This window comes from Paraburkholderia sp. SSBN10T (genome assembly GCF_056619545.1).
Window position 1 is genome coordinate 1 of record NZ_JBWQQI010000040.1, and the last position, 48,302, is coordinate 48,302.

Annotated in this window: 44 protein-coding genes, 1 pseudogene and 1 riboswitch; of the genes and pseudogenes, 19 read left to right on the forward strand and 26 right to left on the reverse strand. The window is 64.1% G+C overall.

What is annotated here, in order from left to right; translation table 11 throughout:
• Positions 1 to 137 precede the first annotated feature (137 nt).
• The 3 genes from AC1ECK_RS35675 to AC1ECK_RS35685 all read left to right on the forward strand — a co-directional run bounded on the left by AC1ECK_RS35675 (position 138) and on the right by AC1ECK_RS35685 (position 4,749).
• A complete protein-coding gene (locus AC1ECK_RS35675; protein ID WP_480327828.1) occupies positions 138 to 2,573 on the forward strand; it encodes a 3-hydroxyacyl-CoA dehydrogenase/enoyl-CoA hydratase family protein in 2,436 nt (811 codons plus the stop codon).
• An 87-nt stretch (positions 2,574 to 2,660) separates the two neighbouring features.
• Positions 2,661 to 3,860 carry an acetyl-CoA C-acyltransferase gene (locus AC1ECK_RS35680; RefSeq protein WP_480327830.1) on the forward strand — a complete coding sequence of 400 codons (1,200 nt, stop codon included), beginning with the start codon at positions 2,661 to 2,663 and terminating at the stop codon, positions 3,858 to 3,860.
• A gap of 118 nt (positions 3,861 to 3,978) precedes the next feature.
• The gene (locus tag AC1ECK_RS35685) at positions 3,979 to 4,749 is read left to right on the forward strand and encodes an enoyl-CoA hydratase (RefSeq protein WP_480327910.1); all 771 of its coding nucleotides are present in this window, start codon (positions 3,979 to 3,981) and stop codon (positions 4,747 to 4,749) included.
• A gap of 37 nt (positions 4,750 to 4,786) precedes the next feature.
• Here the strand turns inward: AC1ECK_RS35685 and fdhD are convergent, their stop codons facing one another.
• Positions 4,787 to 5,617, reverse strand: coding sequence for a formate dehydrogenase accessory sulfurtransferase FdhD (gene fdhD, locus AC1ECK_RS35690; protein ID WP_480327832.1), 831 nt, complete (start codon positions 5,615 to 5,617; stop codon positions 4,787 to 4,789).
• Between the two features lie 146 nt (positions 5,618 to 5,763).
• Here fdhD and AC1ECK_RS35695 point away from each other — a divergent pair, with 146 nt between their 5' ends.
• The 6 genes from AC1ECK_RS35695 (at position 5,764) to AC1ECK_RS35720 (ending at position 11,675) form a co-directional block, all read left to right on the forward strand.
• On the forward strand, positions 5,764 to 6,240 hold the full coding sequence (locus AC1ECK_RS35695; RefSeq protein ID WP_480327834.1) for a nitrate reductase associated protein: 477 nt from the start codon (positions 5,764 to 5,766) through the stop codon (positions 6,238 to 6,240).
• A gap of 219 nt (positions 6,241 to 6,459) precedes the next feature.
• Positions 6,460 to 9,564 carry a sensor domain-containing protein gene (locus AC1ECK_RS35700; RefSeq protein ID WP_480327836.1) on the forward strand — a complete coding sequence of 1,035 codons (3,105 nt, stop codon included), beginning with the start codon at positions 6,460 to 6,462 and terminating at the stop codon, positions 9,562 to 9,564.
• Positions 9,565 to 9,675: 111 nt separating this feature from the next.
• A complete protein-coding gene (locus AC1ECK_RS35705) occupies positions 9,676 to 10,266 on the forward strand; it encodes a helix-turn-helix domain-containing protein (RefSeq protein ID WP_480327838.1) in 591 nt (196 codons plus the stop codon).
• Complete coding sequence (locus AC1ECK_RS35710) at positions 10,263 to 10,790, forward strand: N-acetyltransferase family protein (protein WP_480327840.1); 528 nt, start codon at positions 10,263 to 10,265, stop codon at positions 10,788 to 10,790. The genes AC1ECK_RS35705 and AC1ECK_RS35710 overlap by 4 nt, the downstream gene beginning before the upstream one ends.
• Positions 10,791 to 10,845: 55 nt before the next feature.
• Positions 10,846 to 11,112, forward strand: a complete 267-nt coding sequence (locus AC1ECK_RS35715) for a hypothetical protein (protein ID WP_480327842.1) — start codon at positions 10,846 to 10,848, stop codon at positions 11,110 to 11,112.
• Complete coding sequence (locus AC1ECK_RS35720; protein ID WP_480327844.1) at positions 11,109 to 11,675, forward strand: GNAT family N-acetyltransferase; 567 nt, start codon at positions 11,109 to 11,111, stop codon at positions 11,673 to 11,675. The genes AC1ECK_RS35715 and AC1ECK_RS35720 overlap by 4 nt, the downstream gene beginning before the upstream one ends.
• An 83-nt stretch (positions 11,676 to 11,758) precedes the next feature.
• On the opposite strand, the gene AC1ECK_RS35725 is transcribed toward AC1ECK_RS35720, so the two are convergent.
• Together AC1ECK_RS35725 and AC1ECK_RS35730 are read right to left on the reverse strand one after the other, a co-directional pair.
• Entirely contained in the window at positions 11,759 to 12,265 is a 507-nt protein-coding gene (locus tag AC1ECK_RS35725; protein WP_480327846.1) for a cupin domain-containing protein, read from the reverse strand.
• A gap of 188 nt (positions 12,266 to 12,453) precedes the next feature.
• Positions 12,454 to 12,849: an acyl-CoA thioesterase gene (locus tag AC1ECK_RS35730; protein ID WP_480327848.1), complete on the reverse strand. Its 396-nt coding sequence runs from the start codon at positions 12,847 to 12,849 to the stop codon at positions 12,454 to 12,456.
• 234 nt (positions 12,850 to 13,083) lie between these two features.
• On the opposite strand from AC1ECK_RS35730, the gene AC1ECK_RS35735 reads away from it, so the two are divergent.
• On the forward strand, positions 13,084 to 14,976 hold the full coding sequence (locus AC1ECK_RS35735) for an ABCB family ABC transporter ATP-binding protein/permease (RefSeq protein WP_480327850.1): 1,893 nt from the start codon (positions 13,084 to 13,086) through the stop codon (positions 14,974 to 14,976).
• A 43-nt stretch (positions 14,977 to 15,019) separates the two neighbouring features.
• Here the strand turns inward: AC1ECK_RS35735 and murU are convergent, their stop codons facing one another.
• Both murU and AC1ECK_RS35745 read right to left on the reverse strand, forming a co-directional pair.
• On the reverse strand, positions 15,020 to 15,754 hold the full coding sequence (gene murU / locus AC1ECK_RS35740; protein ID WP_480327852.1) for an N-acetylmuramate alpha-1-phosphate uridylyltransferase MurU: 735 nt from the start codon (positions 15,752 to 15,754) through the stop codon (positions 15,020 to 15,022).
• 16 nt (positions 15,755 to 15,770) lie between these two features.
• Positions 15,771 to 16,829 (reverse strand): aminoglycoside phosphotransferase family protein, encoded by a 1,059-nt coding sequence (locus AC1ECK_RS35745; RefSeq protein WP_480327854.1) that lies wholly within the window; start codon positions 16,827 to 16,829, stop codon positions 15,771 to 15,773.
• Positions 16,830 to 17,054: 225 nt separating this feature from the next.
• Here AC1ECK_RS35745 and AC1ECK_RS35750 point away from each other — a divergent pair, with 225 nt between their 5' ends.
• The 6 genes from AC1ECK_RS35750 (at position 17,055) to AC1ECK_RS35775 (ending at position 23,829) form a co-directional block, all read left to right on the forward strand.
• A complete protein-coding gene (locus AC1ECK_RS35750; RefSeq protein WP_480327856.1) occupies positions 17,055 to 19,421 on the forward strand; it encodes an LPS-assembly protein LptD in 2,367 nt (788 codons plus the stop codon).
• Positions 19,422 to 19,486: 65 nt separating this feature from the next.
• Positions 19,487 to 20,884 carry a peptidylprolyl isomerase gene (locus AC1ECK_RS35755; RefSeq protein ID WP_480327858.1) on the forward strand — a complete coding sequence of 466 codons (1,398 nt, stop codon included), beginning with the start codon at positions 19,487 to 19,489 and terminating at the stop codon, positions 20,882 to 20,884.
• Between the two features lie 5 nt (positions 20,885 to 20,889).
• Positions 20,890 to 21,903, forward strand: coding sequence for a 4-hydroxythreonine-4-phosphate dehydrogenase PdxA (gene pdxA / locus AC1ECK_RS35760; RefSeq protein WP_480327860.1), 1,014 nt, complete (start codon positions 20,890 to 20,892; stop codon positions 21,901 to 21,903).
• Positions 21,904 to 21,935: 32 nt separating this feature from the next.
• On the forward strand, positions 21,936 to 22,805 hold the full coding sequence (gene rsmA / locus AC1ECK_RS35765) for a 16S rRNA (adenine(1518)-N(6)/adenine(1519)-N(6))-dimethyltransferase RsmA (RefSeq protein WP_480327862.1): 870 nt from the start codon (positions 21,936 to 21,938) through the stop codon (positions 22,803 to 22,805).
• Positions 22,806 to 22,983: 178 nt separating this feature from the next.
• Positions 22,984 to 23,370: a lactoylglutathione lyase gene (gene gloA, locus AC1ECK_RS35770; protein ID WP_480327864.1), complete on the forward strand. Its 387-nt coding sequence runs from the start codon at positions 22,984 to 22,986 to the stop codon at positions 23,368 to 23,370.
• 60 nt (positions 23,371 to 23,430) lie between these two features.
• Complete coding sequence (locus tag AC1ECK_RS35775; RefSeq protein ID WP_480327866.1) at positions 23,431 to 23,829, forward strand: hypothetical protein; 399 nt, start codon at positions 23,431 to 23,433, stop codon at positions 23,827 to 23,829.
• 24 nt (positions 23,830 to 23,853) lie between these two features.
• On the opposite strand, the gene AC1ECK_RS35780 is transcribed toward AC1ECK_RS35775, so the two are convergent.
• The 15 genes and pseudogenes from AC1ECK_RS35780 to AC1ECK_RS35850 form a co-directional block, all read right to left on the reverse strand.
• Positions 23,854 to 24,717 carry a M48 family metallopeptidase gene (locus AC1ECK_RS35780; protein WP_480327868.1) on the reverse strand — a complete coding sequence of 288 codons (864 nt, stop codon included), beginning with the start codon at positions 24,715 to 24,717 and terminating at the stop codon, positions 23,854 to 23,856.
• A 59-nt stretch (positions 24,718 to 24,776) separates the two neighbouring features.
• Entirely contained in the window at positions 24,777 to 25,535 is a 759-nt protein-coding gene (locus AC1ECK_RS35785; RefSeq protein ID WP_480327870.1) for a lysophospholipid acyltransferase family protein, read from the reverse strand.
• 40 nt (positions 25,536 to 25,575) lie between these two features.
• Complete coding sequence (gene gmhB / locus AC1ECK_RS35790) at positions 25,576 to 26,136, reverse strand: D-glycero-beta-D-manno-heptose 1,7-bisphosphate 7-phosphatase (protein WP_480327872.1); 561 nt, start codon at positions 26,134 to 26,136, stop codon at positions 25,576 to 25,578.
• A gap of 24 nt (positions 26,137 to 26,160) precedes the next feature.
• A complete protein-coding gene (gene glyS / locus AC1ECK_RS35795; RefSeq protein ID WP_480327874.1) occupies positions 26,161 to 28,266 on the reverse strand; it encodes a glycine--tRNA ligase subunit beta in 2,106 nt (701 codons plus the stop codon).
• Positions 28,267 to 28,281: 15 nt separating this feature from the next.
• A complete protein-coding gene (gene glyQ, locus AC1ECK_RS35800) occupies positions 28,282 to 29,289 on the reverse strand; it encodes a glycine--tRNA ligase subunit alpha (protein WP_090685046.1) in 1,008 nt (335 codons plus the stop codon).
• Positions 29,290 to 29,439: 150 nt separating this feature from the next.
• The gene (locus tag AC1ECK_RS35805; RefSeq protein WP_480327876.1) at positions 29,440 to 29,760 is read right to left on the reverse strand and encodes a helix-turn-helix domain-containing protein; all 321 of its coding nucleotides are present in this window, start codon (positions 29,758 to 29,760) and stop codon (positions 29,440 to 29,442) included.
• A pseudogene (locus AC1ECK_RS35810) lies at positions 29,753 to 30,119 on the reverse strand (type II toxin-antitoxin system RelE/ParE family toxin). Before AC1ECK_RS35810 ends, AC1ECK_RS35805 begins: the two are co-directional and overlap by 8 nt.
• A gap of 178 nt (positions 30,120 to 30,297) precedes the next feature.
• The gene (locus AC1ECK_RS35815) at positions 30,298 to 30,543 is read right to left on the reverse strand and encodes a SymE family type I addiction module toxin (protein ID WP_480327878.1); all 246 of its coding nucleotides are present in this window, start codon (positions 30,541 to 30,543) and stop codon (positions 30,298 to 30,300) included.
• A gap of 337 nt (positions 30,544 to 30,880) precedes the next feature.
• Entirely contained in the window at positions 30,881 to 32,551 is a 1,671-nt protein-coding gene (gene lnt, locus AC1ECK_RS35820; RefSeq protein ID WP_480327880.1) for an apolipoprotein N-acyltransferase, read from the reverse strand.
• Between the two features lie 34 nt (positions 32,552 to 32,585).
• Positions 32,586 to 33,482 carry an HlyC/CorC family transporter gene (locus AC1ECK_RS35825; protein ID WP_480327882.1) on the reverse strand — a complete coding sequence of 299 codons (897 nt, stop codon included), beginning with the start codon at positions 33,480 to 33,482 and terminating at the stop codon, positions 32,586 to 32,588.
• 265 nt (positions 33,483 to 33,747) lie between these two features.
• Positions 33,748 to 34,419, reverse strand: a complete 672-nt coding sequence (locus tag AC1ECK_RS35830) for a gamma-glutamylcyclotransferase (RefSeq protein WP_480327884.1) — start codon at positions 34,417 to 34,419, stop codon at positions 33,748 to 33,750.
• A gap of 44 nt (positions 34,420 to 34,463) precedes the next feature.
• On the reverse strand, positions 34,464 to 34,925 hold the full coding sequence (gene ybeY, locus AC1ECK_RS35835) for an rRNA maturation RNase YbeY (RefSeq protein WP_480327886.1): 462 nt from the start codon (positions 34,923 to 34,925) through the stop codon (positions 34,464 to 34,466).
• 66 nt (positions 34,926 to 34,991) lie between these two features.
• Positions 34,992 to 36,053 (reverse strand): PhoH family protein, encoded by a 1,062-nt coding sequence (locus tag AC1ECK_RS35840; RefSeq protein WP_480327888.1) that lies wholly within the window; start codon positions 36,051 to 36,053, stop codon positions 34,992 to 34,994.
• A 33-nt stretch (positions 36,054 to 36,086) separates the two neighbouring features.
• Positions 36,087 to 37,472: a tRNA (N6-isopentenyl adenosine(37)-C2)-methylthiotransferase MiaB gene (gene miaB, locus AC1ECK_RS35845; protein ID WP_480327890.1), complete on the reverse strand. Its 1,386-nt coding sequence runs from the start codon at positions 37,470 to 37,472 to the stop codon at positions 36,087 to 36,089.
• A 141-nt stretch (positions 37,473 to 37,613) separates the two neighbouring features.
• On the reverse strand, positions 37,614 to 38,585 hold the full coding sequence (locus AC1ECK_RS35850; RefSeq protein WP_480327912.1) for a LysR family transcriptional regulator: 972 nt from the start codon (positions 38,583 to 38,585) through the stop codon (positions 37,614 to 37,616).
• A gap of 125 nt (positions 38,586 to 38,710) precedes the next feature.
• On the opposite strand from AC1ECK_RS35850, the gene AC1ECK_RS35855 reads away from it, so the two are divergent.
• Positions 38,711 to 39,886 (forward strand): MFS transporter, encoded by a 1,176-nt coding sequence (locus AC1ECK_RS35855; protein WP_480327892.1) that lies wholly within the window; start codon positions 38,711 to 38,713, stop codon positions 39,884 to 39,886.
• Between the two features lie 197 nt (positions 39,887 to 40,083).
• Here the strand turns inward: AC1ECK_RS35855 and AC1ECK_RS35860 are convergent, their stop codons facing one another.
• Both AC1ECK_RS35860 and AC1ECK_RS35865 read right to left on the reverse strand, forming a co-directional pair.
• Entirely contained in the window at positions 40,084 to 40,707 is a 624-nt protein-coding gene (locus AC1ECK_RS35860; RefSeq protein ID WP_480327894.1) for a hypothetical protein, read from the reverse strand.
• A gap of 83 nt (positions 40,708 to 40,790) precedes the next feature.
• Positions 40,791 to 41,132, reverse strand: coding sequence for an SHOCT domain-containing protein (locus AC1ECK_RS35865; RefSeq protein WP_480327896.1), 342 nt, complete (start codon positions 41,130 to 41,132; stop codon positions 40,791 to 40,793).
• A gap of 163 nt (positions 41,133 to 41,295) precedes the next feature.
• Between AC1ECK_RS35865 and AC1ECK_RS35870 the strand changes: the two genes are divergently transcribed.
• Together AC1ECK_RS35870 and ribB are read left to right on the forward strand one after the other, a co-directional pair.
• The gene (locus AC1ECK_RS35870) at positions 41,296 to 41,967 is read left to right on the forward strand and encodes a helix-turn-helix domain-containing protein (RefSeq protein ID WP_480327898.1); all 672 of its coding nucleotides are present in this window, start codon (positions 41,296 to 41,298) and stop codon (positions 41,965 to 41,967) included.
• Between the two features lie 102 nt (positions 41,968 to 42,069).
• A riboswitch (FMN riboswitch) is annotated at positions 42,070 to 42,242 on the forward strand.
• Positions 42,243 to 42,385: 143 nt separating this feature from the next.
• Positions 42,386 to 43,105: a 3,4-dihydroxy-2-butanone-4-phosphate synthase gene (ribB, locus tag AC1ECK_RS35875; RefSeq protein ID WP_480327900.1), complete on the forward strand. Its 720-nt coding sequence runs from the start codon at positions 42,386 to 42,388 to the stop codon at positions 43,103 to 43,105.
• A gap of 120 nt (positions 43,106 to 43,225) precedes the next feature.
• On the opposite strand, the gene AC1ECK_RS35880 is transcribed toward ribB, so the two are convergent.
• The 4 genes from AC1ECK_RS35880 to glpD all read right to left on the reverse strand — a co-directional run bounded on the left by AC1ECK_RS35880 (position 43,226) and on the right by glpD (position 48,187).
• Positions 43,226 to 43,912: an HAD family hydrolase gene (locus AC1ECK_RS35880; protein ID WP_480327902.1), complete on the reverse strand. Its 687-nt coding sequence runs from the start codon at positions 43,910 to 43,912 to the stop codon at positions 43,226 to 43,228.
• Between the two features lie 120 nt (positions 43,913 to 44,032).
• On the reverse strand, positions 44,033 to 44,740 hold the full coding sequence (locus AC1ECK_RS35885) for an MIP/aquaporin family protein (RefSeq protein WP_480327904.1): 708 nt from the start codon (positions 44,738 to 44,740) through the stop codon (positions 44,033 to 44,035).
• 169 nt (positions 44,741 to 44,909) lie between these two features.
• The gene (gene glpK, locus AC1ECK_RS35890) at positions 44,910 to 46,409 is read right to left on the reverse strand and encodes a glycerol kinase GlpK (RefSeq protein WP_480327906.1); all 1,500 of its coding nucleotides are present in this window, start codon (positions 46,407 to 46,409) and stop codon (positions 44,910 to 44,912) included.
• A 227-nt stretch (positions 46,410 to 46,636) separates the two neighbouring features.
• The gene (gene glpD / locus AC1ECK_RS35895; RefSeq protein ID WP_480327908.1) at positions 46,637 to 48,187 is read right to left on the reverse strand and encodes a glycerol-3-phosphate dehydrogenase; all 1,551 of its coding nucleotides are present in this window, start codon (positions 48,185 to 48,187) and stop codon (positions 46,637 to 46,639) included.
• Between the last annotated feature and the right edge of the window lie 115 nt (positions 48,188 to 48,302).

A 48,302-nucleotide genomic window follows, 5' to 3' on the forward strand; every position in this document is an offset into this window, starting at 1 on the left:
CCCCCCCCCCCCCCCCCCCCCCCCCCCCCCCCCCCCCCCCCCCCCCCCCCCCCCCCCCCCCCCGCCAGCCAGACATTGCGAAACCCGCGCGCAACCGAAAATTCCGCGACACCGCATAACTCCCCCGGAGGAACGACGTGAGCAATCTGATCATTCGCAAGGTAGCCGTGCTCGGCGCCGGCGTGATGGGCGCGCAGATCGCCGCGCACCTGATCAACGCCAAGGTGCCTGTGCTGCTGTTCGACCTGCCCGCAAAGGAAGGCCCGAAGAACGCGATCGCGCTGAAGGCGATCGAGAACCTGAAGAAGCTGTCGCCGGCGCCGTTTGGCGTGAAGGACGACGCGCAATACATCCAGCCCGCCAACTACGACGACGACATCGAGAAGCTCACCGAGTGCGACCTCGTGATCGAAGCGATCGCCGAACGCATGGACTGGAAGCACGACCTGTACAAGAAGGTCTCGCCGCATATCGCCGCGAACGCGATCTTCGCGACCAACACCTCGGGCCTGTCGATCACCGAACTGTCGGAAGGCTTCTCGGATGAACTGAAAGCGCGTTTCTGCGGCGTGCACTTCTTCAATCCGCCGCGCTACATGCACCTCGTCGAGCTGATTCCGACCGCGACGACGCGTCCGGAAATTCTCGACCAGCTCGAATCGTTCCTGACGAGCGTGGTCGGCAAGGGCGTCGTGCGCGCCAAAGACACGCCGAACTTCATCGCCAACCGCGTCGGGATTTTCTCGATCCTCGCGGTCATCACCGAAGCGGCGAAGTTCGGTCTGCGCTTCGACGAAGTGGACGATCTGACCGGCTCGCGCCTGGGCCGCGCCAAGTCGGCCACGTTCCGCACCGCCGACGTGGTCGGTCTCGATACGATGGCGCACGTCATCAAGACCATGCAGGACAACCTGAAGGACGATCCGTTCTTCCCGGTCTACGAAACGCCGGCCGTGCTGGCCGAACTCGTGAAGAAGGGCGCGCTCGGTCAGAAGACCGGTGGCGGCTTCTACAGGAAGGAAGGCAAGGCGATCAAGGTGCTCGACCCGAAGACGGGCGAGTACGTCGACGGCGGCGCGAAGGCCGACGAACTGGTGGGCCGCATTCTCAAGCGTCCGCCGGCGGAGCGTCTGAAGCTGCTGCGCGAGTCGCAACATCCGCAAGCGCAGTTCCTGTGGTCGATCTTCCGCGACGTGTTCCATTACATCGGCGTGCATCTGGAATCGATCGCGGACAACGCGCGTGACGTCGATCTGGCCATCCGCTGGGGCTTCGGCTGGAACGAAGGTCCGTTCGAAGGCTGGCAGACGGCCGGCTGGAAGCAGATCGCCGAGTGGGTTCAGGAAGACATCGCGGCCGGCAAGGCGCTGTCGAACGCACCGCTGCCGTCGTGGGTGCTGGAAGGTCCGGTGGCCGACAAGGGCGGCGTTCACACCAACGAAGGTTCGTGGTCGCCGGCTTCGAAGTCGTTCGTGCCGCGCTCGTCGCTCTCCGTCTACGAAAAGCAGGTGTTCCGCGCGCCGCTCGTCGGCGAGACGGGCGCCGATCCGAAGACCTACGGCAAGACGCTGTTCGAAACCGACGCGGTTCGCGCATGGGTCGACGACCGTGCCGGCGAGAACGATGTACTGATCGTCTCGTTCAAGAGCAAGATGAACACGATCGGACCGGCGGTGATCGACGGCCTCACGCAAGCGATTGAGCTGGCGGAAAAGGAATACAAGGGCCTCGTGGTGTGGCAGCCCACCTCGCTGAAGCTCGGTACGCCGGGTGGTCCGTTCTCCGCCGGTGCGAACCTCGAAGAAGCCATGCCCGCCTTCATGATGGGCGGCGCGAAGGGCATCGAGCCGTTCGTGAAGAAATTCCAGCAAGGCATGTTGCGCGTGAAGTACGCGAACGTGCCGGTCGTATCGGCTATCTCGGGCATCGCGCTCGGCGGTGGTTGCGAACTGGTGCTGCATAGCGCGAAGCGCGTGGCGCACATCGAGAGCTATCTCGGTCTGGTGGAAGTCGGCGTGGGCCTCGTGCCCGCGGGCGGCGGCCTGAAGGAAGCGGCGCTGCGCGCAGCGGAAGCGGCGACGCAAGCCGGCGCGACCAACGACCTGCTGAAGTTCGTGCAGAAGTCGTTCGAAAACGCCGCGATGGCGAAGGTCTCGGCTTCCGCACTCGACGCCCGCACGATGGGCTACCTGAAGCCGTCCGACACGATCGTCTTCAACGTGTTCGAACTGCTCGACGTGGCGAAGAAAGAAGCGCGTGCGCTGGCCGCCGCGGGCTACCGTCCGCCGCTGCGCGTGACGCAGGTACCGGTGGCGGGCCGTTCGGCGATTGCGACCATCAAGGCGTCGCTCGTCAACATGCGCGATGGCCGTTTCATCAGCGAGCACGACTATCTGATCGCCGGCCGTATCGCCGAGGCGGTGTGCGGTGGCGACGTCGAAGCGGGCAGCCTCGTGGACGAAGAATGGCTGCTGCAACTCGAACGCCGTGCGTTCGTCGACCTGCTCGGGACGCAAAAGACGCAGGAACGGATCATGGGCATGCTGCAAACCGGCAAGCCGGTGCGTAACTAAAGCGCGACGAGCGACGGACCGCAACAAGACTGCATGGGACGGGAGTAGGCGCTAAAGCGCCAACTCCCGTCGACAAAGGAGCTTTAAATGACAAAGCAATTGCAAGACGCATACATCGTCGCCGCGAGCCGTACGCCGATCGGCAAGGCGCCGCGCGGGATGTTCAGGAACACCCGCCCCGACGAACTGCTGGTGCACGCGATCAGGTCGGCCGTGGCGCAAGTGCCCGGTCTCGATACGAAGGTGATCGAAGACGCCATCATCGGCTGCGCGATTCCGGAAGCGGAACAAGGCCTGAACGTGGCGCGCATGGGCGCGCTGCTGGCGGGTCTGCCGAACACGGTGGGCGGCGTCACGGTGAACCGCTTCTGCGCCTCGGGTCTGACGGCGCTGGCGATGGCGGCCGACCGCATTCGCGTCGGCGAATCCGACGCGATGATCGCAGGCGGCTGCGAATCGATGAGCATGGTGCCGATGATGGGCAACAAGCCGTCGATGTCGCCGCACATCTTCGATCGCAGCGAAGACTTCGGCATCGCGTACGGCATGGGCCTGACGGCCGAGAAGGTCGCCGAGCGCTGGAAGATCAGCCGCGAAGCGCAAGACCAGTTCTCGGTCGAGTCGCACCGCCGCGCGATCGCCGCACAGCAAGCCGGTGAGTTCAACGACGAAATCGCTGCCTACACGATTACCGAGCGTTTCCCCGATCTCGCCAGCGGCGAAGTGAAGGTGAAGACGCGCGAAGTGGCGCTCGATGAAGGTCCGCGTGCGGATACGTCGCTGGAAGGTCTGGCCAGGCTGCGTACCGTGTTTGCCAACAAGGGTTCGGTGACGGCCGGCAACAGCTCGCAGACATCGGACGGCGCGGGCGCGCTGATCGTGGTCTCGGAAAAGATGTTGAAGGAATTCAACCTCACGCCGCTCGCGCGTTTCGTCAGCTTTGCGGTGCGTGGCGTGCCGCCGGAAATCATGGGCATCGGTCCGAAGGAAGCGATCCCGGCCGCGCTGAAAGCCGCCGGCCTGAAGATCGACGACCTCGACTGGATCGAGCTGAACGAAGCGTTTGCTGCGCAGTCGCTGGCGGTGATCCAGGACCTGGGTCTGGACCCGTCGAAGATCAACCCGCTCGGCGGCGCGATCGCCCTGGGACACCCGCTCGGCGCAACCGGCGCGATCCGTGCGTCGACCGTGGTGCACGGCCTGCGCCGTCGCAACTACAAGTACGGCATGGTGACCATGTGCGTCGGCACGGGCATGGGCGCCGCGGGTATTATCGAGCGCCTGTAAGCGTGTACGCACGGGCCACTTGAAACCCCGGAACGGTTCGCAGGCTGAACGGCTTGCGAACCGTTTTTCCATTCAGCCGCAACCGGCATCGAGCGGCACCGAGCGGGACTATAAGGAGATGACGATGGACATTCTGGTCGAGCGCGCCAACGGCGTACTGACGATTGCCTTTAACCGGCCGGACAAGAAGAACGCAATTACGGCCGCCATGTATCAGACGATGGCCGATGCGCTGGTTCAGGCACAGGGCGATGCGTCGGTGCGCGCCATCCTGTTTCGCGGCAGCGTGGGCATTTTCAGTGCCGGCAACGATCTGGAGGACTTCATGAAGGCGCCGCCGGTGGGCGAAAACGCCCCGGTGTTCCAGTTCCTGCGCGCGATCAGCTCGGCGGAGAAGCCGGTGGCGGCGTCGGTGGCGGGCGCGGCGGTGGGGATCGGCACGACCCTGTTGCTGCATTGCGACCTGGTCTATGCCGCCGAAACGGCGACTTTCTCGTTGCCGTTCACGCAGCTCGGACTGTGCCCGGAAGCGGCTTCGAGCCTGCTGTTGCAGCGCGTGGCCGGCTATCAGGGCGCGGCGGAAAAGCTGTTGCTGGGTGAAGCGTTCGACGCGCGTGAAGCGCATCGTATGGGCTTCGTGAACCGCCTGCTGCCGGCTGCTGAAGTCGACGCATTCGCGCTCGGGCAAGCAGCGAAGCTGGCGGCGCTGCCGGCTTCATCGCTGCGCGTCACCAAGTCGCTGATGAAGCGCGCGAGCCACCACGAACTGCAAACGCAGATGACCGACGAAGCGCTGCACTTCAGCAAGATGCTGCTTGCGCCGGAAGCACGCGAAGCATTCAAGGCGTTCTTCGAGAAGCGCAAGCCGGATTTCCGGCAGTTCGACTGAGCCTGCTGGCGCGGTACGTGCGGTCAGCGGTGAGCGGTTACGTCGGCGCCAACGTGTCGTAGTCGACGTAACCCGCCTCGCGGCAGAAGCTCACCAGCCGCACACCGGCTTGGCGCGCAATCGCAATCGCCAGCGAGGACGGCGCCGAAATGGTCGCCACCATCGGCACGTCGACGCGCGCCGCCTTGCGCACCAGTTCGTAGCTCGCGCGGCTCGACAGGAACACGAAGCCGTCCTTCGTATCGGCGCGGTCGAGCACCAGTTGGCCGATCAGTTTGTCCAGCGCGTTATGGCGGCCCACGTCCTCGAAGGCGAGCCGGATCGCCCCTGACGCATCGCACCATGCCGCCGCGTGCAGGCCGCCCGTCAGCCGGGTCAGCGCTTGGTGCCCGGGTAGTTCGCGCGCCGCGCGGGCAATCGCGTCCGGTGCGAGCCGTTGCAGGAAACCGGTATCGGGCACGCGCTCCGGCTTCAGATCCAGCAAATCGATGCTTTCGATGCCGCACACGCCGCAACCGGTCCGGCCGGCGAGCGCGCGGCGCTTTTCCTTCAGCGCGACAAACGCCTGTTGCACCACTTGCAATTGCACTTCGGCATGCGGCAATTCGCCGTCATGCAGTTCGACCTCGATGTCCTGAATATCGCTGCCGCGCGCCACGATCCCTTCCGAAATCGCAAAACCGACCGCGAATGCTTCAAGGTCGCGCGGCGTGCACATCATCACGGCGTGCGAAATGCCGTTGAAGACGAGCGCCACCGGCCACTCCTGACCGACGTGGTCAGTGACCGTCTCCACCTGGCCACCGCGATGCCGCCGCACCTGGCGCTCCACGGCGCCCGGCTGGCCGGCTGTTTCCAGTTCGTTCAAAACCCTGACTCCTTGACCGATAAGGCTCGACCGGCAGCGCTTCCGGGGCCCGAGCCCGTCCAGGCCCGGCCGCCGCTGCCCGAATAAGGTTCTAAAATACCCCAAGCGGGCGTTGCGTGTTGCCCGTCACCAACGAGGACACTGTCATGGGACTCAACGAAGCGCCGCTCCTGTTCAAATTCGAAGTCGAGTCTTCGGAGGATCTGACCTACATTCCGATGTCGGTACGCTTCAATCTCGACCGCTTCGGACTGCGCATTTCGCTCGCGCAATGGCAGATCCTGCCGCACGAGGATCGCAAGCTGCTGGCGCGTTTTCCGGTCGAGGAGGACGCCAGCATCGAACCGAACTTCGATCACGCGCTGTTCGAAATGCTGCGCACGCACGCCAATGTCGAGCCGGAATGGTTCACCCCGGAAGAAGTCCCGCCGTGGCGCCGCACCGATGCGATACCGGACGGCGTCCTGCACCAGGCGGAGCTCGCGAGTCTGCGCGCCCCGAGCACCGACGAGTGGGCCACGCTCGAGCCGTTCAAGCGCTACGTGCTTGCCAAGCTGTCGCGCAAGCTGGAAGGCAACCACGACTTCGTGCCCGCCATGAAGGAATTCGGGCTCGCCGGGTAAGGGTGGCCGGGCAGGTCCTCGCAGGTACGTGGCGCAGCCTCGGCCGCGTGAGAATATTTTCACATTCAACCCTTAATCTATTCCGACCGTTGCCGTTATCCATGGGTTGGCGCGTAAAAGCCCCCGCAGATGCAAGAAGATGCCGAAGTTGCACGGCGCATCCAAAGCGGACGACACCCGGCGCACTCCCGCCTGCAGAACGACTGACGTTCGGAACCCATGACTCCTTTCCTATCGAGGCGGCTGCTGATCAATCTGGCAGTGGTCGCCGCGGCGGTTGGCGCGAACGCGTTCGTCGCCTATACGCAGATCTGCGTTCAGCGCGACGCGGACGTGCGCACCCTGCGTTCGACCGATGTCCGGCAGAATCTCGACGCCTACCGGACGACGCTCGACGACGGCCTCGCCGCGCTGGGGCGCTTCGAGGCGACTGGGCGGCCGGAGGCGGCTGACGCTGCGCCGGCGATGGCGGCGTCCCTCGCCGGCCTGGAGCTGACGCTGGCCGCCGAGCTTGCCGACGAGCCGGCCATGGCGGCCGCACTGGCCAAGCTGAGCAGCGCCGGCCAGGCGCTGCAACACGACATCGCGGTGGCGCTGGCGCGGGCTCAGGCGAGCAGCCCGGACGAATCGCGCGCCTGGGCGGCCTCGGCCTATACGCGGCTCGGCACGCAACTGGACCAGGTGGAGACGGCGCTGGCGGGGCTGCGGCAGCAGGAGGACCGCGCGCTGCAGGCATCGCTCGCGGAGTCGGCCCGGCAGACCCAGCACGCGATGCTGCTGCTGATCGTCACGATGCTGGCGGGCAGCTCGCTCCTGATCTACACCTTCGGCGCCCGCGAGAGCGCCGCGCGCGAACGGCTGCGCGTCGCCAAGGCCTTGCGCCGCAACGACGAGCGCTTTCGCGGCCTGTTCGACACCCATCCGGTGCCGATGTACATCTTCGATCGCGAGACGCTGCGTTTCCTCGCGGTCAATGCCGCGGCCATGCAGCAATACGGCTATACGGAGAGCGAGTTCCTCGCCATGACGATTCGTGCGATCCGGCCCACCGGCGAGGTCGGCCGCCTCGAATCGCATCTGCTGCGCAGCGAAGGCGGTTCGCAGCAGGGCCGCACCATGGCGGGCGTGTGGCATCACCGGCGCAAGGACGGCTCGACCATCAGCGCGGATATTTCGTATCACTCGCTGACCTACATGGGCCGCCCCGCGATCTTCGTGCTGGCCGACGACGTGACCGAGCAGATCAACGCGGAGGCCGAAGCCCAGCGCTCGAACCAGATGCTCGAGACGGTGATCGACAATATCCCGCAGCGGATTTTCTGGAAGGATCAGGAGTCGCGCTACCTCGGCTGCAATATGGCGTTTGCGCGGGACGCCGGGCTCGCGTATCCGGAACAGGTGGTGGGCAAGACCGACTACGATCTGCCGTGGCGCGCGCTTGCCGAGCAGGTCCGCGCGCACGATGCCGAGGTGGTGAAAACAGGTGTGCCGAAGATGAGTTTCGAAGTCGATCTCCTGATCGACGGCGTGCACCGCACCACCGTGACGAGCAAGCTGCCGTTCACCGATAGCGACGGGCGGGTGATCGGCGTGCTCGGCTCGTACACCGACATCACCGAGCGCAAGCGCGCCGACCTCGCGTTGCGCCTGCAAAGCCGCGCGCTCGATGCGAGTGTCAACGCGATCCTGATCACCGGGCCGACCAGTGCCGGCAATCTGATCGAGTATGTGAACCCGGCCTTCAAGCGCATCACCGGCTACGATCCGGCGGAAGTGATCGGCCTGGACTGCCGCCTGCTGCAACGCGACGACCGCGACCAGGAAGGGATCGCCTCGATCCGCCAGGCGCTCGCCGCCAATCGCGAAGTCAGTGCGGTGCTGCGCAACTACCGCAAGGACGGCGCGCTGTTCTGGAACCAGCTCTTTATCGCGCCGGTGCCGAATCCGGACGGCGAGACGACCCACCATATCGGCGTCATCAACGACGTCACCGACCTGATCCGCTATCAGGAGCAGCTCGAGTATCAGGCCAACTACGACAGCCTGACCCGGCTACCGAATCGCAACCTGCTGCGCGACCGGCTGCAGCATGCCTTGATCGTGGCGCAGCGCCACCACAAAGGCGTGGCGGTGGTGTTCATCGATCTGGACGGCTTCAAGAACGTCAACGACAGCCTCGGCCATAGCGTCGGCGACCGCCTGCTGAGCGTGGTCGCCGAGCGGCTCGCGCGCTGCGCGCGGGCAAGCGACACGGTGGCGCGTCACGGCGGCGACGAGTTCGTGATCGTGATGACCGATACGGTCGACGAGCAGTCGCTGATTGCGTGGATGGAACGGGTGCGCGCTTCGATCTCCGAGCCGGTATGGCTCGACGGCACCGAACTGTACGTGGGCTGCAGCATGGGGGCGAGCCTGTTCCCGCAGGACGGCGACGATACCGAAACGCTAATGAAAAAGGCCGACCTCGCCATGTATCGCGCGAAGGACATGGGCCGCAACACCTTCCAGTTCTACCAGCCCGAGATGAACGCGAGCGCCGGTGCGCGGCTGAGTCTCGAACGCCGTCTGCGGCGCGCCCTGCGCGACAACGAGTTCCTGCTGCATTACCAGCCGCAGGTGGATATCGTGAGCGGGCAGGTCGTCGGCATGGAGGCGCTGGTACGCTGGCAGGATCCGGAAGTGGGCCTGATTCCGCCGTCGTCGTTTATTCCGGTGGCGGAGGAGTGCGGCTTGATCGGGCCGCTGTCGGAATGGGTGCTGCGCGAGGCGTGCCGGCAAAACAAGGCCTGGCAAGACGAGGGCTTGCCGCCGGCGCGCGTCTCGGTGAACCTCTCGGCGCGGCAGTTCCAGCAGCACGATATTGCCAGGGTCGTCACCGAGGTGCTGGAGGAGACCGGGCTCGAGCCACGCTACCTCGAACTCGAACTGACCGAAAGCACCATCATGCGCAATGCCGAAGAGGCGGTGACGATGCTCAATGCGCTGCACGCGCTCGGCATCGGGCTTGCCATCGACGACTTCGGCACCGGGTATTCGAGCCTGAGCTATCTGAAGCGCTTCCCGGTCGACCGTTTGAAGATCGACCGCTCGTTTGTCTCGGACATCGGCACCTCGGGCGACGACGAAACGATCACCTCGGCCATCATCGCGCTCGCGCATTCGCTGAACCTGCAGGTGATCGCCGAAGGCGTCGAGACCTCGGAACAGCTCGATTTTCTCAAAGAGCGCTCCTGCGACGAGATGCAAGGCTTCTTCTTCTCCAGGCCGATGCCGCGCGACGCGATTCCCGGCTTGCTGCAGGGCGGCGCGGCGGTTTTGGCGTAGGCGTAAGCGGCCGCCGCGCGTCCGGGAGGAGTTCATGACGCTCAGCGGCGGCTTCCGCTGTCGCCAGAAAAATCTAGTTTGCTAGAATTATTTTCTATTAAACTAGATGATATGGACATCAACAATCGAATTGCCAGCCGCGTGCGCGAGCTGCGCGACGCCCAGGGTTTTTCGCTCGATGCGCTCGCCGAACGCAGCGGCGTGAGCCGCTCCACGATTTCGCTGATCGAGCGCGGCCAGAGCAGCCCGACGGCCACCGTGCTCGACAAGCTCGCCACGGCGCTCTCCGTCACGCTCGCCTCGCTGTTCGAAGACAGCGCCGGTTCGGCCGCCGAGCCTTCGCCGCTGGCGCGCGCCGCCGACCAGCCGGTATGGACCGATCCGACTTCGGGCTACATCCGCCGCAACCTGTCGCCTGCCGCACGCTCGCCGATCCAGTTGGTGGAGGTTCATTTTCCGGCCGGCCAGCGGGTCGCTTACGACACCAGTGCACGCGACGTTGAGGTTCATCAGCAGGTCTGGGTGATCGAAGGCGTGATGGAGCTGACGGTCGGCGACGTGCAGTGGCGTCTGGAAACCGGCGACTGTCTCTCGATGCGTCTCGATTGTCCGATGGTGTTTCGTAACCCCACGCGCGAGCCGGCCCGCTATCTGGTGGCGCTAACCAGCATGAGCTTCATGCCGGCAAGGAGAAATGGATGAACCAGGAGGCGAACGTAAGACGGATCGGCGCGAACGAGGCGGCGGTCTGCGTGGACGCGTTGGCTGATGTGCTGATCGATTGCGTCGAAGGCGGCGCGTCGGTGAGCTTCATGCTGCCGCTTGGGCGCGAGAAGGCGCTGGCGTTCTGGCGCGGCGTCGCCGAAGGCGTGGCGCGCAACGAGCGGGCGCTGCTGATCGCGGAGAACCGTGACGGCGAGATACTCGGTACCGTGCAGTTGGTGCTGGCGCAGCCCGACAATCAGCCGCATCGTGCCGACGTCGCCAAGATGCTGGTGTGCCGCAAGGCACGGCGCCAGGGTATCGCGCAGCGGCTGATGGCGGCGGTCGAAGTGGCGGCGCGTGAGGAAGGCAAGAGCGTGCTGGTGCTCGATACTGTCACCGGCGGCGCCGCCGAGCGTTTGTACGAGCGGGCCGGCTGGCAGCGCGTGGGCTCAGTGCCGAAGTACGCGTTGATGCCGGATGGCGAATTTTGCGCGACGACGTTTTATTATCGGCACTTGTGAACAATTGCAAGCGGGCGCGTTGCCAGTGACGGCGCGGCCTGCAGGAGCCTGATCGATGAAACATGCTGGAGCGGTGGCCCTCGACACGCTCGCCGTTCTGATCGGCGCGATCCGCGCGCGCGGGGAACTCAAGGAGCCGCGCCCCGGCGTGTTCTATCGCAAAGGGAAAGCGTTTCTGCATTTTCATGAGGATCCGGCAGGCCTCTTCGCCGACCTGCGGGTGAGTACGGAATGGGAGCGCTTTCGCGTCTCCGAACCCGCCGAACGCGCAACGTTTCTCGCATTTCTCGATCGCAGCCTGAGCGGAGAAACCACCAATTGAACCCACCCGAGTTTCCCGCCGATGGCCTCATGACCGAGCGTGTGCGGCTGTGCACCGTCGCCCGTACGGATGCCGAAGCATTGCTCGCGTTCCAGATCGAAAATCGCGCCCACCTGCAACCATGGGAACCGCTGCGCGTGCCCGAGTTCTTCACCTTGCCGGCAGTCGAGCAACGCGTTGCGCTGATGGAGCAGCAGATGGCCGACGGCGTCGCGCTGCACCTGCTGCTGCGTGGCCGGATCACCGGCGCGGTGTTGGGTGAGTGCAACTTCACAAACATTGTCCGTGGTCCCTTTCAGGCCTGCTTTCTGGGGTTTTCCATCGGCAGCCGCTACGAAGGGCGCGGCCTGATGAGCGAAGCGCTCAGCGCCGCCATCGAGCATGTGTTCAACCAGTACCGGCTGCACCGGATCATGGCCAATCATCGTCCGGAGAACCTGCGCAGCGGCAAGCTGCTGGCGAAGCTCGGTTTCGAACGCGAGGGTCTCGCCCGCGCCTACCTGAAGATCAACGGGGAGTGGGCCGATCACGTGCTGACTTCACGCATCAACCCACGCGTTTGAGTCTGACGCCGCGTGCCGGCGCGGCAGATGCATGAGTTTCAGGCATCAGGCAGGAGCATCGGGCAGCATGAGTCGGACGCGTTTCAGGTCGGCCCGGTCGTGTCCACGTTATCCCAGTACTCCATGCGCGCGGACTTCCGGTAACTCTCGCCGGTCAGCTTGACGCTTACGCGGCCCGAATCGGGAAATACCGCGACATCGTGCGCCTGCGGATTGCCGAACACCAGATACCGGCACGGCTGCGCGGTGTGATTGAAGAGCGCATGGCCGACTGCCTGGGCGGCCGGAAAGCAGACGTATTGCCCTGCGGACATGACGTGTGCCTGCGCACCCAGGCGCAGCGTCAGACTGCCTTCGAGGATCATCACGTGCTCCTCTTCGAGCAGGTGATAGTGGAACTGGTTGGCCTGCTTGCCCGGCGGCAGCGTCTCCATCGAGACGCTCAATTGCGAGCCGCCGCCGAACGAGCTGAGGTGCTGGAAGCTCATGCCGAAGCGCTCGCCGTGCTCGAACACTTCGAGCGGCACGTCGCTGATGTCGAACGGCTCGAACACACCGTCCGCGTTCGCGGAAGAAGATTTCTGATTCAACGCCACACTCCCATTCTGGATGCACAGGTCGAGCGCGCACGATGGGGGCGTGCGTGGCCGCCCGGCGCGATGGCGTCGATTTTCGCGCATTCTGGAGATTCGCGTTGGCGCGGCGCGGGCGCGGCGTTCCGGCTTGCCGTTGCGGAATCGCCGCGCCACCGGCGATGAAAAATCGCCGCCCGCCTAGGTTAATCGAGTGCGGGCAGGGCGCGCGGACGGCGGTCGCTGTCGGTGGCGACATAGGTCAGCGTCGCTTCGGTCACCTTGACGACGTCTTCGTTGAGACTCATCCGCTGTGCGTAGACGGTCACTTCGACGGTGACCGAGGTATTGCCGGTCTTGACGATATCCGCGTAAAAGCTCAGCAGATCGCCGACGAACACCGGCTGCTTGAACACGAACGAGTTGACCGCGATGGTCGCGACCCGGCCGTTGGCGCGGCGGCTCGCGGGAATCGAGCCGGCAATATCGACCTGCGCCATGATCCAGCCGCCGAAGACGTCGCCGTGGACGTTGGCATCCGACGGTTGCGGCACGACGCGCAGCGCACACGATTTTTGCGGGAGTTGAAGTTGCTCGGTCATCGGGGCACCCATGAGAACGGATTGGCTCGGCTGGCAGGCGGGTTCTTCACGACAACATTACGACCGGCAAGCGGCCAGCCCATGAAAAGCGGCGCCAGCCGGCTTCTGCGACAATAGAAAGATCAGGAATTGTACGGGAAAGCGCCCAGCCGGGTCGCGCGCCAAAAAGTCTGCTGTAAGCGGCGCGCGCGGCTGTTGCCTCTGTCTGTTCCAGCCCACCTCCAGCCGATCCCCATGCGCCGCTATTCCGCCCCCTCCGAACCCTCGCCGATCTCGACCCAGCCGCGCAACGACTGGCAGACGATCGTTTCGTTGCTGCCGTACCTGGCGACCTATAAGGGCCGGGTCCTGCTGGCGCTGGCCTGTCTGATCGGCGCGAAGGTCGCCAATCTGGGCGTGCCGATCGTCATGAAACGGATCGTCGACAGTCTCGCTTCGGTACGGCATCTGACGGCGCTCGGCCGCGCCGATCACGCGCCGGCTATCGTGCTGCTCGGCGGTGTCGGCCTGCTGGTGGTCGCCTATGCGGTGGTGCGGCTGTCCACTTCGCTGTTCACCGAGCTGCGCGAAATTCTCTTTTCGAAAGTCACGCAAAGCGCAGTGCGTCAGCTTGCGCTCAAGGTGTTCCGCCATCTGCACGGGCTGTCGCTGCGCTTTCACCTCGAACGACAAACGGGCGGCATGTCGCGCGACATCGAACGCGGCACACGCGGCATTACGCAGCTCATTTCATATTCGCTCTACAGCATCCTGCCCACGCTGGTCGAAGTGGGCCTCGTGCTTGGCTTCTTCGTCGTCAAATACGAGGCGTATTACGCGGTCGTCACCTTCGTGGCGCTGGCGGTCTACATCACCTTCACGGTGAAGATGACCGAGTGGCGCACGCATTTTCGCCGCACCATGAACGATCTCGATTCGCGCGCCAACTCGCGGGCGATCGATTCGCTGCTCAACTATGAGACGGTCAAGTATTTCGGCAACGAGGAATGGGAAGCGCAGCGCTATGACGAGAACCTGCAGCGCTACCGCGCGGCGGCGATCAAGTCGCAGAACTCGTTGTCGGTGCTGAACTTCGGCCAGCAGGCGATTATCGGCACGGGGCTGGTCTTCATCCTGTGGCGCGCGACCGAGGGCGTGATGGCGGGCAAGCTCACGCTCGGCGATCTGGTGCTGATCAACACCTTTATGTTGCAGCTCTACATTCCGCTGAACTTCCTCGGCGTGGTGTACCGTGAACTGAAGCAGAGTCTCACCGACATGGACCGCATGTTCACGCTGCTCGGTGCGCCGCAGGAAGTGCCCGATGTACCCGGCGCGCAGGAACTCGCGGTGCGCGGCGCGCAAGTGCGCTTCGAGCATGTCAACTTTGCCTATGAGCCCGCGCGGCAGATCCTGCAGGACGTGAGCTTCACGATCCCGGCCGGCACGACCACGGCGGTGGTCGGTCACAGCGGCTCCGGCAAGTCGACACTCGCGCGCCTGATGTTTCGCTTCTACGACCTGGACCGGGCGACAGGCGGCGCGATCACGATCGACGGCCAGGATATCCGCGACGTGACGCAGGACTCATTGCGGGCCTCGATCGGCATCGTGCCGCAGGATACGGTGCTGTTCAACGACTCGATCTATTACAACATCGCCTATGGCCGGCCGAGCGCGACGCGCGACGAGGTGATCGCGGCGGCGCGGGCCGCGCATATCCACGATTTCATCGAAGGCCTGCCGAACGGTTACGAGACGGCGGTGGGCGAGCGTGGGCTGAAACTGTCGGGCGGCGAGAAGCAACGCGTGGCGATTGCCCGCACGATCCTGAAGAATCCGCCGATCCTGCTGTTCGACGAAGCGACCTCCGCCCTCGATTCGCGTTCCGAGCGCGCGATCCAGCACGAACTCGATCAGATCGCCCGTGAGCGGACCACGCTGATCATCGCGCACCGGCTGTCGACGGTGGTGCACGCGCAGCAGATCATCGTGATGGACAAGGGGCGCATCGTCGAGCGCGGCACATATGCGGAGTTGCTGGAGGCCGGCGGCCTGTTTGCGCAGATGTGGGCGCTGCAGCAGCGCGCGGCGGCGCAGGCCGAGGCCGCGCCGGACGTGGTGGCGGCGGGCGAGGCGGGGCGCTAGGGTCAGCGCAAGCCCGTTGTTAGCGTCAACAGACCCTGGGCTCTTACTGTTTCTGCTGCGCAGTGGTGGCCGCGCGCCGTACCCGCTCGTCCAGCTCCTGCAACTGTTCAGGCGTGCCGACGTTGTCCCAGGCGCCTTCATACAACTCGCCGGTGGCGAGGCCGCGTGCGATGGTCTCCCGATAGTACGGTGTCAGCGCGCGCCGCGTGCCGCGAGGCAAAGTGCGGAACATGCGCGTGTCGTACAACGCAATGCTGCCGAAGGTGAGCCGCGGCTGCGCATCGCTCGACACGATCCCGTCGACGAGGCCGAAATCGCCGGCCGGATGAAACGGCGGATTCGGCACCATCACCAGATGCATGCCCGGATCGGCCTGCGCGGCGAGCCGCCCGGCGTGCGCATGCAAGCGCGAGTAATCGAAATCGGAGTAGACGTCTCCGGCCACGCCAACAAAGATCTCGCTTGCCGCGCCGTCTTCCAGCAGCGGCAGCGCCTGCGCGATACCGCCGGCTGTCTCGAGCGCTTCCTGCTCGGGCGAATAGCGCAATTGCACGCCCCAGCGCGAACCGTCGCCCAGCGCCGCTTCGATGCGCTCGCCGAGCCACGCATGGTTGATCACGATGGTCCGCAAACCGGCGTGCGCGAGCCGCTCGATCTGCCGGACAATCAGCGGCTTGCCGCCCGCTTCGAGCAGCGGCTTCGGAGTATGGTCCGTCAACGGACGCATCCGTTCGCCGCGCCCGGCGGCAAAAATCATTGCTTTGGTCAGCATTGTCATGGTGCGTGCGCCGGGCTCAGAAGGTGTAGCCGACTTCGGCGGCACGGCCTTCCAGCTCGTCGAGCAGCTTCGCGAACGGCGCCAGCGGCCGGTAACGCTCGGCCACCTTGCGCGCATAGCCGATAAAGCGCGGCAGGTCCTTCATGTAATGCGGCTTGTGGTCCCGGTAGTTGATCCGGCAGAAGAGGCCCAGCACCTTGATATGCCGCTGCAGGCCCATCCATTCGAGTTGCCGGTAGAACTCGCCGAAATCGGCATCGACCGGCAGGCCGGCCTTTTTCGCCCGCTCCCAGTAGTACACGAAGCAGTCGAGCTCGAACTCCTCGTCCCAGCTCAGGAACGCGTCGCGCAACAGCGAGGCGACGTCATAGGTGATCGGCCCGTAGACCGCGTCCTGGAAGTCGAGCACGCCCGGGTTGGCCGGATTGGGCGCGGGCATCACCATCAGGTTGCGCGGCATGAAATCGCGCAGCATGAACACTTGTGGCTGCGCCTGGGCGCTGGCGATCAGCAACGCAAAAGTGCGATCGAGCAGCCCGCGGGTCTTCTCGTCGACTTCGCGGCCCAGATGCCGGCCGATGAACCACTCCGGCATCAGCTCCATTTCGCGGCGCAGGAAGGCTTCGTCGAACGGCGGCAGTACGCCGGGCTGCGAGGCAAGCTGCCAGCGGATCAGCGCGTCGAGCGCGTCGCGCATCAACGGGCGGGCGTTGTCCGGGCTCAGCGCGCCGAGGTAGACGTTGGTGCCCAGATCGGTGACGAGCATGAAGCCGGCTTCGAAATCGACCTCCAGCACCCGCGGGACGTTCACGCCGGCCGCGCTCAGCAACTGGGCCACCTGCACAAATTCGCGGCACTTTTCCGGCGGCGGGGCATCGACGGCGATCAGTGTCGTGCCGGTAGCGTCTTCCGTTTCCTTACCCGTGAGGCGGAAATAGCGGCGGAAACTGGCGTCGCTGGAGGCGGGCACCAGCGTTGTCAGGTCGAGCGCGTAACGGTTCGCGTGGCTTTGCAGCCAGGCGGTGAGCAGTGGCAGGCGGGTGTCGGGGGAGTGGGAGGCAGGGGGCAGCGTCATGAAAACCGGAAGGCAAATTCAGGGGGGCAACGTCTTGCCATATAATACCCCACGACTTTTTTGACGCGGCTCACGCTGGCTTTCGCTCATTCCGCCTTACCGCCTGCCTCATCGTTCGACCGGTTGTAATTTGACTGATGGGTAGCCGACCATCACGGCCGGGCTGCTCAGGCGGAGGATTGTGATTGCAGAAGCCGGCGGCCGGGCCGATTCGCCAAACGATACATGCCGCCTAGACAGCTTTCCCAAACGACCCCCTCTCGTGGCGGCGTGCCCCGCCGAAGGCGGCTCGTCGCGGCGTTGCTTGCCGTGCCGGGCCTGATGCCCGCGCTTTCGCACGCCCAGTTGTCGGGCGACGCTGCGCAGCCGCAGCCAATCGATGCGCCGTGGGGCATGCGGCTTGCCCCGCAGCTCGAAGAGCACCCGCTGAGCCCGGACCAGCGGCCGGCGACCTTCGTGCTCGGCGACTACACGAGCGGCACCTCGGACCAGGATCTGGCCGCCAAGGGTTCCGCCGAAGTGCGCCGTCCGACCTTCACGCTCAAGGCCGATGCGCTGCACTACGATCAAGACACCGACATGGCCGACGCGTACGGCAAGGTGCACGTGATCAACAGCGGCGCGACCTTCGTGGGGCCGGAAGCGCACATGCAGGTCGATTCGAGCGAGGGCTACATGACCTCGCCGAAGTATCACTTCAACGTCACGGGCGGCTCGGGCAGCGCGGAGCGTGTCGACATGCTCGACAACGAGCGCTCGGTCTTCTCGCAAGGCACCTACACGGCGTGCCAGTGCGAGAGCCATCCGGCGTGGTACATCCGCGGCAGCGAATTCGATTTCGATACCGGCGCCGACGAAGGCGTGGCGCACAACGCCGTGCTGTTTTTCCAGGGCTTACCGATCTTCGGTTCGCCGTGGCTGTCGTTCCCGTTGTCCGGCGACCGGCGCAGCGGCTTCCTGCCGCCCACCTTCTCGCTCGGCTCGACCAACGGGTTCGAAATCAACCTGCCGTATTACTTCAACATCGCGCCGAACCGCGACCTGTTGCTGACGCCGAACCTGATCTCGAAGCGTGGTCTCGAGCTGAACGAGTCGTTCCGCTATCTGTCGGCGAACTACTCCGGCACGATCAGCGGCACGTTCCTGCCGGACGACGCGATTACGAAGACCAACCGTTACGCGCTGTTCATCCAGCACAACCAGAACTTCGGTAACGGTTTCGGCGGCTACATCTACTACAACAAGGTCTCGGACAACACGTTCCCGGAAGATCTCGGCTCGGTGTCCAGCCAGATCCTCAACGGTACGCAGTTGCTGTACCAGCAGGAAGCCGGGCTGACGTACAACAACGGTCCGTGGTCGGTGCTCGCGCGCGAGCAGAACTGGCAGACGCTCTACCCGTCGGTGGCGCCTTATGGGCGTGAACCCGAACTGAACGTCAAGTACACCCAGTACAACGTCGGCGGCTTCGATTACGGCGCGACCGGGGACTTCTCGCGCTTCCGCATCACGACCGCGGATTCGACCGAAGGCGACCGGATCACCTTCGACCCGTACGTGTCGTATTCGGTGGTCGGTCCGGGGTACTTCGTGACGCCGAAGGTGCAGTGGCACTTCGCGTCGTACGACCTGAGCAATATCGGCAGCGGCGCGCCGGCTGGCCAGCCGAAGAACTTCACCGAGCAGGTTCCGACCTTCTCGTTCGATACCGGCCTGATTTTCGAGCGCTCGGTACGGCTCTTCGGTCAGGACTACATTCAGACCCTCGAACCGCGGCTCTACTACGTCTATACGCCGTACCACAACCAGACCTTCGCGCCGCTGTTCGACACGGCTGACGCGGACTTCGGGCTGGCGGAAATCTTTACGCCGAATACGTTCGTCGGCGACGACCGGATCGCCGATGCGAACCGTCTGACGGCTGCCGTCACCACGCGCTTCATCAATCCGGCAACGGGGGATGAGCGCGCGCGCTTCGTGCTGGCGCAGCAGTACTACTTCCAGGATCAGCGCGTCACGCTGCTGCCGACGCAGACGCCCGCGCAGGCCACTCATTCGGACCTGATTGCCGGCGCGTCGTTGAAGCTCGGGGCGGGTTTCGCGTCGGAAACCGCGGTCCAATATAATGCGGATAACAACCGGCTTACCCAGAGCAGCATCGGCTTCGGTTTCAGCCCGGAATCGGGCAAGGTGATCAACCTCGCCTATCGGTACACGCGTGCCGATACGACGCTGGACAATACGCCGGTCAACCAGATCACCATTTCGGCACAGTGGCCGCTGACGCACCACGTGTATAGTGTGGCGCGCCTGAACTACGATCTGCAGGGGCACGCGCTTGTCGATAGCCTGATCGGCCTGCAGTACGATGCGGATTGCTGGGTGCTGGGCGTCGGCGTGCAGCGCTATGCGGACGGCGTCAACAGCCAGAGTAAGCCGACTCAGGGCACGCGGTTGCTGGCGCAAATCACGTTCAAGGGCTTGTCGAGCGTCGACAATGGCTTGATCGCCGCATTCCGCTCGGGCGTGCCGGGCTATACGCCGCTGCCGCCGTCTCCGGCGCCGGAGGCGCGTTTTACCAATTACGACTGACGTGTGAGAGCGTCTATAAAATGCGCAAAGACGGGCGGGGCGTGCCCGACATCATTGGAGTATCTGTGGGAATCATGAAAAAGCTTCGCTTGGTATCGCTTGCGGCCGGTCTGGCCGCCGCGGCCTCTTTCCTGTCGGTCGCGCCGGCACAGGCGCAGGATCTGCCCAATGCGGGCGCGCGGCAGGCACAGGCCGCCGCCAACAACGGCCAGACGGTCGACACGATCGCCGCCGTGGTCAACGACGGCGTGATCACGCAGCGCGAGCTCGACGAGCGCGTCGGCCTGATCGCGCATCGTCTGCAGCAGCAAAACGCGCCGCTTCCGCCGACCGACCAGTTGCGTCAGCAGGTGCTGAACCAGATGGTGCTGGAGCGCATCCAGTTGCAGCGCGCCAAGGAAGACGGTATTACCGTCGACGACGCCGCCGTGCAAAAGACCCTCGAACGGCTCGCCGCGGCCAACAATCTGACGCTCGACGTGTACCGTTCGAAGATCGAGGCACAGGGCGTGCCCTGGTCCACCTTCACGCGCGACGCCCGCACGGAGCTGACCCTGTCGCGTCTGCGCGAAAAGGAAGTGGATAGCAAGGTGACGGTAACGGACGCCGAAGTGGCGAACTACATCGCCAGCCAGCGTGGACCGAACGTCGGCCTGACGAGCGATCTGCACCTCGAGCATATTCTCGTCAAGGTGCCGGCCAACGCGGCGCAGAACGACATCGTGGCGGCCGAGCAGAAGGCCCAGGCCATCCTGCAGCAGGCCACCTCCGGCGACACGAAGTTCGAGAAGCTCGCCAAGGCCGATTCGCAAGCGGCGGATGCTTCGAAGGGCGGCGACATGGGCTTTCAGGCCATGTCGCAACTGCCGCCCGAGTTCGTGAAAGCGGCTTCGACGCTGCGTCCGGGCGCGGTGAATCCGGATCTGATCCGCACCGCGGACGGCTTCGAGATCATGCGTCTGGTTGAGCGCCGCGCCGCTCAGGGCGCCGCGAGCTCCGATTCGACCCACCTGACGCAAACTCACGTGCGCCACATCCTGCTGCGCGTCGGCGAGGGCATGTCGGAGCCGGCGGCGCGTCAGAAGCTGCTCGAAATCAAACGTGAAATCTCTGAAGGCGGCGACTTCGCCAAGTTCGCTCACACCTACTCGCAGGACGGTTCGGCATCGCAAGGTGGCGACCTCGGCTGGATCAGCCCGGGCGAGACCGTGCCGGAATTCGAGCGCGCCATGAACAGCCTGCAGGATGGTCAGATCAGCGAACCGGTGCGCAGCGAATACGGCTACCACCTGATCCAGGTGCTGGGCCGCCGCGAGGCGGAAGGGTCAGTGGCGCAGCAGATGGATCTGGCGCGTCAGGCGATCGGCCAGCGCAAGGCGGAGCAGGCCTACGCAGACTGGCTGCGCGAATTGCGCGACACGGCCTATGTCGATGTGAAGATCGGCAAGCCGAACCTGCAATAAACCTCATGACCACCGCTGCCCAACCGTCCCGCGCCCCGCTGCAGATCGCGATCACGACCGGCGAGCCTGCCGGCGTCGGTCCCGAACTGACCGTGCAGGCGCTGGCGGCAGCGGCCGCACACTGGCCCGACGCGCATTTCACCGTGCTGGGCGATGCGGGACTGCTCGCCGAGCGGGCCCGCGCAGTGGGCGTGGATTGGGCGACGCTGTCCGGCCCAGGCCAGGCGCGCATCCGCGTGCAACATCAGCCGCTTGGTGTGCCGTCGCAAGCAGGCAAGCTCGACGCGGCCAACGGGCGCTATGTGCTGAATCTGCTCGATAGCGCCATCGACGGCGCGGTGGCCGGCGAGTTCGACGCGATCGTCACCGCGCCGCTGCAAAAGAGCACCATCAACGATGCCGGTGTGCCGTTCACCGGCCACACCGAATATCTGGCCGAGCGCACCCACACACCGCACGTGGTGATGATGCTGGCCGGCACCGGCCAGCGGCCGCTGCGGGTGGCGCTCGCCACCACGCACCTGCCGCTCAAGGACGTCTCGGCCGCGTTGACGGTGGAGAGCATCGCCGGCACGCTGCGCATCATCGACCACGACCTGCGCCACCATTTCGGCTTGCCGGCGCCGCGTATTCTCGTGACCGGCCTGAACCCGCACGCGGGCGAAAACGGTTACCTGGGTCACGAGGAAATCGATGTCATCGCGCCGGCGCTGAAGCTGGCGAACGGCGAGGGCATCGACGCCCGCGGCCCGTATCCGGCCGACACGCTGTTCCAGCCGCGTTACCTGAACGAAGCCGACTGCGTGCTGGCGATGTTCCACGATCAGGGCTTGCCGGTTCTGAAATACGCGACGTTCGGCGAAGGCATCAATATCACGCTCGGGTTGCCGATCATCCGCACCTCGGTCGATCACGGCACGGCGCTCGACCTCGCAGGCACCGGCCGCGCGGACTCGGGCAGCCTGATTGCCGCCATCGACACCGCCGTTTCGATGGCGCGCCACCGTCGCGCCGCCTGAGTTTTTCCGTTCCTTTTTTGTAGCGTCATTCGATGTCCACCAGCAGACAGCACCAGGGCCATTTCGCGCGCAAGCGTTTCGGACAGAATTTTCTGGTCGATACCGGCGTGATCGATTCGATTGTCGACGTGATTCGTCCGCAGCGCGGCGAACGCATGGTCGAAATCGGACCGGGGCTCGGCGCCCTCACCGAGCCGCTGATCGAGCGCCTCGCCACGCCCGACGCGCCGCTGCATGCGGTCGAACTCGATCGCGATCTGATCGTGCGGCTCAAGAAGAAGTTCGGCGATCTGCTCGAACTGCATTCAGGCGATGCGCTCGACTTCGACTTCGGCTCGCTGGCTGCCTCCGATGCGCCCGACTGCAAGCCATCGTTGCGCATTGTCGGGAACCTGCCGTACAACATCTCGAGCCCGCTGCTGTTCCATCTGACTTCGTTCGCGCATTGCGTGATCGATCAGCACTTCATGCTGCAGAACGAAGTGGTCGAGCGAATGGTGGCGGAGCCGGGCAGCAAGGCGTTTAGCCGGTTGTCGGTGATGCTGCAATACCGCTACGTGATCGACAAACAGCTCGACGTGCCGCCCGAGTCTTTCCAGCCGCCGCCCAAGGTCGATTCGGCGATCGTGCGGATGATTCCGTACGAGCGGCATGAACTGCCTGAGGTCAATGAGCGAGTGCTTGGCGAGGTCGTGACAGCGGCGTTTTCGCAACGCCGCAAGATGCTGCGCAATACGCTCGCCGCGTTGCGCGACGTGGTGGATTTCGAGGCGATCGGTTTCGATCTGCAGCGCCGCGCCGAGGACGTGCCGGTTGCCGAATATGTGCAGGTGGCGCAACTGGTGGCCGCGTCGCCGAAGCGTGGCGGTGCAGCGGAGCCGCAGACCAAAGCCGATGATTGAGGCCGGCTAAAAGCGCCTGGATCCGGCTGGGCACCAGGTCCCGCACTGTCGCACCGGGGCGTTGACGAGCGCATTGTCTGCCGGCACCAGCAGCATGACGAGCCGGCCCGGTTCCCGGCAACGTTGCACGATTCCGGGTACATTTACGTCCTCGACATCAAGCAACAGGGAGTACACGATGCGCCTTCTTCACACCATGCTCCGGGTCGGCAACCTCGACCGTTCGATCAAGTTCTACACCGAATTGCTCGGCATGAAACTGCTGCGCCGCGACGACTATCCGGACGGCAAGTTCACGCTGGCTTTCGTCGGCTATACCGATGAGCGCGACGGCACCGTCCTCGAACTGACCCACAACTGGGACACCGAATCCTATGACCTCGGCAGCGGTTTCGGCCACCTCGCGGTCGAAGTCGAAGACGCGTATGCGGCCTGCGAGAAGATCAAGGCACAAGGCGGCACCGTTGTGCGTGAAGCCGGCCCGATGAAGCACGGCACCACCGTGATCGCGTTCGTGACCGATCCGGACGGCTACAAGATCGAATTCATTCAGAAGAAGAAATAAGCCTGGCGTGAACGGCGTCTCACGGCCTGCACAGGCCTGCGCCAACCGCGGACCGCAACGATGAGCGAGACGAATCCCTACTTCGACGAGATCCAGGCCGTCAACGCCGAGGTGACGGCGTGGTACGCCGGAGCGCCGCAAGCGGGCGCGCTGGACCGGCTGATGGCGCATTTCTCCCCGCGTTTCTCGATGGTCCTGCCGAACGGCGCGACGCTGGACTGGCCGGCGCTGCGCGAGATTTTCGCGCAGCATGGCGGCCAGCGGCCGGAGTTCGAAATCCAGATTACGGACAGTACGATCATCGCCCAGTATCCGGGCGGGGCTGTGGTGAGCTACAACGAAAGGCAGTCCAACGGCGAGCGCAATCGCAACCTGCGACGCTCGACGGCCGTGCTGGAAATCGACGCGCACGGCACGGTGCGGTTGCTGCATCTGCAGGAAACGTTCTGCGCGGAGTGAACGCTTCGCTGCAGCACGGCAGCTTCACAGCGTAGGTAGCAACTCGGGCGGATGGTGCTTGAGCGTTTGCCGCGCCTCGCGGAATTCCGGAAAAATCGATTCGACCGTCTGCCAGAAACGCGGGCTGTGATTCATCTCACGCAGATGAGCGAGCTCGTGTGCGACGACGTAATCGATGATCGAAAGCGGGAAATGAATCAGCCGCCAGTTGAGGCGGATCTTGCCGTCGCTCGAACAACTGCCCCAACGCGTCGCCGCTGAAGAGAGCGCATAGGCGCGATAACTCACCCCCAACTTCTCGGCGTAGATCGCAAGCCGTTCGCCGAACAGGCGCTTCGCTTCGCCTTGCAGCCAGCCTTGCACGCGATCCTTGATCTGCTGCGGGTCGGCTTGCAACGGCAACGGCAGAGCGAGCGCGGCCTGCTCGGCATCGAAGGCGAGGGTGCCCTGCGGCGCGCCGAGCATCACACGCACCGGCTGGCCCAGGTACGGCACCTGAGCACCGTCCTTCCAGTCGACCTGCGGCAGCGCGCGCTGCTCGACACGGGTTTGCCATTCGATCAGCTTGGTGAAAATCCAGCGCTGTTTTTCGCTGATCGCCGTTTCGATATCGGCTAGCGTGACCCACCGTGGTGCAGTGATCATCAGCCCGCTGCTGTCGATCGCAAACCCGATCGAACGGCGCGACGAGCGCTTGAGCTGATAGTGGAGTGTCTGCGCGCCGAGCGTCAGGCTGCGCAGTTTCGAGCCGTCGGGCGCGCGAGGCGCGTCCGGCTTCTGCGATGAAGGCGGCGTGGACGGCGGGAGGGCCGGCTCTGCGAAGAGCGGCAGATCGAGTTGCCGGCTATCGAGCGCCGCAGCGGGCTGCGGCGTGGGAGACTTCTGCATCGGTTTCGGCTTCGGGCAATACGCCCCGGCGCTAATACGCCGTCGAGGGCGTGGGCGCGTCAGATTCGGGCGGCGGCGGACGTGCCGGCTTCAGCACGGTACGCAGCAGGATCGATGCGGCGCATCTCTGCCTCGATCCACGTTTCGACGCGCGTGTTCACTTCATCGGGCGTGAGCCCCTTCGTCTCGATCGGCTTGCCGATCGACACTGTGACTATACCCGCATATTTGAGAAACGAGTTGCGTGGCCATACGCGGCCCGCGTTGTGCGCGATCGGCACGACCGGTGCACCGGTCGCCACCGCGAAGCGCGCGCCGCCGGTCTTGTACTTGCCTTGCGTGCCGGTCCTGGTGCGCGTGCCTTCCGGAAACATGATGATCCATGAGCCTTCTTCCATGCGCGCCTTGCCTTGGGTGGTGACCGATTCGAACGCGTACTTGCCTTCCTTGCGGTTGATATGCACCATCCTCAACAGGCCGAGCGCCCAGCCGAAGAACGGCACGTACAGCAGTTCGCGCTTGAACACGTAGCACAGCGGCCGCGGCATCAGCGCCGGGAACGCCACCGTCTCCCAGGCTGACTGGTGCTTCGACAGCAGCACGGCAGGGCCGTCAGGCAGATTCTCGAGGCCCTCGATGCGGTAGTCGATACCGTTCAGGCGGCGCGCCACGGCAAGCGTCGAGGTGCACCAGCCGGCTGCCATCCAGTAGCGGCGCTCGGCGCGCATGAACGGGAACGCAATGAAGCAGGCGATCGCATAGGGGATCGTGTAGACCACGAGGTAGATCAGCAGCAGCAGCGAACGGAGGAAGCGCATCGGCGGGACAGTCAGTGTTTAAGGACGCGCTCGGGTCGCGTCAGGCTTGTTCTGTGGCGAGAAAGTCGAGCGCGAAGGCGCGCAGGTCGTCGTGGACTTTGGTGCCTTCGGGCAGGCCGCCGGCTTCGAGTGTTTTGCGGCCCTTGCCGGTCAGCACCAGATGCGGCGCGAAGCCGAGCACCGCGCCCGCTTGCAGATCGCGCAGCGAATCGCCGACGGTCGGCGTGCCCTTCGGATCCACTTCGAAACGCTCGGCAATCATCTTCAGCATGCCGGGTTTCGGCTTGCGGCACTCGCAGTGATCCTCGGCCGTGTGCGGGCAGAAGAACACCGCGTCGATGCGTCCGCCTACCGCAGCAGCCATGCGATGCATCTTCAGATGCATCGCATTGAGCGCGTTCATGTCGAACAGGCCGCGGCCGATGCCCGACTGGTTCGTCGCAATCGCGATGCGATAGCCGGCCTGATTGAGCCGGGCAATCGCTTCGAGGCTGCCGGGTAGCGCGACCCACTCGTCCGGCGACTTGATAAAGGCGTCCGAATCGACGTTGATCACGCCGTCGCGGTCGAGGACGACGACTTTTTTAGGGTTGCTCGGCATAGCGCGGGTGCCCGGTTGCGTCGGTTAGGCTACGAGTCGGGAGATGTCGGCGACGCAGTTCATCTGCTGATGCAGTGCGCCGAGCAAGGCCAGACGGTTAGCGCGCAACGCCGGATCTTCGGCGTTGACCATGACGTCGTTGAAGAACGTGTCGACCGGTTCGCGCAGGGCCGCGAGAGCCGTGAGCGCACCCGTGTAGTCATGCGCGGCCAGTTGCGACTGGACGCGCGGGGCGACCTGTTCGAGCTGCGCGTGCAAGGCTTTTTCCGCGGCTTCGCTCAGCAGATTGACCTGCACGCCGTTCACCGGCGCGCCGTCCGACTTCTTCAGGATGTTCGAAATGCGCTTGTTCGCAGCGGCGAGCGAAGCGGCTTCGCTCAGTGCCGAGAACTCGCGCACCGCGTCGAGACGCGCGACGATGTCGTTCAGGCGCGTCGGGTTCAGCGCCAGCACCGCGTCGATTTCGCCGGCCGAATAGCCGCGCTCGCGCAACAGGCCGCGCAAGCGGTCCATGCAGAAATCGTAGATGGCTTGTGTTGAATCAGCGACGTTCGGCACGGCGGCGAACTGCGCGTAAGCGGTGCGCAGCAGTTCGACGAGATCGACCGGCAACTGCTTCTCGACGAGAATGCGCAGCACGCCCAGCGCGTGACGGCGCAACGCGAACGGGTCTTTCTCGCCGGTCGGCTGCAGACCGATGCCCCAGATGCCGACCAGCGTTTCGAGCTTGTCGGCCAGTGCGACGGCCGTGCCGGTTGCCGTGGCCGGCAATGCATCACCGGAGAAGCGCGGTTGATAGTGCTCGGTACAGGCCAGCGCGACTTCTTCCGGCTCGCCGTCGTGGCGCGCGTAGTACGTGCCCATCGTGCCTTGCAGCTCGGGGAATTCACCGACCATGTCGGTGATCAGATCGGCCTTGGCGAGCAGGGCGGCGCGCTTCGCGAGCGCGACATCTGCGCCCATCAGCGCGGCAATCGCACCCGCGAGCGCTTCGAGGCGCTCGACGCGTTGCAGTGCGGAGCCGAGCTTGTTGTGATACACGACGTTGGCGAGCAGCGGCACACGGTCTGCGAGCGGCTTCTTCTTGTCCTGCTCGAAGAAGAACTTCGCATCGGCCAGACGCGGGCGCACCACGCGCTCGTTGCCTTCGATGATGTCGCCCGGCGTCGCCGTCTCGATGTTCGAGACGATCAGGAAGCGCGAGCGCAGCTTGCCGCCGGCGTCGGTCAGCGCGAAGTACTTCTGGTTCGTCTGCATGGTCAGGATCAGGCATTCCTGCGGCACTTGCAGGAATTCGTCCTCGAAGCGGCAGGCGTAGACCACCGGCCATTCGACCAGCGAGGTCACTTCGTCGAGCAGCGCTTCAGGCATCACCACCTGGTCGCCCTCGGCCTGCGCGAGCAGGTGGGCGCGGATGGCTTCCTTGCGGCCGGTGAAACTGGCGACCACGCGGCCCTTGTGATGCAGCGTTTCAGCGTAGGCGTCCGCATGCTGGATCGCCACCAGACCGTTGGAGAGGAAGCGATGGCCGAGCGTGGTTTCGCCGGAGTCGATGCCGAGCGCCGTGACCGGCACGACCTGTTCGCCGTGCAGCACCGTCAGGCGTTGCGCCGGGCGCACGAACTGGATATTGGTGCCGTCCGGACGCTGATACGTCATGACCTTCGGAATCGGCAGCTTCGAGACGTTCAGCGTCTCGTCGAGCGCAGCCTGCAGGCCTTCGGCGAGCGTTGCGCCGGGTGCGGCATAGCGCAGGAAGAAGGCGTCGGCCTTGCCGTCGGAGGCGCGCTCGAGGTCGCTCACCGAAAAATCGGGGAAGCCGAGCGCGGCGAGTTTCTTGGCGAGCGGCGCGGTGGGCTGGCCGTCCTTATCGAGCGCGACCGATACCGGCAGCACTTTCTCGCGCACGTGCTTCTCCGGTGCGACGCTGCGCACGTTCCTGATCGTGACCGCGAGACGGCGCGGCGTGGCGTAACGTTCGAACGACAGCTCGCCTTCGATCAGGTCGCGCGCGGCGAGGCGCTGGGCGATCCCTTCGGCAAAGGCGTCGCCGAGACGCGCGAGCGCCTTGGGCGGCAATTCCTCGGTCAGCAGTTCGACGAGGAGGGTGGCGTGTTGGGGATGAGTCATGTGTTCGTGTTCTCGTCAGTCCGCGTCGATCTTGCGTTCGACTTTGAGCGGCGGCGCCCAGGCGGGCATCGCGGCGTCCTGTTCGTCGGTCGTGAGGCCGGGCACACCGTGCACCGGATTGCCGAGCATCGGGAAGCCGAGCTTCTCGCGCGATTCGTAGTAAGCCTGCGCCACCTGGCGCGACAGGTTACGAATGCGGCCGATATACGCGGCCCGTTCGGTCACCGAGATCGCGCCGCGCGCGTCGAGCAGGTTGAACGTGTGGCCGGCTTTCAGCACCAGTTCGTAGGCCGGCAGCGCGAGCGGCACTTCCATCATGCGCTTCGCTTCCGCTTCGTAGCTGTTGAAGAACGTGAACAGCAGATCGGTGTTCGCGTGCTCGAAGTTGTAGGTGGACTGTTCGACTTCGTTCTGGTGGTACACGTCGCCGTAGGACAGGCGCCGCAGTTCTGGGCCGTTCGGGCCTTGCTCTTCCCACTCGGTCCACACCAGGTCGTAGACGTTCTCGACCTTCTGCAGGTACATCGCGAGACGCTCGAGCCCGTAGGTGATTTCGCCGAGCACCGGCTTGCAGTCCAGACCGCCTACCTGCTGGAAGTAGGTGAACTGGGTGACTTCCATGCCGTTCAGCCACACTTCCCAGCCGAGGCCCCACGCGCCGAGCGTCGGGTTTTCCCAGTCGTCTTCCACGAAGCGCACGTCGTTCTGTTTGAGGTCGAAGCCGAGCGCTTCGAGCGAGCCGAGGTACAGGTCGAGGATGTTTTCCGGCGCCGGCTTCAACACCACCTGGTACTGGTAGTAGTGCTGCAGGCGGTTCGGGTTCTCGCCGTAACGGCCGTCCTTGGGACGGCGCGACGGCTGCACATAGGCCGCGCGCCACGGCTCCGGGCCGACCGCGCGCAGGAACGTGTGGACGTGGGAGGTGCCCGCGCCGACTTCCATATCGATCGGCTGGAGCAGCGCGCAACCCTGCTTGTCCCAATAGGATTGCAGCGTCAGGATGATTTGCTGAAACGTGAGCATGAAGTGCCTTTCGGGCATGGAGGCCGCGCCGCGGGCGCCGGGGCGCGCGAGGCGGCCGTGGAGCAAAGTGCTAAACGCTAGATTTTAACGGAAAGGGCGGGGGGTGAGGGTTTTTGGGGGCGGGGTGGGGTTGGCCGCGCTCCCTGGATATCAACCGAAAATCTCAAGCCCGTTCTTTTGCACAAGCTGAAGCAGACGCGCTGCGATTCCGCTTGGTTTCTTATCGCCCTGCTCCCATTGCCGCACAGTGGACACGGTTGTGTTGAGATAAAGCGCGAACACGCTCTGACTGACATTCACACCCTTGCGGATACGTGCAATATCCTTCGGATTGAACTCCGGTGCTTCTTCGATGCACAGGTCGTCGTACTCACGCATCGTTTTCTTGTCAATGACCTTCGCGCGATACAGACCGGAAGCTGCGCTGTGAATCGCCTCCGAGGCATCACTTCTGAATCGGGTTTTAGCCATTGCAGATCTCCACTAATTCCTTCGAACTCAACATTTCATCAATATCCGCACCCTTCGCCTTGCCATAGTCCCGAGCAAGCTTCTTGAAATCGCGCAATTCCCGGTCGTCAATGTTTTCCCGATCACTCTTTGCGAACAGGTAGACGAATACCCAGAAATCACCGATCTTATTGACGACAATGCCACGCTTCGTGTTTTTATCAAGGCGCTTCTTCCAGACATTCCCCCCGAGGTCATCGCCCTGACCGGCGTTTAGCTCCTTCGCCGCCTTACACAGGTCGGCATCGGAAATGCCTGCAGCACGAACCATTTTTGGAGAACCATGCCGTCTTGAACACTCTCGGTGTCGTTTTTTTCATTTAAGGTCGCTCCCAAACTATATCACTTAGTGGTAGTCACGGAAAGGCCGCGATGCGCATCGGGGACGGATCAGGTCGTTCTGCGAGTGTGAAATTTGCGATGCAGCGGCGCCGGGATCATAGGCGTGAGATGTTCTGACGCCGCTTGGCAGAGCGGTTCCGGCCGGCCCATCCGTGCCTACCAGATGTCCGGAATAATCGTGAGACGCTGGTAGTTGTAGTCGACCGAAATGCAAACCCGTTGACCGGGTTCAAAACCAGCGGCCTGCAGCCACAGGTCCGCTATCTCCATCCATGGAATAAACGGTTGATCCTTGTGATGCGCTACCGCCTTGTTCCAGTCGGGCGTATCTCGCAAGGTCGTCTGAATGGCTATAGGGCGTTCCTTGCGACATGGTCGTGCTTTATCATTGGCATTAGCCATGATCAACTCCTGTGTTGAGTTGGTGGTGGTTAGCGGGGCTTGAGTGTTGGTAGCACTCCTGTCCCGCGCTTTCTTTACCGCTCCTGCCCCCTGTTCTCTGCGTGTATGTTGCCTGTGATCCTGCTTGCCTGTGGCCGGGAAGCGAATCGATCACTCTCGTCACATCAATCCCTCAGTCAACACACCAATGATGTGCGGCGAGGCAGTCGTTAATATAGCATTGCTAATCAATAATGTGATTTTTGGGATCGTGCGAATTCATGCTAAGCGCGTGGCCAGAATCTCTGCCGCATCCGGGCAAAAAAATGGCGCTCTTTCCACTAGAGCGCCATCCTGATTAACCTCCGCCGTTTCGTCGCCGTATCCCCGGCCCAAACGCAAACCCGAACGCGAGCAACAGCAACGAAACCGCAAGCACGGTGTTATTCCCGCTCGTCACATACGGCGTATTCCCCGATGTTCCTTGCACCGTGACATCGATCGAACCAACCGTATACGGCGCGAGCCGCGCGATCACATTCCCATGCGCATCGATCGCAGCGGTCGTGCCGGTATTGGTCGCCCGCAACATCGGCCGTCCCGTCTCCAGCGAACGCATCCGCGCAATCTGCAGATGCTGATCCAGCGCGATCGTGTCGCCGAACCAGGCGAGGTTGGTGGAATTGATCAGCACTCCTGCGGGCGTAGCGCTCTCGCGAATCGACCGCGCGATCTCCTCGCCGAAAATATCCTCATAACAGATATCCACCGCAACCGGCTGGTTATGCACGAGAAACGGCTTCTGCACCGGCGCCCCGCGTGCAAAGTCGCCGAGCGGAATATTCATCAGGTTCACGAACCAGCGGAAGCCCCACGGCACGAACTCGCCAAACGGCACCAGATGGTGCTTGTCGTAGCGGTACAGCTCATGCGAGCCCGGGGTGATGCCGAACAGGCTATTCGTATAGTCGACCAGCCGGCCTTCCGGTGTGATGGTTCCGCCAATCGCACCGAAAATAACCGACGTGCCGGTCGAATCGACAAACTTGCGAACCGCCAAGGCAAACGGCTCCGGCAGTTCCTGGATGATGACCGGAATCGCGGTCTCCGGCGTCACCACCAGATCCGCGGGCTTCGCGGTAATCATCTGCTGATATTCGTTGATCGCGGCGATCATGCCGGACTGTTCGAATTTCATTTCCTGCTTCACGTTGCCTTGCAGCAGGCGCACGTTCAGCGGCGCGTTGGCCGGCACGGTCCACGCGACGAGCGGCAGCAGCATGCCGGCTGCGATCAGCGCCACCGCGACCACGGCCGCCGGCAGCACGCGGCCGGCGCGCGTCGCACCCTTGGCCGCGGTGACCGGCTCACGTACACGCATCAGCGCCTGCACGACCAGCGCCGCGACCAGCGCCAACATCCAGCCCACGCCATACACGCCCGCAACCGGCGCAAATCCGGCGAGCGGTCCATCGACCTGCGCGTAGCCGCTCGAGAGCCACGGAAATCCCGTGAACACGTAGCCGCGCAGCCATTCGCCGAGCGCCCAGGCGCTGGCGAACGCAAACGCGCCGTGCCACGTGGGTGAAAACGGCTTGTCGTCGCGCGCGCCGTTTTGCGCGTGCCCGGCACAGAACGACCAGATTCCTGCCGCCAGCGCCGGATAGAGCGCGAGGTACAGCGAGAACAACACCAGCGCCGCGGCCGCCAGCGGCGCGGGCATGCCGCCGTAGTGGTGCATGCTGACGTATAGCCACCACACTCCGGTGACGTAATTGCCGAAGCCGAACGCGCCGCCTGTCAGTGCCGCGCTTTTCCACCCGGTGGTGCGGGTGAGCCACGCGAAGAAAAACGCGAACACCACCAGTTCGAGCCAGCCGCCATGCGGCGTCGGGGCGAACGACAGCGTGTTCGCCGCACCGGCGAGGAGGGCGACGAGGTAGTGCCAGCGCGGCATGGTTCGGCCCGGCGCTTGCGCGACGGTGGACGCCACGCCACGGCGCAGACGGGAGGTGATCGGGTCGGCCATTATTGCGTGGTCGTTTTAGGGAAAAGAAAAGAGATCAGGTCTGTACGTGCTGCGCGTCGCGCTCGCGCTGGCCCGCGAGCGGATCGCGGCGTACCAGCAGCATGTGAATTTGCCGCGCGTCGCCGCGCAGGATCTCGAAGATCAGGTCGTCGATGCGCACCTTCTCGCCGCGATGTGGCACGCGCCCGAAATGATGCGTGACGAGGCCGCCGATCGTGTCGACTTCTTCGTCGGAGTAATGCGTGCCGAACGCTTCGTTGAATTGCTCGATCTCGGTCAGCGCCCGCACGCGGTAGCGGCCGTCCGGCGAGGCGATGATGTTGCCGCTTTCCTCGTCGAAGTCGTATTCGTCCTCGATGTCGCCGACAATCTGCTCCAGCACGTCTTCGATCGTGATGAGGCCTGCGACGCCGCCGTATTCGTCGACGACGATCGCAATGTGATTGTGGTTGACGCGGAAGTCGTGCAGCAGCACGTTCAGGCGTTTGGACTCCGGAATGAACACGGCGGGGCGCAGCATGCCGCGCACGTCGAATTCCTCTTCGGCGTAGTAACGCAGCAGGTCTTTGGCGAGCAGCACGCCGATGATGTTGTCGCGGTTGCCTTCGTAGACCGGATAGCGCGAGTGCGCTTTCTCCAGCACGAACGGAATGAACTCCGCCGGCGTGTCCGCGATGTTGATCGCATCCATCTGGGCGCGCGGGACCATGATGTCGCGTGCGCAGAGTTCGGAGACCTGGAAAACGCCTTCGATCATCGACAGCGAATCCGCGTCGATCAGGTTGCGCTCATGCGCGTCCTGGAGGATTTCCAGAAGTTCGCCGCGAGATTCGGGCTCGGGCGAGATGAAGTCGGTCAGACGCTCAAGCAGGGAGCGTTTTTCCTGAGGTTTGTCGCTGGTTCGGTGTCGACTGGGATACGTGTCGTTCATGGTGGTGCGCCCGGCAAGACTGGGCGCGCTGTTGCAGAAAGTTAAGGATACACCACGCACATGGCAGGACCGTGTCCCGGCGCACTGGCCGGCGAGACAAACGGTGGCGCCGCATGCGCAGGGCCTGGTTCAATGCTAACGGATAAAGACGCCCGAGGGGCGGCGGAGCAAAAATACGTGGGGCAAGCCCGGTGTAAGGCGGGGCGGTTGTTTCGGGTGGCCACGGGCGGCTGAGCAGCCGCGGCCTCGCCGCCCGCGCGGGCGCTCAGCCGCCGTCGCTCTCCGCTTCGCGGCAGCGCGCCAGCAGCGCTTCGAGCGCGCGGTCCGGCATGCCGCTCTCGCGCAGCGCGGCGACGGTGCGGCTCACGTAGTCGAGCGTCGTGCCGTAGCGGCCGCAGGCGCAGCCGAACACCGTCTGCACCACCTCATCGGCCAGTTTGCCGGTGTAGGTCGGCACGTCGCGGCGCATCACGAAGGCGAGCGCGTCGACCCGGCGGCCGTCGGCGAGGTTGCACGGCAGCCAGGCGGGGCGGTACGAGCCCATTGCCATTTCCCTGCGCCAGAGGGTTTCCAGATGCGGCATCGCGCCCTCGGCGGCGAGCCGGAACGCGATGCCGGTGCACGAACCGCCGCGGTCGAGCGCCAGCACGAGGCCGGGCTGCTCGGGCGTGCCACGGTTCACGCGCGACCACAGATACAGGCCGCGGTGATATCCGTGCACCTTGGAGCGGGTCGCCTCGACGGTCGGCATGCCGGGATTCCAGATCAGCGAGCCATAGCCGAACAGCCAGAGATCGCTTGTGCGGTCCCAGTCGCGCAGCGTGCATTCCAGTGAGGCGCGCAATTCCTCGTCCGTCAGCAGCCGCGACTCGCCGAGCGACGGCGGATAGCCGGGGCAGGGTGGGCGGTCGTCGGGTACGGGGAACGGGGCGTTCACGGTGTGCGGTTAAAGAGGCGGTAAACGGGAGTTAAAGGGGAGGGTTATTGGTAAGGATCGCGGAAACCGAGCGTGGCCAGAATCTCGGTCTCGATGGCTTCCATTTCCTGCGCTTCTTCCTCGACCTCGTGATCGTAGCCTTGCGCGTGCAGGGTGCCGTGCACCAGCAGATGCGCATAGTGCTCGGCGAGCGTCTTGCCCTGCTCGGCGGCTTCTTTCTCGACCACCGGGCAGCACAGGATCAGATCGCCCGTCACCGGATCGTCTTCCGATTCGGCGTAGGCGAAGGTCAGCACGTTGGTCGAGTAGTCCTTGCCGCGATAGGTGCGGTTCAGCGTGCGGCCCTCTTCGGCGTCGACGAAGCGCACGGTCAGTTCCGCATCGGCGAACAGGGCCGCCTTGACCCAGCCGGCGACGGTGGCGCGCGGCAGAATCGCCTTGTGCTCCGGCCAGGCCTTGGCGGCGGGGAATTGCAGGTTCAACGTCAGTTTCGGGGCGCGGCTCATGCGTCTTGGTTGTGTAGCGTGCTTAACGGTCGAATGCGTGGTTCGAGACGATGCGGCATGGCTGATTCAACGCGCATCGGCGGGACTCACGTTCTTCTGCGAATGCGCATCGTAAGCCTCGACGATACGCGCCACCAGCGGATGCCGCACTACGTCGACGCTGGTAAAGCGCGTGAGCGCAATGCCGCGCACATCCGAGAGCACCTGCTGCGCTTCGATCAGCCCGCTCTTGTGGCCGCGCGGCAAGTCGACCTGGGTGGTGTCGCCGGTGACCACGGCCTTCGAGCCGAAGCCGATCCGCGTCAGGAACATTTTCATCTGTTCGGGCGTGGTGTTCTGCGCCTCGTCGAGAATGATAAACGCGTGATTCAACGTGCGGCCGCGCATATAGGCGAGCGGCGCGATTTCGATCATCTGCCGCTCGAACATCTTGGCGGTCTTGTCGAAACCGAGCAGGTCGTAAAGCGCGTCGTAGAGCGGGCGCAGATACGGATCCACCTTCTGCGCCAGATCGCCCGGCAGGAAGCCCAGCCGCTCGCCGGCTTCCACCGCCGGGCGCGTCAGCACGATGCGCTTGACCTGATCGCGCTCCAGCGCGTCCACCGCGCAGGCCACCGCCAGGTACGTTTTGCCCGTGCCCGCCGGGCCGACGCCGAAAGTCACGTCGTGCGAGACGATCTGCTTCAGATATTCACGCTGAGCCGGGGTGCGGCCGCGCAGGTCGGCGCGCCGCGTGTACAGCTTCGGGCCGAGTTCTTCGAGGTCTTCGTCGCCGGTGTCGGCCGGTTCGTCGAACGGATGGTCCGGGTCGTGGCGAAACCGTGCATCCGGGTTATCCGCGCCGTTCGCACGGCCGCGCGCCGGATGACGCGCCTCGACCAGCGCAAGCTGGATATCGTCGACCGAGAGCGGATCGCGCGCGCTGTTGTAGAAATTTTCGAGGGCCGTGAGCGCCACCTTGGCGCCCCGGCCGCGGATCGAAATCCGGTGACCGCGGCGTTGCAGCGTGACGTCGAGCGCCTGCTCGATCTGCCGCAGGTTTTCGTCGAGCGGGCCGCAGAGGTTGGCGAGCCGCGCGTTGTCTTCGCGCGGTGCGGTGAATTCCAGATGCTGCTGAGTGGTCTTCAAGGCGGTGGATCGATCCTGTCGGTTTCAGTGCGCTTAATGGGTGGTTGCCGGCGAGCCGTCGTGCATCTCGTCGTGCACCATGACGAGTTCGCCGCGTAGCGAATGTGGGTACGCCTGGACGATTTTCACGTCGACCATCTGGCCGATCAGCCGCGCGTGCGCTGCCGGCGGCACCGGGAAATTCACCACGCGGTTGTTTTCGGTGCGCCCGGCGAGTTCGTTCGGGTCCTTGCGCGCCGGACGTTCAACCAGAATACGCTCGACCTTGCCGACCATCGACTCGCTGATGCGGGCGACGTTTTCTTCAATCGTGGCCTGCAGATGTTGCAGCCGTTTGAGCTTCACTTCACGCGGCGTGTCGTCGTGCAGGTTCGCTGCCGGCGTGCCGGGGCGCGGGCTGTAGATGAACGAGAAGCTGGTGTCGTACTTCATCTCGTGAACCAGCGCCATCATCTTGTCGAAGTCTTCCTCGGTCTCGCCGGGGAAGCCGACGATCATGTCGGTGGACAGCGACAGGTCCGGGCGAATCGCGCGCAGCTTGCGGATCACCGACTTGTATTCGAGCACCGTGTAGCCGCGCTTCATGGCCATCAGGATGCGGTCGGAGCCGTGCTGCACCGGCAGATGCAGATGGCTCACGAGCTTCGGCACCTTCGCGTACGTATCGATCAGGCGCTGCGTGAATTCCTTCGGATGCGAGGTCGTGTAGCGGATGCGTTCGATGCCGGGGATATCCGCCACGTATTCGATCAGCGTCGCGAAGTCGGCGATCTCGGAGGAGCCGAGCGTGAGGCCGCCGCGGTATGCATTGACGTTCTGGCCGAGCAGCGTCACTTCGCGCACGCCCTGGTCGGCGAGGCCGGCGATTTCGGTGAGCACGTCGTCGAGCGGGCGCGACACTTCTTCGCCGCGCGTGTACGGCACGACGCAGTAGCTGCAGTACTTGCTGCAGCCTTCCATGATCGAGACGAACGCGCTCGGACCGTCGACGCGCGCCGGCGGCAGATGATCGAACTTTTCGATTTCCGGGAACGAGATGTCGACCTGGGCGCGACCGCTCTCGCGGCGCTTGTCGATCATCTGCGGCAGGCGATGCAGCGTTTGCGGGCCGAACACCACGTCCACGTATGGGGCCCGCGCGACGATCGACGCGCCTTCCTGGCTCGCCACGCAGCCGCCCACGCCGATAATCAGGTTCGGATTCGCTTCTTTCAGCTCGCGCGCGCGGCCGAGTTCGGAGAAGACTTTTTCCTGCGCCTTTTCGCGCACCGAGCAGGTATTGAAGAGAATGACGTCCGCGTCTTCCGGGGTGTCGGTCTTGACGAGGCCTTCGGCCGCACCGAGTACGTCGACCATTTTGTCGGAATCGTACTCGTTCATCTGGCAGCCGTAGGTCTTTACATAAACTTTCTTGATCATCGAATTTCGCCGGTCGCAGTGATTAATCTGGGGGCGTCGTTAAGGGTGAAGAGAGGCGAAAACGCGTGCGGGCCGGGCGCGGCGCGGGGCCGGACGAAGCCTTGGGGGCGCCTCGCAGCATGTTCTCAGCGTAGTCAAACATTATAGCCCTTCACCGGATACGGATTTTTTATGCGGACGCAGTTGCGGCAGGCCGAGCAGGCCTTCCAGCTCGTCCGACACCTGGGCGAAACGCTCGCTCAGAAAGTCCAGCAGCACCCTCACGCGCGGGGCCATGAAGCGGTTGCGGTGGTACAGCGCGTGCAGCGGCGCGTCCGGATAGCGCCAGTCGGGCAGCAGGACCTTCAGGCCGTCCGAGCGCAGGTCCGCTTCCACGTCCCACATCGACTTCACCACGATCCCGTAGCCGCGCAGCGCCCATTCGCGGGCGACCGCGCCGTCGTTGGTCTCGCGGGCGGTATCGAGCGGCACCGTGTAGTGCTGGATCTCGTCGCCGCGCGTGAAGCGCCATTCGTTGACCGGGCCGGATGCCGTGCCGAGCACGATGCAGTCAAATCGCGCCAGATCGAGCGGGTCCCTGGGCTCGCCGTGCTTCGCGAGGTACTCCGGCGCGGCGCACAGCACGCGCCGGTTCGGCGCCAGCGGCCGGGCGATCAGCGAGCTGTCCTGCGGCACGCCGAAGCGGATCGCGAGATCGATGTCTTCCTGCACCAGGTTCGACAGCGAATCCGACAAGGTCAGCGCGAAGGTCACCTCGGGATACTGCTCGTTGAACTCGTCGAGCCAGTGCATCAGCAGGTTGCGCCCGAAATCCGAGGTCGCGGAAATCCGCACCTTGCCGCGCACCACGTTCTGCCCCGCCTGCAGCAGAGCCTCGGCGTCGTCGAGCGCTTTCAGCGCCTGGCGGCAGCAGTTGAGGTAGAGACGCCCTTCGTCGGTGAGCCGCAACTGGCGGGTGGTGCGCTCGAACAGACGCGCCTTCAGGCCGGTTTCGAGTTTCGTCAGACGGGCGCTGGCCGCGGCCGGCGTCAGGCCGAGCTTGCGGCCCGCCGCCGAGAGGCTGCCCAATTGCGCCGCTTCGACGAACAGGCGGATGTCGCCGAGGTTATCCATCGCCATCGATTATTCGAAACAATTTGAAAATGATTCAAATGCTACGCCAATTCTCAAATTGACGGGCGCCACGGACAATCCGCTTACCGAAATTCCCCGGCCGGCATGAAATCCGGAGTCCTGCGATGCCTATTCCCCTTCTTGCGCTGGCGATCAGCGCGTTTGCCATCGGCACGACCGAGTTCGTGATCATGGGTTTGCTGCCCGAGGTGGCGCGTGATCTGGCGGTCTCGATTCCGTCTGCCGGCTTGCTCGTGAGCGGTTATGCGCTCGGCGTCGCGGTTGGCGCGCCGCTGCTCGCCGTGGTGACCAGCAAGATGCCGCGCAAGCTCGCGCTGCAGTTGCTGATGGGCGTGTTTATCGTCGGCAACGTGTTGTGCGCGGTGGCCTCGGACTACTCGGTGCTGATGATTGCGCGTGTCGTGACGTCGTTCGCGCACGGCTCGTTCTTCGGCATCGGCGCGGTGGTGGCGGCTTCGCTCGTGCCGCAGGAAAAGCGCGCCAGTGCGATTGCGCTGATGTTCACCGGCCTCACGCTCGCCAATGTGCTGGGCGTGCCGTTCGGCACCTTCATCGGTCAGCAGTTCGGTTGGCGCATGGCGTTCTGGGTCGTCGCCGCACTCGGCGTGATATCGCTAGCGGGCGTTGCGGCGCTGGTGCCGAACCGGCACGACACGGGACCGGCGGGTCTGATGCACGAGGTGCGCGTCCTGAAGGACCCGCAGGTGTGGATGGCGCTGGCGATGACGATTGTCGGCTTCGGCGGCGTGTTCGTCGTGTTCACCTACATTGCGCCGATTCTCGAGCAGGTGAGCGGCTTCTCGCCGCGCGGCGTCACGCTGGTTCTGGTGCTGTTCGGCGTGGGGCTGACGGTCGGCAACACGATCGGCGGCAAGCTTGCGGACCGCGCGCTGATGCCGTCGCTGATGGGGATTCTGCTGGCGCTCGCCGTGGTGATGGCGATTTTCACCCGCACCAGTCATTCGCAGGTGGCCGCGGCAGTGACGATTTTCGTGTGGGGAATCGCTGCGTTCGCGACCGTGCCGCCGCTGCAGATGCGCGTGGTCGAAAAGGCGACCGCGGCGCCGAATCTGGCCTCGACGTTGAACATCGGCGCGTTCAACCTGGGTAACGCGGGTGGCGCGTGGCTCGGCGGTCTGGCCATCGGCCACGGTTTGGGGCTCGACGCACTGCCGTGGGTCGCCGCGGCGGTTTCCATCGCGGCGCTGCTGTTGACGTGGCTGGCGGCGCGCATGGATGCGCCGGCCGGCAACCGTGCGATCAGCGGCGAAGCCATATGAAAATTCGGCACAAGCTTTGCCGAAATCGTCCTCCGCAATGCTGATAACAGTGTGGTATCAGCATTGCGGAGGCAGAAGGCCCATAGATAAAGGGTTTCCGGCTTTTTGTGGGTGCGTGAAGTGTCGATTTGCCAACAGTTTGCCAACACCCAGCATCAGCCTGGCTGTTCGCCGGAAACTGACATCTAGTTGCCAGGCTACTGGCGAGCAAAGGTACTCAAGTCCCACTGTTTCGGCCTGTCGGGGTGTTGCTCTATGTGGCTTATGTATCGGGACGAGTCAGGCTCCCAATCAAAGTACAAACCCGCACCGTGTTCGCGCATTTCCCGTGCAAGCTCCTCGGTTACTTCCAGCGCTTCGGAAAACAGCAGTTTCTGTTGGTTGTCGCCAAGCACGCGCGCAAACACGTCGAGCTTGTACCGGCCCGCAGCAAACTCAAACAGGCTAGCGTTAGGTGGTAGCAAGAAATGATGATTGGCCTCAACGCCGGTTTCACCCACGAATAGACCGCTGCCTCTCACCAGCTTTTCCTGTTGTCCATACACCCAGATATTGAACGCCTGCTGAGTGTCGCTGCGAGAAACGGCAATGTGCATGTTTTCCACCACCCGGCCCCGCTTCGACGTGGCGAACAGTAATGCCCGCAGATACACCTTGGGCGATATGTGAAGGTCTCCCCAGCGAGAACTGTCAGCGCCAAAGAAAATCTGGGTAGGGCGTGTCATCTCCACCGTACCCTGGCGAATAAGAGTCATCCAAGCCGTTCCCGTCGAGACGGCAAGTGCAAGGACTGAAATCGTTACTGCGATTGGATCGGTCATGTGCGACACCCTTTGATTTTTGCAGCGGACCAATGCAGCACTGCCATAGCTGCGTCACCTTCTCACGCATACGACTGCGGGACCTATAGGCCTTTCAGGATTTCGGCGCGCTTGGCATCGTACTCGTCTTTGGTGATCAGACCGCGCTTATACAGGTCGTCCAGATTCGCCAGCCGCTGCGATGCATCCGGTGTGGGAGACGTGGCGGCGGTTCCTCTGGCCGGGCAAGCCTGAACGCAGAGTTTCATGGCATCCGTGCACTGGTGCTGCGCTTCAATCGGAAAGAACGTGAACTTGCCCAGGCACTCGGAGTAGTTCGCGCTGCATGAGTGGGCGCAGTCCGGCTCGGCCTTGCTGGTATCGATGTCGGCGGTGCTGGCGCACCCAGCCAGAAGCACCGTCAGCAGAAGTAGCGGCTTGTTCATCGTGGCCCCGGATGTTTTTTGTCGGTTCAGACGATCATAGTAGTCTATGAGAGCAGAACAGATTTCAGTGTGAAGATAACTTCGTTGGGCGCAGCGAATCGCGATGCTATCTTGCCTCCACTAACCCTTTGCCCGCCATCCGGCGGTGCTTCTGGAGGTTCTCATGAATTCACCGCTTGCGCTGGTTCGCGATGATGCGCTCGATGCTCACGACGGGCCGCGGGCCGCGGAACCGTTCGATGCGCTGGAACATCTGGTCGGTGTCAATCTCGCCCGTTTGCGGGCCGAACGGCAGCTTTCGCTCGATGCGCTGGCCCGCGCTTCGGGCGTCTCGCGCGCCATGCTGGCGCAGATCGAGTCGGCCCGCAGCGTGCCGTCGATCAAGGTGCTGTGTAAGGTCGCGGCGGCCCTGAAGGTCTCGGTCGCCGCGTTCTTGCGCCGCCATGCCAACAACGGCTTCGAGCATCTGCCCGCCGACCGGGCGACGCGTCTCGTCAGTTCGAACGGCCGTTATTCCGCGCGGCCGCTGTATCCCGATGCGGAACCAGTGAGCGCTGAATTCCATGAATTGCGCATCGCGCCGCTCCATACCGAGCCGGGTGTGCGGCGCGCGCCGGGCACGACGGTCAATCTGGTGGTGAGCGAGGGTACGCTCGAAGTCAGCGTGCACGAGCAGCGCCAGTTGCTTGCCACCGGCGACGCAATCGTGTTCGACGCCGATCAGCCGCATAGCCTGCGCAATCCCGGCGACACCGAGGCGCGCGCGTTTCGCGTCACGCTGAATGCTGAAACGCCGCCGCGCTGGGACGTGCCGCACCACGATGCGGCGCGGTAGCCTGAGCGCCTGCTAGCGAGACGTCGTTCTAATCGATGGCTGCTGCGCTGCAGAGCGGGCGCGGCTGTTGTATGCTTCCCCTGCCGGAAATCCCGGCAATCAGTGCGTCTTCAGGGCGGGGTGAAATTCCCCACCGGCGGTATGCCGGCAGCGCAATCGCGCTTGCCGGCGAGCCCGCGAGCGCCCGTGTCGTCGATGTCTCCAACGACGTGGGGTCAGCAGATCTGGTGCGATGCCAGAGCCGACGGTCATAGTCCGGATGGAAGAAGATGTGCAGATAGTCATGTCGGTCCCCGTTGCGCTGCTCGATGACATGAGCGGAGCGTGGGCGTTCCATTGGAACGTCCGGCGGGGCGAGTGCTGCCTGTTTGCAATGCCCTGAAACGTTTTTCGCCCAACTTTTGCGAGAGCGTTTCAAATGTCCTTTGCTACTTTTCCTGCTCCTTCGACGATTGCCGAAAACGTCTTCGCCGATCTTCCCCTGCTTGCCACCGAACCGGTCCCGCCGCGCATCGCCGCTGCCTTGCAGGCTATGCGCGATGGCCGCGCCGTCGTCCTGCAGGACGACCACGACCGCGAGAACGAAGCCGACCTGATCGTCTCTGCCGAGCGCCTCACCAACGAGACGATGGCGCTGCTGATCCGCGAATGCAGCGGCATCGTCTGCCTGTGTTTGCCCGACGAGAAGATTCGTGCGCTCGAACTGCCGCCGATGGCCGTCAACAACGAGAGCCGCCATGGCACGGCGTTCACGGTGTCGATCGAAGCGCGTGAAGGCGTGAGCACCGGCGTCTCCGCGGCCGACCGCGTGACCACGATTCGCGCTGCGATCGCCGATACGGCGAAGCCGGCCGATATCGTCAGTCCTGGCCACGTGTTCCCGCTGCGCGCGATGCCTGGCGGCGTGCTGGCGCGGCGCGGTCACACGGAAGGCACGGTGGATCTGGCAATCCTCGCCGGCCTGAAGCCTGCTGGCGTGCTATGCGAATTGATGAATCCGGACGGCACGATGACGCGCGGCGCGGACGTGGAGCGCTTCGCGGCGCAACACAATCTGCCGATGCTGACGATTGCCGAACTGGTGGAGTTCCGTGAAGCGCTGGCTGCGGCGCGCGAGTGCTGCGCAGACGAGGTCTGATCGGCGGCACAATCCGCCGCACACACAAAAAACCCGCGCCTGGTCAGCGCGGGTTTTTTTACTTTACGCAGAGGGACGTACCGCGGGACGCGACATCGCCTCGCACCATCCCGCTGTCTCCTACGACTGCACGTCCGCGAACTCGCCGCGCACGCCTGCTTCGACCAGCGCCGGCAGTTCATCCATATGCTGCATGATTCGTGTCATGCCCATCTTGCGCAGCGCATCTGCATATCCATCCGGAATATGACTCGCGCCGACGAAAGCGATGGTCTTCATGCCGGCGGCCCGCGCCGCGCTCAGCCCGGCAACGCTGTCTTCGACCACCAGGCACCTGGCCGGCTCCACGCCCAGTTGCTGTGCGGCGAACAGATACACGTCGGGGTAAGGCTTGGGCCGGGACACCTGCTCGGCGCTGAAAACGCGTTCGCCGAACACCTGCTGCAACCCCGCCCGCCGCACTGAAGCCTGCACGCGCTGCATGCGGCTATTCGATACGACTGCCGCCGGCAGCGACACGCGTTGCAGCGCGTCGCGCACGCCGCCTACGGCACTGAGCTTTGAGCCCAGCGCCAGTTCGACGTTGTGCTCGACGGTTTCCAGAAAATTCTCCGGCAGGGTAATGCCGAACGACGCCTCGATACCTTCGAGAAAGCGTGAGGTCTGCTGGCCGAACGCCGTTTTCACGACGCTGGTGAAGTCGAGGCCGGGGAAGCTGGCCGACAGGGTTTCAAGGAGTACGTGGTCAGCGATAACTTCGCTGTCGACGAGAACGCCGTCGCAGTCACAGATAAGATGATCGAGCATGCCGGAACAGGGAGCGAGAGGAGCGCGGACCTTTCGGTCCGTGCGCAAACTGAAAGCATCATGATACGTGCTTTGTTGCCGTCTGCGCGAGCCGTTCGCCCCCGTCCGGCTTACTTAATCTCAATGCATATGCAGGTACAGCCACGCAGCCGCCGCACCGCCGGCGAGCGGGCCCAGCACCGGCACCCATGCATAGCGCCAGTCGCTGTCGCGCTTGCCGGGGATCGGCAGCAGCGCGTGCATCAGACGCGGCGACAAATCGCGCGCCGGGCTCATCGCGTAGCCTGTCGGACCGCCGAGCGAAATGCCGATACCGAGTACCAGCAGGCCGACCGGCAGGGCATCCAGCGCGCCCAGGCCGACTTGCGGCGAAGCCAGATACAGCACGCCGAGAATCAGTACGAACGTACAGATCATTTCGGTCAGGAAGTTATGCGGGGCGCTGCGAATCGCCGGCGCTGTGCAGAACGTGGCCAGCTTGATGTCGGCATCCGTTTCCTTCTCGAAGTGCTGGCGGTATGCCATCCACACGAGGCCCGCGCCTGCCATGCCGCCCAGCATCTGCGCCGCGATATAGCCGGCCACCTTGCTCCAGGCGAACTTGCCGGCCAGCGCGAGGCTGATCGTCACCACCGGGTTCAGGTGCGCGCCGCTGAACGACGCCGTGATGAAGACTGCAACGAAGACCGCCATCGCCCAGCCCATCACGATGACGATCAGGTCGGCGCCCTTGCCTTTGGTGCGGGCGAGCAGCACGTTAGCGACGGCCCCGTTGCCGAGCAGGACGAGCACCGCTGTGCCGATGAATTCTGCTATGTAGGGTGACATGATTGGTTCTCCAAAATATATTTTTTAGGGAGGCCGCCTCGGAAGCGGCCTCTTGGCGTCAATGAATAATCAATGGCGCGGCAAAATAGCGGGTTTATGGGGTTCTGTCGAGGTGCACAGGCTCTACTAACCAGCGCCTATACACACCGGCCACACCGGCGCGGACCGCTCAAGGCGTGTCGGCCCATGCTTTGGCAGCACGGATCGCGCGTTGCCAGCCGGCCAGATTCTCCGTGACCTCGCGCGGCTCCATATCCGGCGTGAAGCGGCGATCGAGTGCCCACTGGCTCTGCACTTCGTTGACGTCCTTCCAGTAGCCGACCGCCAGACCCGCCAGATACGCGGCGCCGAGCGCCGTGGTTTCGCTGATCTTCGGACGCACCGTGTCCACGCCGAGGATGTCGGCCTGGAACTGCATCAGCAGATTGTTCGCGCAGGCGCCGCCGTCGACGCGCAATTCGCCGATGCGGATGCCCGAGTCGGCTTCCATTGCCTTCAGCACGTCGAGCGACTGGTAGGCGATCGAATCGAGCGCGGCGCGCGCGATATGCGCCGAGGTCGTGCCGCGCGTGACGCCAAACAGCGTGCCGCGTGCGCGAGCGTTCCAGTGCGGTGCGCCGAGGCCGGCGAAGGCCGGCACGAGGTACACGCCGTCGCCGTGCGGCACCGTGCGGGCGAGCGATTCGATTTCCGCCGCGCTCTTGATGATGCCGAGACCATCACGCAGCCACTGCACCACTGCGCCCGCGATAAAGATGCTGCCTTCGAGCGCGTAGTTGATCTGATCGCCGATCTGCCAGGCAATCGTCGTCACGAGGTTGTTCTTCGATTCGATCGGCTTTTCGCCGGTGTTCATCATGAGAAAGCAGCCCGTGCCGTAGGTGTTCTTCACCATGCCCGAGCGCGTGCACATCTGGCCGAACAGGGCGGCGTGCTGGTCGCCTGCAATGCCGGCGAGCGGGATCTTCGAGGCGAACACGGTGGTTTTGGAGTGGCCGTAGATCTCCGACGAGGCGCGCACTTCCGGCAGCATGCTGCGCGGAATGTCGAGCGCCTGCAGCAGTTCGTCGTCCCATTGCAGCGTGTGAATGTTGAACAGCATGGTGCGCGACGCGTTGGTCACGTCGGTGACGTGCAGTTCGTGCTTGGTGAAGTTCCACACCAGCCAGCTATCGACGGTGCCGAAGGCGAGGCGGCCCTGGTTGGCCTTTTCGCGTGCGCCTTCGACGTTGTCGAGAATCCAGCGGATCTTCGTCGCGGAGAAATACGCGTCGATCGGCAGGCCGGTCTTCGCGCGCACTTTCTCTTCGAGGCCCTTTGCTTTCAGCTCGTCGCAGAAATCGGCGGTGCGGCGGTCTTGCCAGACGATCGCGTTATAGATGGGATGGCCGGTTTCGCGGTCCCAGACAATCGTCGTTTCGCGCTGGTTGGTAATGCCGATGGCGGCGATCGACGTGCCGTTCAACCCCGTGCGGGTGACGGCCTCGGCTGCGACACCTGCCTGGGTCGACCAGATTTCCTGCGGGTCGTGTTCGACCCAGCCCGGACGCGGATAGATTTGCTGGAATTCCTTCTGGGCCGTCGAAACGATGTTGCCTTGACGGTCGAAAAGCATTGCGCGCGAGCTGGTCGTGCCTTGGTCGAGCGCGAGGATGTACTGATCCTGCATTGTCTCTTCTCCATGTTATGAGTCGCCGGATCGAATATCCCGCGACGGGAACGGCTTGTTGTTTTTGGTTGCTGCAACTGCCGTGGCTTCGTGCATTCCAGTGACTGATCAACGTGCCGGAATACGGTGTTTTCGCTGCCTTGCGCGGAGCACGCCTGCGGTGGGCGTGCCGTGCTTATGCGTTTGGTTCTGCGTTCTTAAGCGTATTCATTCATGCCCGCGCGTATTCACGCGTGCTGACTCGCGACGGCTCGCTTGAGCGGCTCGGGCGAGCGTGCGAACCAGTCGTCGATCTCCCGAGTGATGCTTTCCAGGGTGCCCGGCTCGACGTGCAAACCAAGCTTCGAGCGGCGCCACAACACGTCCTGCGCGCTACGGGCCCATTCGACGTCGCGCAGGTAGCGCAGTTCGGCTTCGTACAGACCCGGCGCAAAAGCGTGGCCCAGTTCGTCGAGCGAGCGTGCTGCACCGATCACGTGCTTTGCACGCGTGCCATAAGCACGGCCGTAGCGGTGCGCGAGATCGGCGGGCAGCCAGGCATATTGCTGCTTGAGCTGCGCGAGGAAGCGTTCGAAATTGGCCTGCGCAATATCGCCGCCGGGCAGCGGTGCGCCCGCGGTCCACGCCGGCGCCGGGTTCTGCAGCGCGCGGCCGAGTTCGTCGACGGCTTCTTCGGCGAGCTTGCGGAAGGTGGTGATCTTGCCGCCGAACACCGACAACAGCGGCGCTTCACCGGCGGGCGCATCGAGTTCCAGACGGTAGTCGCGCGTGACGGCCGAAGGGTTGTCCGCACCTTCCTCCTCGAGCAGCGGACGCACGCCCGAGTAAGTCCAGCGCACGTCGCGCGGCGAGATCTGCTGCTTGAAGTAACGATTGATCGAGTCGCACAGGTATTGCGTCTCGTCGGCGTTGATCGCGACCTTGGCGGGGTCGTCGCGGTATTCGATATCCGTAGTGCCGATCAGCGTGTAGTCGTGCTCGTACGGGATCGCAAAGATGATCCGCTTGTCCGGATTCTGGAAGATGTATGCGTGATCGTGTTCGAACAGGCGCGGCACGACGATGTGGCTGCCCTTGACGAGGCGCACGCTGTGGTTCGCGTCGCGGCCGAGCGCGCCGTGCAGCAGTTCACCCACCCACGGGCCCGCTGCGTTCGCGATCGAAGCGGCGCGCACGTCGAGCTGCGTGCCGTCGGCGCGGCGCAGTTGCGCGTGCCATTCGCCGCCGGCGCGCACGGCGCTGACGAGCTTGGTGCGAGTGAGAATGGTGGCGCCGTGCTCCTGCGCGTCGAGCGCATTCAGCACGACGAGGCGGGCGTCGTTGACCCAGCCGTCGGAATACACGAAGCCGCGCTTGATCGATTCGATCAGCGGTGCGCCTGCCGGATGACGGCGCATGTCGATGCCGCGCGAGGCCGGCAGCAGCTCGCGACGGGCGAGGTGATCGTAAAGGAACAGGCCCGCGCGGATCATCCAGGCCGGTCGCAGGTTCGGCATGTGCGGCATCACGAAGCGCAGCGGCCACATGATGTGCGGCGCTGCGCGCAGCAGCGTTTCGCGTTCCTGCAGTGCCTTGCGGACCAGGCCGAATTCGCGGTACTCGAGGTAGCGCAAGCCGCCGTGAATGAGTTTCGTGCTGGCCGACGACGTATGCGCGGCCAGATCGTCCTGTTCGCAGAGCAACACGGACAGGCCACGCCCAGCGGCGTCGCGTGCGATGCCGGCGCCGTTGATCCCGCCGCCCACGACGAGCAAATCGTATCTAGAGCCTTGCGTCACCTGCTGTGTCCCCTACGTCATGGAAAGAAAGCTATCGAACCGATAGTGTTCGTTTTCGAACTTTAATGAACATAATCGAAAAAGTAAAGTTCGACTTGACTGATCGCTTGTCCTG

Bases quoted from the DNA above. Each gene is read 5' to 3' on its own strand.
- gloA (WP_480327864.1), top strand. From the start codon at position 22,984: ATGCGCCTTCTTCACACCATGCTCCGGGTCGGCAACCTCGACCGTTCG.
- AC1ECK_RS35780 (WP_480327868.1), bottom strand. From the start codon at position 24,717: ATGCAGAAGTCTCCCACGCCGCAGCCCGCTGCGGCGCTCGATAGCCGG.
- AC1ECK_RS35715 (WP_480327842.1), top strand. From the start codon at position 10,846: ATGAAACATGCTGGAGCGGTGGCCCTCGACACGCTCGCCGTTCTGATC.
- AC1ECK_RS35695 (WP_480327834.1), top strand. From the start codon at position 5,764: ATGGGACTCAACGAAGCGCCGCTCCTGTTCAAATTCGAAGTCGAGTCT.
- AC1ECK_RS35745 (WP_480327854.1), bottom strand. From the start codon at position 16,829: ATGACGCTGCCCCCTGCCTCCCACTCCCCCGACACCCGCCTGCCACTG.
- AC1ECK_RS35860 (WP_480327894.1), bottom strand. From the start codon at position 40,707: ATGACCGATCCAATCGCAGTAACGATTTCAGTCCTTGCACTTGCCGTC.
- AC1ECK_RS35870 (WP_480327898.1), top strand. From the start codon at position 41,296: ATGAATTCACCGCTTGCGCTGGTTCGCGATGATGCGCTCGATGCTCAC.
- AC1ECK_RS35850 (WP_480327912.1), bottom strand. From the start codon at position 38,585: ATGGATAACCTCGGCGACATCCGCCTGTTCGTCGAAGCGGCGCAATTG.
- AC1ECK_RS35825 (WP_480327882.1), bottom strand. From the start codon at position 33,482: ATGAACGACACGTATCCCAGTCGACACCGAACCAGCGACAAACCTCAG.
- AC1ECK_RS35710 (WP_480327840.1), top strand. From the start codon at position 10,263: ATGAACCAGGAGGCGAACGTAAGACGGATCGGCGCGAACGAGGCGGCG.
- glpK (WP_480327906.1), bottom strand. From the start codon at position 46,409: ATGCAGGATCAGTACATCCTCGCGCTCGACCAAGGCACGACCAGCTCG.
- AC1ECK_RS35885 (WP_480327904.1), bottom strand. From the start codon at position 44,740: ATGTCACCCTACATAGCAGAATTCATCGGCACAGCGGTGCTCGTCCTG.
- AC1ECK_RS35805 (WP_480327876.1), bottom strand. From the start codon at position 29,760: ATGGCTAAAACCCGATTCAGAAGTGATGCCTCGGAGGCGATTCACAGC.
- murU (WP_480327852.1), bottom strand. From the start codon at position 15,754: ATGACAATGCTGACCAAAGCAATGATTTTTGCCGCCGGGCGCGGCGAA.
- AC1ECK_RS35735 (WP_480327850.1), top strand. From the start codon at position 13,084: ATGCGCCGCTATTCCGCCCCCTCCGAACCCTCGCCGATCTCGACCCAG.
- glyS (WP_480327874.1), bottom strand. From the start codon at position 28,266: ATGACTCATCCCCAACACGCCACCCTCCTCGTCGAACTGCTGACCGAG.
- gmhB (WP_480327872.1), bottom strand. From the start codon at position 26,136: ATGCCGAGCAACCCTAAAAAAGTCGTCGTCCTCGACCGCGACGGCGTG.
- AC1ECK_RS35880 (WP_480327902.1), bottom strand. From the start codon at position 43,912: ATGCTCGATCATCTTATCTGTGACTGCGACGGCGTTCTCGTCGACAGC.
- AC1ECK_RS35815 (WP_480327878.1), bottom strand. From the start codon at position 30,543: ATGGCTAATGCCAATGATAAAGCACGACCATGTCGCAAGGAACGCCCT.
- AC1ECK_RS35775 (WP_480327866.1), top strand. From the start codon at position 23,431: ATGAGCGAGACGAATCCCTACTTCGACGAGATCCAGGCCGTCAACGCC.
- AC1ECK_RS35750 (WP_480327856.1), top strand. From the start codon at position 17,055: ATGCCGCCTAGACAGCTTTCCCAAACGACCCCCTCTCGTGGCGGCGTG.
- AC1ECK_RS35855 (WP_480327892.1), top strand. From the start codon at position 38,711: ATGCCTATTCCCCTTCTTGCGCTGGCGATCAGCGCGTTTGCCATCGGC.
- AC1ECK_RS35685 (WP_480327910.1), top strand. From the start codon at position 3,979: ATGACGATGGACATTCTGGTCGAGCGCGCCAACGGCGTACTGACGATT.
- ybeY (WP_480327886.1), bottom strand. From the start codon at position 34,925: ATGAGCCGCGCCCCGAAACTGACGTTGAACCTGCAATTCCCCGCCGCC.
- lnt (WP_480327880.1), bottom strand. From the start codon at position 32,551: ATGGCCGACCCGATCACCTCCCGTCTGCGCCGTGGCGTGGCGTCCACC.
- AC1ECK_RS35700 (WP_480327836.1), top strand. From the start codon at position 6,460: ATGACTCCTTTCCTATCGAGGCGGCTGCTGATCAATCTGGCAGTGGTC.
- AC1ECK_RS35680 (WP_480327830.1), top strand. From the start codon at position 2,661: ATGACAAAGCAATTGCAAGACGCATACATCGTCGCCGCGAGCCGTACG.
- ribB (WP_480327900.1), top strand. From the start codon at position 42,386: ATGTCCTTTGCTACTTTTCCTGCTCCTTCGACGATTGCCGAAAACGTC.
- glyQ (WP_090685046.1), bottom strand. From the start codon at position 29,289: ATGCTCACGTTTCAGCAAATCATCCTGACGCTGCAATCCTATTGGGAC.
- AC1ECK_RS35785 (WP_480327870.1), bottom strand. From the start codon at position 25,535: ATGCGCTTCCTCCGTTCGCTGCTGCTGCTGATCTACCTCGTGGTCTAC.
- AC1ECK_RS35705 (WP_480327838.1), top strand. From the start codon at position 9,676: ATGGACATCAACAATCGAATTGCCAGCCGCGTGCGCGAGCTGCGCGAC.
- pdxA (WP_480327860.1), top strand. From the start codon at position 20,890: ATGACCACCGCTGCCCAACCGTCCCGCGCCCCGCTGCAGATCGCGATC.
- miaB (WP_480327890.1), bottom strand. From the start codon at position 37,472: ATGATCAAGAAAGTTTATGTAAAGACCTACGGCTGCCAGATGAACGAG.
- AC1ECK_RS35865 (WP_480327896.1), bottom strand. From the start codon at position 41,132: ATGAACAAGCCGCTACTTCTGCTGACGGTGCTTCTGGCTGGGTGCGCC.
- AC1ECK_RS35730 (WP_480327848.1), bottom strand. From the start codon at position 12,849: ATGACCGAGCAACTTCAACTCCCGCAAAAATCGTGTGCGCTGCGCGTC.
- rsmA (WP_480327862.1), top strand. From the start codon at position 21,936: ATGTCCACCAGCAGACAGCACCAGGGCCATTTCGCGCGCAAGCGTTTC.